Origin of the sequence: Rhodovibrio sodomensis (assembly GCF_016583645.1) — a bacterium.
In the GTDB taxonomy this organism is placed as follows: Bacteria; Pseudomonadota; Alphaproteobacteria; order Kiloniellales; family Rhodovibrionaceae; genus Rhodovibrio; species Rhodovibrio sodomensis.
The window spans coordinates 57672-115342 of record NZ_NRRL01000004.1; the positions used below are offsets into that span (position 1 = coordinate 57672).

Sequence of the window (57671 nt, forward strand, 5' to 3'; positions counted from 1 at the left end):
CCCGGGTCCGCCAGTTCCGGGGCAGAGCCCCGACCCGCCCCGACCGACCCGCTCCAACCGAGCGGCCCAAACCGAGCCGTGGCGGCGGGCTCGCAAAAACGAGGCGCCGCCGATTACTCCGCGGCTTCCGGCCGGGCCGCCTGCGTCAGCTGGGCCGGTCGCTCGGACGGCTCCTGGCGACCGTCCGGCATCAGGTAGCTGTAGACGACCGGGATCACGAACAGCGTGAAGAATGTGCCGACCAGCAGGCCGCCGACGATCACCAGGCCGATGTCCTGGCGGCTCTGCGCGCCGGCACCGCTCGCGATCGCGAGCGGAACCGCGCCCAGCACCATGGCCCCGGTGGTCATCAGGATCGGGCGCAGGCGCAGCACGGCGGCCTCGCTGACCGCCTCGCGCACCGGCCGGCCGTCCTCGCGCATCTGGTTGGCGAACTCGACGATCAGGATGCCGTGCTTGGTGATCAGGCCGATCAACGTGACCAGGCCGACCTGGCTGTAGATGTTCAGCGTCGACCCGTCGAGCCAGAGCGCCAGCAGGCCGCCGGTGATCGACAGCGGCACCGTCAGCATGATGATGAACGGCGTGCGGAAGCTCTCGAACTGCGCGGCCAGCACCAGATAGATGAACGCCAGCGCCAGCACGAAGGTCATGTAGATCGACGCGCTGGACTGCTTGTATTCCCGCGACGGCCCGGCGTAGTCGATCTGCGCGGTCGCCGGCAGGTTCGCCTGCGCCGCCGCCTCCAGGGACGCCAGCGCCTGTTCCAGCGTGTAGCCGTCGGCCAGGTTGGCGGTGATTTGGGCGGAGCGGAGCTGGTTGAAGTGGTCGAGCTGCTGCGGCGCGACCGTCTCGCTGATCGAGATGATGTTGGACAGCTGCACCATCTCGCCGCCGCCGCCGCGGACGTACACCCGCCGCAGGTCGTCCGGCGTGGCCCGGTCGACCTCGTCGAGTTGGACCACGACGTCGTACTGCTGACCCGCGCGCTCGAAGCGGGTGACCTGCCGTCCGCCCATCATCGATTCCAGGGTGCGTCCGAGCACGCCGACGGAGAGACCCAGGTCAGCGATCTTGTCGCGGTCGACGTCGACCCTGAGCTGCGGCGTGTTCAGCTTCAGGCTGGACTCCAGGTTGACCAGCCCCGGGTTCCGGCCCGCCTCGGCCATGATCCGGTCGGCCATGGCGTTCAATTCGGCATACGGCTGGGAGGTCATGATCACCAGCTGCACCGGCTTGTCGCGGGTGCTCTGGCCGAGCGGCGGCGGGCTGACCGGAAACGCCATGATGCCGGGCACGGCGGTCATTTCCGGCATCAGTTCGCCGGCGACCTGCTGCTGCGTCAGGTCGCGCTCCGACCAGTCGGGCAGCTTCACGAACGAGATGCCCTGCGACACGATCGGAAAGCCGGAGACGACGAAGTAGCGGTCGACGTTGGGGTTGTTGGCGTAGATCTCCTCCAGGGCATAGGCCCAGCTGTCGGTGTAGTCGATGGTCGCGCCCTGCGGGGCCTGGTAGACGCCCAGGATCGTGCCCTGGTCCTCGTAGGGGGCGAGTTCGGAGTTGATCTGGGTGAAGAAGAAATACGCGCTCGCGGCCACGCCCGCGCCCAGCAGCAGGACCAGCGGCCGGGCGCGCAGCGCGCCCCGCAGACTGCGGCGGTACAGGCCGGTCAGCGCGTTCAGGCCGCGCTCGATGATCCGGTAGAGCAGGCCGTGCTGCGCCTGCGGCTTCAGCATCAGGGCGCACATCATCGGCGTCGCGGTCAGGGCGACGAAGCCCGACACCAGCACCGCGCCGGCCAGCGCCCAGGCGAATTCGGTGAACAACTGGCCGGTTTTGCCGGTCATGAAGCCGATCGGCGCGTAGACGGCCGCCAGCGTCACCGTCATCGCGATCACCGCGAAGCCGATCTCGCGCGCGCCCGTGATCGCCGCTTCGCGCGGCGGCACGCCGTTTTCCACGTGGCGGTAGATGTTCTCCAGCATGACGATGGCGTCGTCGACGACCAGGCCGATCGCCAGCACCATCGCCAGCAGCGTCAGCGTGTTGATCGAGAAGCCGAACAGGTCCATCAGCGCGAACGCGCCGATCAGCGAAACCGGGATGGTGACGAGCGGGATCAGCGTCGCCCGCAGCGAGCGCAGGAACAGGAAGATGATCGCCACCACCAGCAACACGGCTTCGGCGATCGTGGTGTAGACGTTGTCGATCGATTCCTGGATGAACACCGAGCTGTCGTGCGCGACCTCGACCCGCATGCCCTCGGGCAGGCTCTCGCGGATCGCCGGCAGGCGCGCGCGCACCGCGTCGGACACGTCGAGCGGGTTGGCGGTGGCCTGCTTGACCACCCCCAGCGCGATCGCGGGCTCGCCGTTGAAGCGCACCACACGGTCCTCGTTGCGCGGGCCGAGTTCCGCGTAGCCGACGTCGGAGAGGCGGATGAGATAGCCGGCGTTGTCCCGCAGCACCATCGCGTCGAACTGCTCGGGCGTGCGCAGGTCGGTCTCCGACAGAATGGTGAACTGCCGGCCGCGGCTTTCGATCAGGCCCGCCGGGACCTCGACGTTCTGCTGGCGCAGCGCGGTTTCGACATCCTGCGGGGTCAGGTCGTAGGCCGCCAGGCGGTCGGGATCCAGCCAGATCCGCATGGAATACATCCGCTCGCCGAAGATCCGGACCTGCGCGACACCGGACAGGGTCTGCAGCTGGTCCTTCACGTAGCGGTCGGCGTAGTCGGTGATGTCCATCGGCGCGTGCCGCTCGCTGGAGAAGGCGAGGTAGATGATCGGCTGGGCGTCCGCCTCGACCTTCTGGATCACCGGCTCGTCGACCTCGTCGGGCAGGTTCTCGCGCGCCCGGGAAACGCGGTCGCGCACGTCCGCGGCGGCGTCGGCCGGATCGCGGGTCAGCTCGAAGGTCACGGTGATCTGGCTTTGTTCCTGGCGGCTGACCGAGGACATGAAATCCACGCCCTCGATGCCCGCGAGCTGCTCTTCCAGCACCTGGGTGACCTGGGTCTCGATGATTTCGGGACTGGCGCCGGGGTAGGCGGTTTCGACGTTGACCACCGGCGGGTCGATCTTGGGGTATTCGCGCACGCTCAGGCGGTCGTAGCTGACCAGACCGACCAGCACGACGACCAGGCTCAACACGGTGGCGAAGACCGGCCGGCGGACGCAGATCTCGGAGATTTTCACCGGTCTAGCTTCCCTGGCCCGCGTCGCCGGGGCGGTTGGCCGGCTGCACGGCGGCGCCGTCGCGGAGTTTCATCTGCCCGGCCGTGACAACGACGTCGCCGGCATCGAGGCCGGAGACGACCTGCACCGTGCCGAAGCGGCGCTGACCGACGATGACCTTTGTCTCGACCGCCTTGCCGTCGACCACCTTGAACAGGTAGCGGGCGTCGCCGCGCGGGACGATCGCCTCTTCCGGCACCATCAGCGCGTTCGCCTGGTTGCCGAACTCCAGTGTCACCCGTACGAACTGACCCGGGCGCAGGGCGCTGCGCTCGTTGGGCAGGCGGGCGCGGACGTGGATACTCCGCCCGTTGGGGTCGAGCTGCGGATTGATGGCGTAGACCTCGCCGACGAAAGTGCGCTCGGGGAACGCATCGGCCACGATGCGAACCGTCTGGCCGCTCGCCAGCGAGCCCAGAAAGCGCTCGGCCAGCTGGAAGTCGACCTTGATCGGGGCGATGTCCTCCAGGTTGACCATGTCCGCGCCCGCGGTGACGTAATCGCCGACGGACACTTGGCGCAGGCCGATCACGCCGGCGAACGGGGCCTGGATCGTCATCTTGGCCAAGCGGGCGCGGGCCAGTTCGACCGCGGCCACGGCGGTGTCGTACTCAGCCTGGGTCTGATCCAGGGCGCGTTCGGTGCCCACACCCTTGCGGGTCAGCTCCCGGGCCCGGGCGAGGTTGCGCTCAGCGAGGGCGAGGCGGGCGCGCGCGTCGGCCAGTTCCGCCTGGTAGACCGAGTCCTCAAGCCTGAACAGCATCTGGCCTTGCTCGACCCGCCCGCCTTCCTCGAACCCGATCTCGACCACCCGTCCGGCGATCTCCGGGCGGATCATCACCGACTCGTTGGACACCAGCGTGCCCACGGCCGTGGCCGCGCGGACCAGCGTGGTCGGCGCGACCGTGGCGACCTCGACCCGCGTGGGCCTGCTTTCCTGTGCATGCACGACCGGAACCGCGGCGGCGAGAGCAATCGTCAGCGCGCAGAACCGGAAAATCGTCGATAAACCCACTTGCAAGACCCTTGGCGTTCTGGGAAACGCTGTAGAAATATCGGAATCGCAAGCCGGGGTCTAGTTGGACGCGACCGGCTTTGCCGCACGCCCGACCTGCGCGGCGCGCACGCCTGGGCATGACATCTTGCACGCGCGCGCCGCGGCGGCTGCCCGAGGGCAATTGATCGGCCGGACTCAAGCCGGCGACGGACGCGTTTCGTGCGGGGTCCGTCATGCGTTCCCCGCATACGCAGGGTCGCGCAAAGGTCCGTATATTTATCGCCGGTGGCGTCGACCGGCATTGGGCCTGGGGCGCCTTTCCGGAAGAAACAAATGGATCTCTTGTTCGGTACCGGCCTGTTCTGCGCTGTCACCCTGGCGTTTACGGGCATCTTGTTGTGGGTGCGGCGCCCGGCCGCGCGCGGGCTCGCGGCCTCGAGCACCTTGCAGAGCGGCCTGGCGATCGCGGCCGTGGCTTTGTGGGTGCCCGCCCTCGGTCTGGTCGCACGGGGTCTGGTCGCACGGGGTCTGGCCGGACTGGGACTGGCCGCCGAAGGTGGCGTCCCCGGCGCCCACGGCCTGGGCGCGCTCGCGCTGGTGGTGCTGACGGTGGCGGCGCTTAAGGTCCTGCATCCGGTCAAGCGTCTGGCGGCCTACGCCGCCGCCGGGGCGGCTGCGCTCGCTCTGGTGCCGGACCCGGCCGGTCCCGCGGGCCCAGATGGCCGCACCGGGGGCGACACCGGGGGCGTCACCGGGGTCGCCACGACGTCCGCGCGCAAGGCCGCGTAGGCCACGAGACCGTCATGCACATCGACCCGAAGCTGCACGCGCAAGCGCGCCTCAACACCCTGGTGCTATCGCTCTCCTCGGCCGTCGTCATCGCGATCTGCGTCGGCCTGATGGTAGGCGCCCTGGTATACCCGGCCGGCTATATGGCCTTTGGGTTCAAGGGCCTGGGGTTCGCCTACATGGCACTTGGCATGAGTGTGCTGGCCGGCATCGCGGCCGGCGTCCAGATGGCCGTGGTTGGCTATCGCCACCAGTACCCGGTCGAGTTCGCCGACTTGACCAAGCCGCGTCCGGCGCGCAACCCGGGCCCGCCAGAGCAAGATGCTCCAAGGTGAAGCCACCTTTCAGCTGATTCTTGCTCTAGAACCGGGGCCATGCGGCCTGGCCGGCGATGTAGGCGCCGACCAGCAGCAGGGCGATCAGCAGCACCCGGCGGAAACGGGTTTCGGACAGCCGGTGGCGCAGCCGCTCGCCGATCCGCATGCCGGCGAACGCGGGCACGACCGCCAGGGCCGACAGGCCGGCCAGCTCCGGCGTCAGCAGCCGGTTGGCGCCGAGGGTCAGGCCGAGGATAACGGTGGCGGCCAGAAACAGCAGGCCCATCGCCTGGATCAACTGGTCACGCGGCAGGCGGATCGCCTGCAGGTAGATCACGCTCGGCACCAGAAACGCCCCGGTCATGCCGGTGAGCACGCCGTTGAGCGCGCCCACCAGCGGCGCGGACCAGCGTTCGTGCCCGCGCGCAACGTACGGTCGCCAGCCGGCGAGCGCGGTCCCGGCGTAGATCACCAGCAGCACGCCAAGCAGCCCCGACAACAGACCCAGGTCGACCCGGGTCAACGCGAGCGCGCCCACCGGGATCAGCGCGACGGCGGTCAGCAGGTAGGGCCACAACCGCGCCAGGATCGCCCGCGCGTGCCCGCCGCGCAGCGCCTGGCGCAGGTTGCTGGCGAGCGCGGGAAACAGCACCAGGGCCATCGCGGTGTGCAGGTCGCTTGCGAGGGTGAGCGGGCCCAGGCCGAGCGTGGGCATGCCGAGACCGACCAGCCCTTTCACGCTGCCGGCGCACAAGAAGACCACGGCGGCGATCAGCAGCAGGTCAAGATCGATCATACGGCGATCCTACGCCAAGACCGGAGGCGGATGCGCTATCTTTGGCGCGCCCCCGTCGGGTGGAGAGACCGGTGTACGGATTCTGCGCTTTGACCCGCTGGGTGCACGCCGGCGCGCTGGCGGATCCGACGGGCTCAGCGCGTGTGGCGACTCCGTCCGGGACGCGCGTCGCACGTGCGCCGCCAAGGCGCATCAGCTATGCGCCGCAAGCGACGCTGTTGCGCCGCTTTTAGGCGCTTCCTGGTCGCTTCCGGACGGAATTGCCGGCCCGTGCGACAATCGCGTTAATGCGCGTGAAACGGGTGGTGTGCGATACCTTTCCCATTCGCAACACGCAGCCCAGGACCCGCCGCCATGAACCTCCTCACCGCCCGCGCTGGCGCCGATCTGCGCCAGGTCCACAGCCGTTCCTTCCGCGCCACCGTCTCCGCGGCGGCCGCGCGTGCCGCCGCCGTCGGCCCGTTCGCTGGGCTGACCCGCCGGTTCGCCGAACTGCGGACCGCCGCCGCGCTGCGTCGCGAGCTGGAGAGCCTGGGCGACACCGCGCTCGCCGACCTCGGCCTCAGCCGGGCCGGCATCGGGGCGCACGTGCGTCGGGTCATGGCGAACCGCCGCCGCCCCGGCCGCGCGCAGTCGCCGGCCGCGCTCAGCGCGCATCTGCTGCGCGACGTCGCGGTGCAGTTGGAGCAGGGACGCGCGCGGGTCTACACCGACGTCCCGCTGGGCGTGATCACCCGCGCCCCGGCCGCCGGGCTGCCCGCGAACGGCGAGCGCTTCCGCCGCACCGCCTGAACCAGCGCCCGAGCCAACCCGCGCATCCCAACGGCCCCGCCTGGCGAACCCGGGTGGGGCCGTTTCGCGTTTTGCTGGCTGGGCGGCGCGCGCAGCCGGCTGGATGTCGGCAGGCCGCCGACGCGCGGGGCTACCGATTCGCCGCCAGCGCGCGCTCTTCGACGCGGATGCGCCAGGCCAGCATCGCCAGGTTGGCGAGTGCGAAGCCGATCGCCAGCGGCCACGCGCCGAACGCCAGCGGCAGCAGCGGGATCTCCAGGGCGACGATCAGGTAATTGGGGTGCCGGACGAACCGGTAGGGGCCGCGGCGCACCCGCGCGCGGCCCGGCACCACGATCACCCGGGTGGTCCAGAACCGGCCCAGGCTGGTCAGGGTCCAGACCCGGGCAAGTTGCAGCAGCACGAACGCGATCAGCGCCCCGGCGTGGATCGGCGCGTCCGCGGGAACGGTCGCGACCAGGGCGCCGAGCCAGGCCGTGTGCAGGCCGACCAGCAGCGGGTAATGCCGTTTGCCGTGTTCCACGCCGCCGGCCGCACGCAGCGCCCGGTCGTTCCGCCGGGCGTAGACGAGTTCGCCCAGGCGCTGCAGCGCGACCAGCAGGATCAGCAGGTGCGCCAGTCCGACGCTCATACCCGGGGGTCGGGCTCGAGCAGGGCGAACCCGGCGGTGAAGCCGGGCCCGAGCGCGCTCGCCACAACCGGGCCTTCGGGGCCGGCCCGCAGGACCTGCCGCAGCACGAACAGCACGGTCGGCGCGGACATATTGCCGTAGTCGCGCAGCACCTGCCGCTCGGCCGCCATCGCGCCGTCGCCGCGGCCGACCAGCCGTTCCAGCGCGGCGACCACCTTGGCGCCGCCCGGATGGCAGGCGGTCTGGGCCACGTCGCGCCGGGTCATGCCGTGGTCGGCCAGGAAGCCGTCCAGAACGGGGGCGAACTCCGTGGCGATCAGGTTGGGGATGTCGCGGGAGAACAGCACGCCCAGGCCGTCGTCCTCGACCCGCCAGCCCATCACGTCCTCGCTGTCGGGCCAGGTATGCTCGCCCCAGCCGGTCAGGCGCGGCCCCGGGTCGCCGGGCACGCCGCTCAGCACCGCGGCCGCCGCGCCGTCGCCGAACAGGGCGGTCGCGACCAGGTTGCTTTTCGACGGGTCGCCCGGCCGGAAGGTGAGCGCGCACAGCTCGACCGTCAGCAGCAGTACGCGTTTGCCCGCGGCGGCGAGCTCCGCCGCGCGCGCCAGGCCGAGCACGCCGCCGCAGCAGCCCAGGCCGAACAGCGGCAGCCGCACCGTGTCGCGCCGGAACGCCAGCCGGTTCATCAGCCGCGCGTCCAGGCTGGGCGTGGCGATGCCGGTGGTCGACACCGTGACGATCGCGTCGATCTGGGCGGCTTCCAGGCCGGCCTGCGCCAGCGCGTGCACGGCCGCGTCGGTTATCAGGTCGAGGGCGTGGCGCTCGTACAGCGCGTTGCGTTCCTTCCAGCCGACCTTCTGGCCGTACCAGTCGAGCGGGACACAGGAGTAGCGGCGCCGGATGCCCGCGTTGTCGTAGATCGGCATCAGCCGGTCGAGCTCGGCGGCCGGGCGGTCGAACAGCTGCCGGGCCCGGCTGCGCACGTCGTCCTGGTCGAGCGGGTAGGCGGGCACGGCCGTGCTCAGGGCCGTCAGACGCGGCGCGTTGGACATCCCGGTTTCCCTTGCGGATAGCGCGGCTCGGGCAGGATCGCCCGCGGGCGGACCCGACCGCCGGCGTCCCGCCCGCCCGGCCTTCTTGCAGCGCGGGCAAACCGGCGCGGTGGGGCGGCAACCTCCCACGATCCCGCCCCCAGGAAACTGGTGCGGCGCGCCCGCCCAGCAAGCGCGCCCGGCCGCTCAGGTGAACTTCTTGAACAGCCGGGCTTGGTCGAACAGGCCCTCCAGCTCGTTGAACCGGTCGCGCGTGGTGTCCCAGCGCCGGGTCTGCACCGCGGCGATCAGCGATTCCACGACGAACAGCATGACCATGGTGGAATCCCAGGCCGACGGCACCTCGATCCGGCACGGGAAAACGTAGTGGGCGTGCTTGGTCGCGGGCGAACCCCACTGGTCGGTGAACAGCACGATCGTCGCCTCGCGCGCCCGGGCCATCTCGACGAACCGGATCAGCTCGGTCTCGTAGCGGCGGATGTCGAACACCACCAGCACATCGCCCGCGCGCATGCCCAGCAGGTAGTGCGGCCAGGTGCTGCTGGTCGAGGGCACCAGTGACAGGCCGTCGCGGATCACCTGCATGTGGGTGAACAGGTAGTCGGCAAGCGCGCGGGTGATCCGCCCGCCGACGATCGAGACCTGCCGGTCGGTGTCGGCGAGCAGCCCGGCGACCGCGTCGAACGCCTCGGTGTCGAAGCGGCTGAGCGTGCGGTGCAGGTTGTCGATCGCCGCCTCGGCGAAGCGGTTCAGGATATGCGCCTCGGGCGCTCCCTCGGCCCAGCGTTCGTGCTTGGCGACCGGGTTCGAGATGGTCGCCGCCAGTTCGTCGCGCAGGCGCGCCTGGAACTGCGGGTAGCCGGCGAACCCGAGCTTCTTGACCAGCCGCACGACCGTCGGCGTGGAGACCTGCGCATTCTCCGCGAGCGCGGTGATCGACGACAGGCCGGCGACCGGATAGTTCGCCAGCAGGGTATCGGCGAGCTGCCGCTCGGCCCGGGTGAACTGGTCGAACTGGCCGCGCAGCGCCTCCGCGACCGTGGGCGTTGCCTCCGCGATGAACCTGTCCTCCCGAACGTGCGCGCGATTGCGGATGTCGCGCGCTTTTTGGTTTTGCAGGCGGTTTCTGCACGTCCGACTGATTCCCCGCCTCCCGTGGGAGGAGGGGTTAGGGGAGGAGGGTGCCGCGCTATTGGCGTCGCGGGAAACCTCCTCTCCCTAGCCCTCTCCTCCCACGGGAGGAGAGGGGACAACGGGGTGCCCGGACCACTTCTAAGGAGCCTCCAGGCGGAACAGTGTGACCCGCCCCGTTGAACGGTCAAGAAACTTTCTTGACAGCGTGTACGGGTCTGAAAAGATCGCTTCGGAACGTGACGAGTGGGAGGGCGGTGCGTGGCAGCAGGGGCGGCGATCCTATCGGGCGAGGACGGCTCGCCGGTGGAGACGGTGAACCCGGACGGGCGCGCCGACGTCGTGCTGATCTGCGAGCATGCCGCCAACCGGATCCCGGACGCCCTGGACGACCTGGGCCTCGATGCCGAGACGCGCGGCAGCCACGTCGCCTGGGACCCGGGTGCCGCCGAGGTGGCGCGGGCGATGGCCGACCGGCTGGACGCGCCGCTGTTCCTGCAGCGCTTTTCCCGCCTGGTGTACGACTGCAACCGGCCGGTTTTTGCCGCTAGCGCGGTCCCGGCGGTCAGCGAACGCTACGTCATTCCCGGCAACGACGGGCTGGACCGGGCGGCCCGCGCCGACCGGCAGGCGGCGGTCTACCTGCCGTTCCGGGATTGCGTGGCCGGCTTCGTGCGCCGGCGGATCGCCGCCGGCCGGCCGCCGGCGATCGTGACGGTGCATACCTTTACCCCGGTATTCGAGGGGCGCCGCCGGACCACCGAGTTGGGCGTGCTGCACGACGCCGACGCGCGCCTGGCCGACGCGGTGCTGGCGCTATTGTCCGCCGAGTCCGACCTCGAGGTCCGGCGCAACGACCCCTACGGCCCGGCCGATGGGGTGACCCACACGCTCAAGGTTCAGGCGCTCGGCCACGGCCTGCCCAACGTCATGTTCGAGATCCGCAGCGATTTGGTGGCCGACGCCGCCGGGCAGCGGGCGTTCGCCGAGCGGCTGAGCCGCACGGTGACGGCTGCCTGGGGCCTGCTGCACCAGTGGTTCGGGCCGGGCGCCGACCTGGCGCCCGAGGTCGGCCGACTGATCGGGCCGGTGCCGCGCGGGGCGGAGGCGGGGCCGGCATGATCGAAGCCATGCGCGTCTACGTCCGCTGGGTCGAGCGGGTGAACACGGTCGTCGGCACGGTCGTGATGTACGGCATCTTCGCGATGATCTTCGTGCTGGGCTGGTCGATCGCCTCCAAGCAGGTCGCGCTGCCCGCATTGTGGACGCTGGATATCTCGCAGTTCCTGATGGTCGCTTATTTCCTGCTGGGCGGCGGCTACTCGCTGCAGCAGGACGGCCACGTGCGGATGGACCTGCTCTGGGGCATGCTGCCGCAGCGCAAGCAGAGCTGGGTCGATACGCTGACCGTGTTCTGCATGATCTTCTACATCGGCGTGCTGCTCTACGGCGGGATCGGCAGCACGATCTATTCGATCGAGTACCAGGAGCGCGGTTTCTCCGCTTGGCGGCCGCTGATGTGGCCGATCAAGGTGACCATGTGCGTGGGCATCGTGCTGATGCTGCTGCAGGCGTTCGCGATGCTGTTCCGCGACATCCTGCGCATTTCCGGGCGGGGGATGAGCGGGTGAGCTACGAACTGATCGCGCTCACGATGTTTGCGTCGATGATGCTGATGCTGCTGACCGGTCAGCGGGTGTTCGGCGCGATCGGCTTCGTCGCGGTGGTCTCCGCGCTGGCGCTGTACGGCGTCGGCGGCTCCGACCTGGCGTTCTCGGCGGCGATGAAGGTGATGAAGTGGTACCCGCTGCTGACCCTGCCGCTGTTCGTCTACATGGGCTACATGCTGTCGGAGAGCGGCATCGCCGACGACCTGTACCGGATGTTCCACGTCTGGTTCGGCGGCATGCCGGGTGGGCTTGCGATCGGCACGATCATGCTGATGGTCGCGGTCTCGGCGATGAACGGCCTGTCGGTCGCCGGCATGGCGATCGGGGCGTCGATCGCGCTGCCCGAGCTGCTCCGCCGGGGCTACGACAAGATCATGGTGACCGGCGTGATCCAGGCGGGCAGCTCGCTCGGCATCCTGGTGCCGCCCAGCGTGGTGCTGGTGCTCTACGGCATGATCGCGCGCGCGCCGGTCGGCCAGTTGTGGATGGCGGGCGTGCTGCCGGGCCTGCTGATGGCGAGCCTGTTCGTCGCCTATATCTGGGTGCGCTGCCACCTGCAGGGCCACCTCGGCCCGCCGCTGTCGGCGGCGGAGCGCGCGGAGGTGGCCTGGGGCGAAAAGCTGCGCCTGCTGCAGGCGGGCATCTGGCCGCTCTTGATCTTCTTCTTCATGACCGTGCTTTTCCTGATGGGCGTGACCAGCCTGGTCGAGAGCTCGGCGGTGGGCGCGACCGCGGCGACGCTGGCGGCGATCTTCAATCGGCGCCTGACTTTCCAGGTCCTGCACGAGACGCTGCGCAAGACGCTCACCATCACCTGCATGTTCATGTGGATCATCATGGCCGCGCTGTGCTTCGGCGCGGTGTTCGACGGCCTGGGCGCGGGCCGCGCGCTGGAGGGGGTCTTCACCGGCGACCTCGGGCTGGGGCCGTGGGAGATCCTGATCCTGATGCAGCTGTCCTACCTGATCATGGGCACGTTCCTGGACGACACGGCGATGCTGGTGATCGTCGCCCCGCTCTACGTGCCGCTGGTGGGCGCGCTCGGCTTCGACCTGGTCTGGTACGGCGTGCTCTACACGATCACCTGCCAGATCGCGTATATGACGCCGCCGTTCGGCTACAACCTCTTCCTGATGCGCGCGATGGCGCCGCCGGAAGTCACGCTTACCGACATTTATCGCTCCATCATTCCGTTCGTCGCGGTCATGGTGTTCGGCCTGGCACTGGTCATGATCTTCCCGCAGATCGCGCTGTGGCTGCCGGAGACATTCTACAAGAACTGAATTTCAAAACGCTCGGGATTGATCCAACAACGGGCGCGGGCGGGATCTGGACCCATTCAAACCGCGGCCGACTTGGGAGAGACGCGATTAGGGCGTGCCGTCACGGGACGACAAACAAAACCGCGCCGGAGACCCGCCGGGCCGGAACCACGGCCAGGGTCCCGGCACAACAGGGAGATGCCCCAACAATGACCGATACCCCGACCACCCCCAAGGCCACAGGCCCGGCGAAATCCGCCACCCGCCGCCAGTTCATCAAGACCGCCGGCGCGACCGCCGCGGTCGCCGGTACGGGCGCCATCGCCGCCCCGTCGATCAAGGCGCAGGCGCCGATCCGCTGGCGCTTCCAGACCTACGCCGGGCCGGCGCTGGGCGCGGAGGTGACCAAGCCGATCATCGACCACTTCAACAAGGCGGCGAACGGCGAGATGGAGATCGAGCTGTACTACGCCGACCAGCTGGTGCCGACCAGCGAACTGTTCCGCGCCCTGCAGCGCGGCACGATCGACGGCGTCCACTCCGACGACGACAGCATGTCGGCGCCGACCGACGTGCGCGTGTTCGGCGGCTACTTCCCGCTGGCGACCAAGCACATCCTGGACGTCCCCGTGCTGTTCAAGCAGTACGGTCTGGCGGAGATCTGGAAGGCGGCCTACGACGAGGTCGAGGTCGAATGGCTGTCGGCGGCCGGCCAGGATCCCTGCCACTTCATCACCAGGGACCCGATCACCTCGCTCGCCGACATGGACGGGCTGCGGCTCTACACCTTCCCGACCGCCGGTCAGTTCCTGGCCAAGTTCGGCGTCGTCCCGGTCTCGATCCCCTACGAGGACGCCGAGGTCGCGGTGCAGACCGGCGAACTCGACGGCATGGCGTGGTGCGGCGCGACCGAGGCCTACGCCGTCGGCTGGGCGGACGTCACCGACCACTTCCTGACCAACAACATCTCGGGGGCCTGGATCGGCTCGTTCTACGCCAACAAGAAGGCGATGGCGGACCTGCCGGACCATCTGCGCGAGATGCTGCTGGCCTCGATCGAGGCGGGCCATCAATACCGCAACCAGTGGTACTGGGGCGGCGAGGCCCGTCTGCGCGCCAGCGGCGAAAAGCTCAAGCTGACCTCGATCCCGCAGTCGGAGTGGCGCGAGGTCGAGGCCGAGGCCGACAAGTTCTGGAACGAGATCGAGGAGCGCAGCGAACGCTCGGCGAAGCTGGTCCAGATCTTCCGCGACTACAACGCCACCCTGCAGAAGGCGGGCGCGCCCTACTACTTCGAGTAGGCTTTAGCCCCCTACGACGGGCCCGGGCCAGCCGGCCGGTCGTGCCATCGGGCACGGCCGCGCCGGACGGCCCGGCTGCCGCTCTTTTCTCCCCTGACTTACGGACGGTTCGGCCATGACCGGCAAGCTATCGCTCGACGACCTGCGCCAGGAGGTGCAGACGGGCGCCATCGATACCGTGATCGCCGCCCAGGTCGACATGCAGGGCCGGCTGGTGGGCAAGCGCTTCCATGCCCGGCATTTCGTCGATCATGCCTGGGAGGAGACGCACAGCTGCAACTACCTGCTCGCCACCGACATGGAGATGGAGACGGTCCCCGGCTACAAGGCGACCAGCTGGGAGGCCGGCTACGGCGACTACACGATGCGGCCCGATCTGGACACGCTGCGCCGGATCCCGTGGCTCGAAGGGACGGCGCTGGTGCTGTGCGACACGCTTGACCACGCCAGCCACAAGCCGGTGCCGCATGCCCCGCGCAGCATCCTGCAGGCGCAGGTCGCAAGGCTCGAGGGCATCGGCCTGAAGGCGATGATGGCCTCCGAGCTGGAGTTCTTCCTGTTCAAGGAATCGTTCGCGCAGGCGCACGCCCAGGGCTACCGCGGGCTGTCGCCGATCAGCCCGTACAACGAGGACTACCACATCTTCCAGACCACCAAGGAAGAGGCGGTGATGCGGGCGATCCGCAACGGTCTGCACGGCGCCGACATCCCGGTCGAGAACTCCAAGGGCGAGGCGTGGGCCGGGCAGGAGGAGATCAACGTCCGCTACGCCGACGCGCTGATCATGGCCGACCGGCATGCGCTGATCAAGAACGCGTGCAAGGAGATCGCCTGGCAGCAGGGCTACGCGATCTCGTTCATGGCGAAGTGGGATTACAGCGCCGCCGGCAGTTCCGCGCACGTCCACCAGTCGCTGGTCGGGCTCGACGGCACACCGGTGTTCCACGACCCCGAAGGTCCCTACGGCATGTCGGCGACGATGCGCCACTACCTGGCCGGGCTGCTGCACCACGCCGGCGCGATCACCTTCTTCCTGGCCCCGCACATCAACTCCTACAAGCGCTTCCAGGCCGGCACCTTCGCGCCGACCAAGGCGATCTGGAGCCTGGACAACCGCACCGCCGGCTACCGCGTCTGCGGGCCGGACACCAAGGCGGTCCGCGTGGAATGCCGCGTCGGCGGGGCCGACCTGAACGGCCATCTCGCCTTCGCCGCGCTCTTAGCCGCGGGCCTCGACGGGATCGAGCGCAAGCTGGAGCTGGAGCCCGAGTTCCAGGGCAACGCCTATGCGGGCGAGGCGGTGCGGGAGATCCCCAAGACGCTGCGCGCGGCGACCGAGCTGATGGACCGCTCCGAGATGCTGCGCCAGGCGTTCGGGTCGGACGTTATCGACCATTACGTCCACGCCGCCCGCTGGGAGCAGCTGGAATACGACCGTCGGGTGACCGACTGGGAAATCGCCAGAGGATTCGAACGCGCATGACCCCCAACGACGCGGCCGGGCAGCCGGCCGTCATTCGCTGCGTCTCGCCGATCGACGGATCGGTGGTCGCCGAACGCACCGCCTTCACCCGCCAGCAGGCGAACGACGCGATCGCCGCCGCCCGCGCCGCGCAGGCCGACTGGGCGGCCCGCCCGGTGGCCGAGCGGGTGCGTCTGGTCCAGGCGGGCGTTACGCGCCTGGGCGAGATGAACGATGAGGTGGTGCCCGAACTGGCCCGGATGATGGGCCGGCCGGTGCGCTACGGCGGCGAGTTCGGCGGCACCAAGGAGCGCGCCGACTACATGGCCGGGATCGCGGAGAGCGCGTTGGCCGCCCATGTGGTCGAGGACTCGGCCGCCTTCGAGCGGCGGATCGCGCGCGAGCCGCACGGCGTGGTGCTGATCGTCGCGCCCTGGAACTACCCCTACATGACCGCGATCAACGTGCTGGCGCCGGCGCTGATGGCGGGCAACGCGGTCGTGCTCAAGCACGCCGCGCAGACCCTGCTGGTCGGCGAGCGGATGGTCCGGGCGTTGGTCGAGGCGGGTGTGCCGGAAGCGGTCTGCCAGAACATCTTCCTGGACCACGGCACGACCGAATGGCTGCTGCAGGCGCGGGCGTTCGACTTCGTCAACTTCACCGGTTCGGTGAACGGCGGGCGCGCGATCGAGCGCGCGGCGGCCGGGACCTTCGTGCCGCTGGGCCTGGAGTTGGGCGGCAAGGATCCCGGCTACGTCATGGACGACGCCGACCTGGACGCCGCCGTCGACGGCCTGATGGACGGCGCGATGTTCAACAGCGGCCAGTGCTGCTGCGGGATCGAGCGGATCTATGTCCAAGAGCGCCTGTACGAACGCTTCGTCGACAAGGCGGTCGAGCTGATGTCCAACAGCGTCCTCGGCGATCCGCTGGACGAGCAGACGACCCTCGGCCCGATGGCCCACAAACGCTTCGCCGACGAGGTGCGCAGCCAGATCCGCGAGGCGATCGCCGACGGCGCCACCCCCAGGATCGACCCCAAGCATTTCCCGGCGGACGACGGCGCGGGGACCTACCTGGCCCCGCAGATCCTGACCGGGGTGACCCACGACATGCGGGTGATGCGCGACGAGAGCTTCGGCCCCGTCGTCGGCATCATGCCGGTCAAGGACGACGAGCAGGCGATCCAACTGATGAACGACAGCCCGTTCGGCCTGACCGCCTCGCTATGGACGCGCGATGCCAAGCGCGCCGCCGCCGTGGGCGCGCGGGTCCAGACCGGCACGGTGTTCATGAACCGCTGCGACTATCTCGACCCGGCGCTGTGCTGGACCGGCTGCAAGGACACCGGGCGCGGCGGCGCGCTCTCGGTGATCGGTTTCCACAATCTGACGCGCCCCAAATCCTACCACCTGAAAAAGGGCTGAACCCGCATGTCGTCACACGGGCCGCTGATCGGCAACTGGAGCTATCCCGCCAACATCCGCTTCGGCGCCGGGCGCATTCAGGAGCTGGCGGACGCCTGCCGGGCCGCCGGGATCGAGAAGCCGCTGCTGGTGACCGACGGCGGGCTTCGGGACAACCCGATCACCCAGCGTGCGCTCGACCTGCTGGAGGCGGGCGGTTTCGGCCGCGCGATCTTCGCCGACGTTCGGCCGAACCCGAACGAGCACGATCTCAAGGCCGGTATCGCCGCGTTCAAGGCCGGCGGGCACGATGGCGTGGTCGCGTTCGGCGGCGGATCCGGTCTGGATCTGGGCAAGCTGGTCGCCTTCATGGCCGACCAGACGCGCCCGGTCTGGGATTTCGAGGACATCGGCGATTGGTGGAAGCGCGCCGACTGGGACGCGATCCATCCCAACGTCGCCGTGCCGACCACCGCCGGTACGGGCTCGGAGGTCGGCCGGGCGGGCGTGCTGACCAACTCCGCAACCCACGTGAAGAAGATCATCTTCCACCCGAAGGTGCTGCCCAGCGTGGTGATCTGCGATCCGGAGCTGACCTGCGGCATGCCGCCCAAGATCACGGTCGGCACCGGCATGGACGCGTTCGCGCATTGCCTCGAGGCCTACTGCTCGCCGCACTATCACCCGATGAGCCAGGGCATCGCGCTGGAGGGTCTGCGGCTGGTCAAGGACAACCTGCCCAGGGTGGTCGCCGACCCGAACGATGTCGACGCCCGGGCGCACATGATGAGCGCCGCGGCGATGGGCGCGGTCGCCTTCCAGAAGGGACTGGGGGCGATCCATTCGATCAGCCACCCGGTGGGCGCGATCTACGACACCCACCATGGCACGACCAATGCCGTGGTGATGCCCGCGGTGCTGCAGTTCAACCGGGCCGAGATCGCGGACAAGCTGGCGCTGGCGGCGAACTACCTGGGGATCGATGGCGGCTTCGAGGGCTTTTACGAGTTCGTCGTGAGGTTCCGCCGCGAGCTCGGCGTGCCCGACAAGCTGGGCGCGCTCGGCGTCGGCCGCGACCGCTTCGACGAGATCGCCGCGATGGCGGTCGAGGACCCCAGCGCCGGCGGCAACCCGGTCAAGCTGACGGTCGGCAACGTCAAGCAGCTGCTCGACGCATGCGTCTGAAGGGTGCCCTTTAGGGATTTGACCTTACAGTAATTTTGCGCTTTTCCGACACGCTGATTGGCCAACGCTGAGATCATCGATTTTGCTCTAGTTGGCGACCGGCCAAGTCTCGATGTCGAGCTGTTGCGCGAGCCGCCGGGCGAACGTGCTGGCGGCTGGCCGGTCGGCGAACGCGCCGAGCCGGACCATGAACAGCCGGCTCTGCGTCGCCTGGGCGTGGACGATCCGCGCGGCGTAGCCCGCGTCCGACAGCCGCGCCGCCCGCTTCAGCGCGTTGGCCGGGTGGCGGAACGCCCCGACCTGGACGCTGTACCGACCGGCCGGCGGGGGTGCCGCGGCCGCGATCGCCGAGGTGACGGACGAGGCCGTGACCGGCGCGGCGGCCCTGTCGGTCGTCGCCTTGGCCTGCCAGTGGGCGGACGGTGCCAGTCCGGCCGCCGGCGTGTCCCATCCGCCAAGCGCGCCGGGCCCGTCGCTGGCTGCTGCGATCCGCCAGATCGGTGCGCGCCCCGGCGCGGAGTCGAGCTTCCGGGCCGCATCCCCGCCCGGCGTGTCGCGTCCGTCGGCGCCGGGCATCGGCGTCAAGCGCTGCGGCGCGCCGCCTTCCGGCTTGGGTGGGGGCGGCGGCGGGGCCAACGCGGCCCCCGCGCTCGCATTGGGCGACGAACGCGGCGGTTCGGGCGCCGGTCGCGCGGCCGTCTGCCAGCGGTTGCGTTGCGGCAGGCTGACCAGGGAAGACGCATCGGCCGACGCGGTTCCCGGCGGCGCCAGCGGCGACGGCTGGCCGGTTTGCCTGCCGGCCGAACGCGCCGCATCCGACGCGACGGCCGCCGGCGTCTGCACGATCGCGGCCACGCCGCGCGCGCTTAAAGCGGCGCGGCTCGCCCCGGCTTCGGTACGCTGGCCGGCGCGGTCGACCCCGGCTGGGCCGTCCGGCAACGCGCCGCGGTAGGCGACCGTGGTCATCTGGCTTCCGGTGATCAGGCCGGCGCCGAACGACAGCGCGCCGCCGGCGAGCAGGCCGGCGAATACCAACGCCCAGCTGACCGGCGGGACGCGGCGGCGACCCGGGCCGCGCGCCAGCGCCGTGCGCCCGCCGCCGGCCGCCGAGTTGGCCGCGGCTCGCCCGGTCGAACGCGGCAGCCGCTGAGCTGTCATCTGTCGTCCCCGTGCGCTGGCGGTTAAGCGCGTCCGCGCGGATTCGCGCTTGCGATGCGCGGCCGGTGGATGCATAGAAGAAGAACTATAATACGTCGTCCCGACCACATCGCAACGGTTGTCGGTGCCGGCCCACCTCGTGGGCGGGGGTCGATGCTTGGGGACGGCGCAGGGGGTCGGACAGGTGGCGAAACACGGCGCCGAGCACTGCCGTCGTAGCCGGTCCGCCGGGATCGCCGTGCTGTCGATCGGCTTCTTCCTGGCGGCCTGCAACCCGTTTTCCCTCGGGCGGCCGACGATCGATACCGAACGGGTGGAATTCGTCGTCCAGCCGGGCATCAACGACAACACCGCGCTCGCTGCGGAACTGGTGCTGGTGTATTCCTCGGCGCTGGAGAGCGAGCTGTCGGAGCTGACCGCCTCGGCGTACTTCGGCGCCCGCCGCGATCTCGCCAACACCTTCCCGAAACAGTTCGACACGGTGCGCTGGGAACTGGCGCCCGGCCAGCGGGCGCCGTCGAAGCCGCTGCCGGACGATGCCGGCGACGCGCGCGCGGCCTTCCTGTTCGTCAATTACCGCGCCGACGGCGTGCACCGCGCCCGCCTGGATGCCTACGACGAGGTGCTGGTGACGCTGGAAGCCGACGGCTTCCGGCTGGCGGACCTGGACGAATGATCCGCGCGCGCCGCCGTCCCCGCGGTCCCACCTTTTTCGTGAGCGTACAAGAGTGGCGCGGAGACTGAGTCACCCTTCCGCGATCTTGGCCTGAGACCCCTGCTGGAGCCCGAACCCGCCGATGGCCGACGATTCCAACCGCGACGTCCAAGCACCGCCCGAGCCGGTGCAGTGGTACGAGGGCATGCTGCTGTCGCCGCAGCATTTCCAGCAGCACGCCCGCCAGCAGGAAGCGCTGGTCGCCTACCGCCTGGACGCGGTGTCCCGCTACGCCTGGGGCATCCGAGAGGTCAGCGTGGACGGCGAGGCGCTGAAGAGTGGCCGGGTGATCGTCCGCCAGCTGGAGGCGGTGATGCCGGACGGCCTGACCGTCCAGCACCCGCTGCCGGAAACCCGCCACCATCCCCTGGAGATCACGGTCGCGCCGGGGCCCGACCGGCCGGTCACGGTCTATCTCTCGGTGCCGCGCTACCGCAGCGCCGACGCCGCCCCGGACAGCGTCGCCGGGCGCTACCGGTCGGTGATGGGCGCGGCCGAGCGCGACGACAACACCGGGGCCGACGAGGTGCCGATCCCGCGCCTGCGCCCCAACCTGCAGCTGACCCACGAGGACGCGCTGGAAGGGACGTTCGTCCACCTGCCGCTGATCCGCCTGAGCGCTGAGGCGAGCGAGGTCGCCGCCGATCCCAGCTTCGATCCGCCGCGCCTGTCGATCGCCCAGTCGGCCGCGCTGACCCGCCTGGTGCAGGAGCTGTGCGAGCAGATGCTGGGCAAGGCGAAGGCGCTGGCCGCGATGGGGCGCAGCGATCAGGCGCGCAACAACGCCGCCATCCAGCGCGACACGCGCGACCAAGTCCGGGCGATCTCGTCCTGTCTGCCGACCGTGCGCGCGTTGATCGACGCGGGCGCGCATCCCTTCGAGGTCTATCTGGAGCTGACCCGGGCGCAGGGCGCGATGACGGCGCTGACCGGTCAGCCGCCGGAAGAACTGCCGCTGGGCTACCGGCACACGGACCCGATGGCGAGCTTCCGGGCGCTGGCGGATGCGCTGCACCGGCAGCTGGCCGCCGTGTCGGCGCGCTACGTCGTGCGCCGGTTCCATGCCGACCCGGTGTCCGGCAGCTTCTACCTGCGGATCCCCGGCAGCTGGCTGCAGGCGGCCCGCGCGGGCACGGTTCCCAAGCTGCTGGTCGGCGCCCGACCGAATGCGACGGCGACGCCGGAGGCGGTGGTGACCTGGATGCGCAACACCCGGATCGCGACCTATGAGCGGCTGGACGACCTGAAGCGCCGGCGCGTGCTGGGCGCCCAGCGCCAGCTGGTGCAGCAGCCGGAGAGTTACGATTTGCTGCCGCTGGCGGGCACGCTGGTGTTCGAGGTCACCGCGGACCCGGCGCTGGTTCCGGCCGACAGCGTGCTGGTGATCGCCGGCGTGACGGCGGGCGAGCTGATCTCCGAGATCGAGCTCTATGTGCCCGCGCAGGTGGCGGACGACACTGCCGGCGTGCCGGCCGCCAACGGCGGCGGCGACGCGCAGCCGGCACCGGAGCCGTGAGGCGGGCGCTCGCGAATTCGCCTGTCGGACGTAATCCGAGACGACGGAAAGTAAAAAGGCCGTCCCAAAAGAACGAGTCCTGATTGTGGGGCGGTACCCGTCTGGGTCATAATCCAGGATAACTTTCCGGGGTGTCGGCGCATTCGCGTCGGACACGCGGTCGGACAGGCAGGGCGGATCAAGCATGCGCCGTTGGACTGGGGACGAGGGGGCGGGTAGCCGGGCCGGGGATGGCGGCGAGCTGCGCGCCTGTACCCGCGCGTTCGTCGGCGAGCTGATCCGCCTGGAAGACGAACTGACCCGCCGCGGCGAGCCGTTGACCGCGGCGGTCGCGGACGCCCTCGCAGCGCAGGCCGACAACCCGCGGGTCCAGGCCGACCGGGTGCAGCGGCGCTTGTCGGCGCTGCTCGACAGCTATGCCCATAGCCTGCGGGAAACCGGCAGCGGCCTCTATTTCGCCGAAGCCGACTACGCCCTCTGCGCACTCGCCGACGAACTGCTGCTGCATCGGGTGGCGTGGCGCGGCGCCGACCTGTGGCGCGAATATCTGCTGGAGCGCGCGCGGTTCGGGACGGAGGCCGCCGGCGATCGCGTGTTCGAGCGGATCGACGCCTTGCGCGCACAGCCGGATCCGGCGTCCAGCGAGCTGGCGGGCGTCTACCTGACCGTGCTCGCGCTGGGCTTCCAGGGCCGCTACCGCCACGGCGATCCGCCCGACACGTCCCGGCCCGACACGCCCCCGCCCGACACGTCCCCGGCCGACGCGTTCGTGTCCGACAGGTCCGGGATCGACACGGCGGGGCGCGGATCGGCGGAGGACGCCGTCCGGACGGATCCGATCGTCGAACGCCGCCGCCAGCTGTTCCAGATCGCCTGCCTGAACGATCCAGGCCTTGGCGAGGCCGACGCGCCGCTGGTGCGCCAGGCGCCGCCGCTGGAGGCCGGCGTGCCTGGCCGTCTGCCCGGTCTCCGCCGCTGGACGGCCGTGCTGGCGGCGGTGATCGTCGCCTATCTGCTGATCGGGCAAGGCATCTGGAGCGTCACCACCCAGCCGGTCGAGGCGGAACTGGCGGAGTGGTGGCGGTTCGTCGACGACGGCGCGCGCGCCGCCGGCGCGAACCGGTAGCCCGGCCGCGATGGACACCTTCCTGACCCTGTTCGGCGGCTGGCTTCCGTACCTCGCGGTCGGGTTGCTGCTGCTGGCGCTGCTGGTGTTCGTCATCGTGGTCCTGCTCGCCCGGCAAGCTGCCCCCAAGGCCGATGAGGAGCCGGCGCCGGAACCCGAACGGGAGGCCGAGCAGGAGCGTGCCGAGAGCGGCGGCCGGCGGCTCCAGCAGGTGTTCCGGCTTGCCATGCAGCTGATGGACCGCGGCACCCGCCGGTCGGAGTACCGCTACCGCACGCCCTGGGTGCTGCTGCTGGGCGCGCCCGGGTCGGGCAAGAGCGCGCTGTTGTCCGCCGCCCGCGCGCAGGGCTTGCCGGCCGATGTGATCCCGGAGACCGGCGACCTGGACGGCGAGGCGTGCGACGCCGCCTGGTGGCTGTTCGACACCGGGGCAGTCCTGGACGTGCGCGGCCGGCTGTTCGCCGCCGCCGACCGCGGCCGCGACGATCGGGCGCGCTGGCGCCGCCTGCTGCTGCTGTTGCAGGGCGCGCGCCCCGCGCGGCCCGCCGACGCCATCCTGCTGACCCTGCCGGCCGGCGATTTCGTCGGCCCGGACCGGCTGAGCGAGGGGGCGGTGGAGCGCAAGGCGGAGACGCTGTACCGCCAGCTGGCCGATCTGCAGCGCCAACTGGAGATCCGTCTGCCGATCTACCTGGCGATCACCCAAGCGGACGCGATCCCGGGCTTCGCCGGTTTCGCTGAGGCGGTGGGGCCGGAACGCCGCCGGCAGCTGCTCGGCTGGTCCAGCCCCTATGGCGGCGAACAGCCCTACGGCGCCGACTGGATCCGGCAAGCCTTCCAGCACGTCAACCAGGAGTTGGCCCGCGCCCGACTGCGCATCATGGCGGAAGCCGTCGACGACGACGCGATCGGCGATCTGTTCCGCTTCCCGCAAGCGCTGCAGACGCTCGAGGCGGGGGTGGCGCGGATGGTCGACGGCTTGCTGAAGCCGAGCGTCTACCACGAGGCGTTCGTGCTCCGCGGCCTCTACCTGACCGGCGCGCCGGCAAAAGCCGGCCCTGAAGCGCAAGCGGCGTCGGATGCGCCGACGGCCGTCCCGGCGTTCGTGCACGATCTGCTGGCGCATCGCCTGTTCGCGGAAACCGGGCTGGCGCAGCCGGCGCGGGTGTCGTTTCTGGCGCGCAACCGGGCGCAGCGCAGCTTGCAGGTCGCCAGTCTGGCGGCCGTCGCGCTCGCCGGTGTGGGCCTGCTCGCGTCGGCGCACGGGCTGCGGCAGGACGGCAATCGGCTGGGCGCGGCCCTGGACTCCGTCGTCGTGTCGATGAAGGACCAGGCGATCGCCGGCGGCGCGGAGCCGAGCCGCTTTCAGCGCGACGACGCGGAGGCGCTGCTGGACGCCTTCTCGATCGCCGACAGCGGGGCGCTGACCTCCTGGCTGCTGCCGGCTGCCTGGCTGTCCGACCTCGACGTGCGCACGACCGCGTTCCTGTCCACGGCGACGCAGACGATCGTGCTCGACGCGGCGCTGCTGGAGCTGCAGCGCGAGGCCGAGCGGCTTGCCGCCAGCCCGCCGACGCCGGACCCCGCCCCGGGCACCTTCTCCCGGATCGCCGCGCTGCCGGCGTTCAGGCAGTTCCAGCAAACGCTCGCACGGGTCGAGAACCTGAACGTGAACGCGCAGCGTTACGACCGTCTGCGCCAGCCGCGGCAAAGCAGCCTGCAGGACTTCCGGGCACTGGTCGGGGATCTCTTCGAGCGCGCCGATACGGTCGTGCACCTGGACCGCGGGCAGGTCCTGGCCGAGGCGCTGGCGGAGGCGGAGGGCTCACCGTTCGAGCTCGAGGCGCGTTACGGCGATGCGTTGCGCGCGCGCGTCCGCCAGGCCGCACGGACGGTCCACCGCCAGCTGTTCGCCGCCCAGCCGCTGGTGCCGCAGCTGGACGCGCTGGATGACGCGCTCGCCGACCTTTTGCAGGGCGAGCGCGACAGCGACGCCGCGATCGCCGCGCCGCGCCATTACCTGGACGCGTTGGGCGTCCTGCGCCGGGATCTGGGGGATCCGGCCTACGTCTGGCTGGCCGAGCAGGCGCCGGACTTCGGCGACGCCTACAACACCGCGATCGAGACGGTTGCCGCGACCGGCGTGCTGGGCGCCCGGCTGCGCGACACGATCCGGCAGGAGGGGCTGGCGGCGCTGGACGAGTACCGCCGCCAGCTGTTCCACCGCTACGCCCGCTCGCCGTTGGCGCCCTATCTGGTGCACGAGGACGAGACGTTCGAGATCGCGCCCCGCCTGACCGCCCTTGGCGGCATGTTGGAGGATCTCGTCCGTCGGGAACTGCCGGCCGGGCCGGACCGGCCCCGGCTGGTGACGCAGGTCGACGCGGGCCAGCGGGTGCTCTGGAATCCGGAACTGCTCGCCCGCGCGGCCGACCTGTTCCGGGGTTACGAAACCTTCGCCGCCAAGGCTTACCCGGACGTGCCGGTCTCGGTCGGCGCCCGGGTGCGCGAGATCGCCGCCGCGACCGCCGAGCGGTCGATGCTGAGCGCGGCCGCCCAGGCACAGACGGTGGAGGTGCGCGGTAGCGATCTGTTCGGGCCCGACGGCGCGAACGCGATCGAGCGGGAGGTGCGCAACTTCGCCCAGGCCTCGGAAGCGCTGCGCCGGCTGATGGCGCTGTTCGGCGAGCGCGGGTTCGAGGCGGCGCGGCCGGCCCTGCGCGGTGCCGTGGTGTCGCAGACCGAGCATCTGCTGAAGGCGGTGGATGCCCTGCTGGCGCGCGAAGGGCCGCTCTACGCGGTCGGCGGCGTGGGCGGCTGGGACGGGCGGACGCCGCTTGCCTACGCCCTGTTCGGCGTCGCGGGCGACAACGGCCTGGACATCTACCTCGCCCAGCAGCGCCGGCGGCTGCGCCTGCTGGCGAAAGGCTACGCCGAGCCGCTGGTCGACTTCCTGGAGGCACTGCCGCGCCCGGCACCGGGGCTGGGCGCGACGATCGCGCGCTGGCGGGAAGCGGTCGCGGCGATCGACCGGTACGACGGGCAGGTCCCGGATAACGCGATCCAGCAGATCGAGGCCTACGTCCGGACCACGATGACGGCGCTGACCGCCGACACCTGCGGCGAGGTGCTGACCGGCGGGCCGCCCAGCGGGTTCGACGACGGGCTGGTCACCAGCCGCCTGGACGCATTGCAGCGCGCCAGCTACAGCGCCTGCACCCAGCACATCGACGACCGCCTGTTCGACGTCTACGCCGAGGTCGCCTCCGCTTTCCGGCCGCTCGCCGGGCAGTATCCTTTCGCCGCGCCGCCGGTCGACGGCCGGCCGGCGAACGTCCTCGACCCGGCGGTGGTGCGCGGCTTCTTCCAGACCTTCGACCGGGCGGTCGGCACGATGGCCGGCGGGCTGGAGACGCTGCGCGCCGACCGGTCGACCCGCCGCGGCCGGGCGATCGGCTTCCTGCAGGACCTGGCCCGCATGCGCGCGGTCATCGACCCGCTGCTCGACATTACCGGTGCGGGAACGCCGCAGGCCGCGCAGGTACAGGTCGCCTTCCGGGTCAACACCGAGCGCGAGGCATTGGCCTACAATGTCCTGGAATGGCGCCTGCAGATCGGGCCGCAGGTGCTGTCCAGCCTGGGCGCGGAACGCAGCGCGACCTGGCGTGCCGGACAGGACGCCCGCCTGACGCTGCACTGGGCGGCAGACGCTCCGCGCCAGCCGATCGACGCGGCCGGCGGGCCGACCCTCGACCTGCCGGAGATCGGCTACGGCTACCCGGCGCCCTGGGGTTTGCTGGCCCTGATCCAGGCGCACCAGAGCGCGCCCGCCGACCTGCCGGGCAACGCCGATCTGGCGCCCTGCACGCTCAAGTTCGAAGTCCCGGTGGTGAGGCAGCCCCCGGAGAACCGCGACGGCGAGACACCGCGGCCGACCGCCGGGCTGGCGGCCGAGACCGCGCGCGCCTTTCTGCGCCTGCAGCTGTTCCCGGCGAACGCCGCACCGGGCGAGGCGGCGCCGATCCAGCTGCCCGCGCGCTTCCCGTCCGCGCTGCCGGACCTGAACCCACCGGAGCGCCGCTCGTGAGCGCGCCCGCCGATACGTCCGCGCCGGATGGCTCGCTTACCGCCCGGCCGGCCCCGGCGCTGCCCGAGCGCGCGCGCGGGCTGATCGACCTGGCAGCGCTGCTGGCGCCGGTGTCGCAGGCGCGGCCGGAAGGCGTCGCGCTGGACGACGACCCGGTGCTCCAGAAGCTGTCCGATCTGCGCCGCGAGGACGATCCCCGGCTGCCCCAGGGGGTCTGGGCACGCGAGCTTAAGGTTGCGGACTGGGCCGGCATCATCAAGCTCGCCGGCGACACGCTGGCCGGCCGGTCGAAGGATCTGCAGATCGCGGTCCGCCTGTGCGAGGCGCTGACCGTCCGGCACGGCTACGCCGGGCTGGCGGCCGGGCTGATCCTGCTGACCGGCCTGGTCGCGCGCTACTGGGACAGCGCGCACCCGAAGCCGTCGGGGCGCGACCTGTCGGACCGGCTGGCGCCGTTCGAATGGCTGGAGGCGAAGCTGCCGCGGCGGCTGAGCCTGCTGCCGGCCAGCGACCCGCCGGCCGAGCGCGGGCAGTGCTGCACGTTCGCCGACCTGCAGATGGCGGTGCATCTGGAACGCGTCGCGCAGCGCGACCCGAAGGCGTTCAAGCAGGCGGAATCCGCCGGCGCGGTTACCCGCGCGGTCGCCGACAAGTCGGTCGCGCTGACTCCCGGCGCGTTCTACCAGAGCTGCGAACAGACGTGCCGCGACGCGCTCGCCGCCCTCGACGCGCTGACCGATGCGCTCGACGGCGCCTGCGCCGACGATGGCCTGACCTTCGGCGCCCTGCGCGACGCGCTGAACGAGCAGCTGGGCATGCATCGGGCGTGCCTGCGCGACAAGGGGCTGGCACCGCTCGACGCCCCGGAGACGCCGGCGCCGCACGGCGACGGACCCGCCGGGGCGCCAGCCGGCACCCCGGGGCCGGAGCCGGCCGCCCAGCAGGGAAGGGAGACCGCGATGACAGACCGCGCCGAGGCCAGTGGCCAGGGGCATGCCCAGACCGGCGCAACCGGGGGCGACCCGGATGCGCCGGTGCCGGCGATCCGCTCGCGCGAGGACGCCTACGCCCGGATCGCGCAGGTCGCCGACTACCTGCAACGCACCGAACCGCACAGCCCAACGCCCTATCTGCTGCGCCGGGCGATCCACTGGGGGCGGCTGGATCTGAACCAGCTGCTTCTGGAGCTGACCGGCAATGGGATGGACTTCATGCAAGTGATGCGTCTGCTCGGCATTGGACAGGACGAGTCCGGCGTTGGCGGCGGCGGATCACCGGGACGTTGAGAAAAGTGCCGATAAGTGCAAAGCAGGGACGCATTTTCGCTTCCGATTGTGGGCGTTGTGCGTATACTTCGGCCTAAGCAATTCGGATCGGACGGCCATCGGCCGAACGCGATGGGATTAGCGTTGCGCGGCGCGATATAACGGGTGTTTGCCGCGCCACGCCGGACGGGACAGCAAGGCAACCGGAAAAGGGGTCTGGTCGATGTCGGAGAGCTTGCAGGAGAAGCTTGGCCGGGTTCGCAAGCCGCGCGTGCACATCACCTACGATGTGGAAACCGGCGGCGCGATCGAGATGAAGGAGCTGCCGTTCATCGTCGGCATCATGGCGAACCTGAGCGGCCAGCCGGAAGATCCGGACAGTGTACCGCCGCTCAAGGAGCGCAAGTTCACCGAGATCGACCGCGACAACTTCGGCGACATCATGCACAAGGCGCAGCCGCGCTGCGTGGTCAACGTGCCGAACCGGCTCGCCGGCGACGGCGAGACCACCTCGGTCGAGCTCACGTTCGAGTCGATCGACGACTTCCTGCCCAACCGGATCGTCGAGCAGGTGCCCGCGCTCAAGGAACTGCTGGAATCCCGCCAGCGTCTGTCGGACCTGAAGAGCAAGCTCGACGGCAACGATCCGCTTGCCAAGCTGCTGAACAGCGCGGTCGAGCAGACCGAGAGCCGCAAGAGCCTGAAGTCCGACGTGCAGAAGCAGGTCACCGCGGCTGGCGCCGGTGGCAAGTCCGGCGGCAAGTCAGGCGGCGCCAAGGGCGGCGGCAAGGCCGGCGGCGAGGGCGGCGACAGCTAGCCGCGCCGGGTATCGGAGGATCCAGACCGCGGCCGGTCCGGCCGGAACGGTCGAACGGGGAAGCAGTGCCGGCGCGCGAGACGCCGCCGACGCATAGGGGATAGCGATCATGGCCGACGAGAACACTTCCGGGCAGGCGTCCGGCGGCGCGGGCGCGCAGGCCGCCCTGCTGGACCAGATCCTCAGCAACCCGCGCATGCGCGTGCAGCCGGAGCCGGAGGCCGAAGGGCCGTCGTATCCGATCCAGCTGCTCGACGAGTTCGCCACCGAGGTGCTGACCGACGACGTCGCCGACGACCGCGACGTGGTCACGCTGATCGAGCAGCGGATTGCCGAGATCGACGAGAAGATCGGCCTGCAGATGGACGAGATCCTGCACGCGCCGGAGTTCCAGGAATTGGAGGCGACCTGGCGCGGGCTGCACTTCCTGGTGATGAACACCGAGACGGGCACGATGCTCAAGCTCCGGGTGCTCAACACCACCAAGAAGGACCTGGCCGACGATCTGGAAAAGGCGATCGAGTTCGACCAGTCCGGTCTGTTCAAGATGGTCTACGAGAGCGAGTACGGCACGTTCGGCGGTACGCCTTACGGCTGTCTCGTGGTGGACTACTACTTCGACAAGACGACCCCGGACATGAAGCTGCTGCAGGCGCTCTCCGGCGTCGCTGCGGCCGCGCACGCGCCGCTGCTGTCCGCCGCCGGCCCCGGGCTGTTCGACTTCGAGACCTGGCTGGAGCTGCCCAAGAAGCGCGATCTCGCCAAGATCTTCGAAAGCCTGCAGCACGTCGCCTGGCGTGCGTTCCGCGACAGCGAGGACTCGCGCTATGTCGTGCTCACCGCCCCGCGGTTCATGCTGCGCGCGCCCTACGACCCGATCGAGAACCCGGTCGAGGACATCGTCTATAAGGAGCAGGTGCACTTCAATCCGGTGCCGGAGACCAACGGCTCCGGCGAGCCGGTTGAGCCGCGCACCCCCGAAAAGCAGGCGCTGCTCGACCAGCGCGCGGCGCAGGCGGCGGCGATGTCGCGCGAGGAGATCGCGGTCGCCGAGCACAACAACTTCCTGTGGGGCAACAGCGCCTACGCGCTCGCACAGCGGATCACCAACGCGTTCGCGCTGCACAAGTGGATGGCGGCGATCCGCGGGGTCGAAGGCGGCGGCCTGGTCGAAGGGCTGCCGCTGTACTTCTGCACCACCGACGAGGGCGACGTCGCGATCAAGTGCCCGACCGAGGTCGGGATCACCGACCGGCGCGAGAAGGAGCTGAACGACCTCGGCTTCATCGCCCTGGTGCACCGCAAGAACGGCAACCAGGCGGCGTTCTTCGGCGGCCACTCGACGCAGAAGCCGAAGCTCTACGACACCGCGTTCGCCAACGCCAACGCGCGGCTGTCGGCGATGCTGCCTTACATGCTCTGCACCTCGCGGTTCGCGCACTATATCAAGTCGATCATGCGCGACAAGGTCGGCAGCTTCATGACCGCGCAGAACGTGGCCGAGTACCTGAACCGCTGGATCAGCAACTACGTGCTGCTGGATGACAGCGCCCCGCAGGCGATGAAGGCGAAGTACCCGCTGCGCGAGGCGCGGGTCGACGTGGTCGACGAGCCGGGCAAACCCGGCTGCTACAAGGCGACCGTGTTCCTGCGCCCGCACTTCCAGCTGGAGGAATTGACGGTGTCGATGCGTCTGGTTGCGGAACTGCCGCCGCCCGCCGCCTGATCCGCCGACCTGCGACCGGCCGCGGCGGGCTGCAGGGACCGCCGCCGCGGCCGGTCGGGCCGGACGACCTGCTGCCGACCGCCATTATCTGCGAACACGACCGCCGAGACCTGTCGCCGGCGTTTTAGGGGACGAGACGCATGGACGTCATCTTGATGAAGCCCAGCGAGGACATCAAAGGGGAATGCCTGCTCAAGGGGCATGAGCAGGAGCTCGAACTGCTGAGCTACAACCACGGCCTGATGATGCAGGTCACCAGCGACCAGTCGAACAGCGCACGCACGTCGGGCAAGCCGATGCTGCAGGAGTTCTCGGTCACCAAGTACATGGATGCCGCTTCGCCCAAGCTGTACGACTACCTGCTGCGCGGCGCCGACATCGGCACGGTCACGCTGACGATCGGCCGCAACGACAACGGCGAGGTGCTGCCGCTGATCGTCTATACGCTGGAGGAGACGCTGATCTCGAACATCTCCACCGGCGGCGGCGGCGGCGACAAGCCGGTGGAGACGCTGTCGATGAACTTCACCCGGATCCAGTGGGAGTACAAGCAGCAGGACCCGGGCTTGGAAGGTAAGGGTGCGGTCACGGCCGTCTGGAACATCAAGACCAACACCGCGGAGTGATCGCGTGCCCGTGCGGGCCACGGCACCGGTCGGCCGGCGGGCGCGTCGTGGGTAACGGGCGGGCCATCCGGCGATGACCAGGATCCGGCGCAGCGAGGCCGGCCGCGCGCTGTTGTTCGACCGTCTGTGCGACGACGCGCCGAAGACGCCGGACCGGCCGGAGGCCCGGCCTTACCGCACCTACGACAAGGCGCAGCTGAAGGCGTCCGTCCGGCGCGAGCTGCAGCGGCTGTTGGATACGCGGGCTCCGCGCTCGCTCGCGCAGATGGCCGGGCGGCCGCGCACGGTGATCGACTACGGCGTGCCCGAGGTGACGCCCTACATGATGAACAACGCGGGCGAGAGCGGCGCGCTCGCCAAGTTCCTGGTGGACTCGATTGCCGCGTTCGAGCGGCGGCTCGCCAACGTGCGCGTCGAGCTGGTGCGCGCGCAGCCGACCCTGCAGCGCCTGGAGGTTCGGGTCGACGCCGACCTGGTGGCCGGCCGGCTGTGGGAGCCGGTGAGTTTCGAGCTCGCCACCGGCGGCGGCGCGCAGGTGGCCGCGCGCGACCCCGATCCCGCACCCGGCTAAGGCATCCACCGCGCGACCCCTGTCCGACGAGGCTCACCGTACCGATGCGCGACGATCCCCAGGACCTGCTGCTCGAGTATTATCTGCGGGAACTGGACTACCTGCGCCAGTCCGGCGCGGAGTTCGCCCGGCGCCATCCGCGCCTGGCGGAACGGCTGGAAATCGGCGCGCTGGAGGAGAGCCCCGACCCGCACGTCGAGCGGCTGCTTGAGGGCGTGGCCTTTCTGACCGGCCGGATCCAGTACAACCTGGACCGCGAGTTCCCGCAGATCCCCTCCGCCCTATTGGAGATCCTGTACCCGCAGCTGGCCGCGCCGGTGCCCTCGGTCTCGACCGCCTGCTTCCCGGTCGACGGCAAGAAGGTCAAGCAGTCCACCGGCTTTACCGTGCCGCGGCACACCCAGCTGACCGCCCGCGGCCGGCAGGGCGAGGTGTGCTACCTGCGCACCGCCGCCGACCTGACGCTGTGGCCGATCGAGGTGGTCTGGGCCGGGTTCCGTCCGGCCAGCGACTTCCCGGCGATGGCGCGCGTCCCGCAGGTGGCGAGCGTGCTGCAGGTGCGCCTGCGCGCGCTGGCGAAGAACAGCTTCGACGCGCTGGAGGTCGACCGGCTGCGCCTCCACCTGAGCGGCGACGTCGCCAACGCCGCCCGCCTGCACGAGCTTTTGACCCTGGGCGACACCGCCGGCCTGGCGATGGCGGCGGAGGGCGATCTGCGCGCGCGCCGCGAGGTCGGCGTCGAGGCCGCCGGCTTCGCCGAGGCGGAGGCGCTGCTGCCCGGCCCGCGCCACGGGCATCCGGGCTATCGCCTGCTGCAGGAGTATTTCACCTTCCCGCAGAAGTTCCTGTACGTCGACGTCGTCGGGCTGTCGCGGGTCGACTGCGGGCAGACGCTCGACCTGCTGCTGCCGCTGGCCCGGCGGCCGGACGCGCGCACACGCGTCGACGCCGCCACCGTCAAGCTCGGCTGCGTGCCGGTGATCAACCTCTTTCCCAAGACCACCGACCCGATCCGGATCAGCCCGCAGCAGCTGGAATACCGCCTGTCGCCCGACAAGCGCTACGAACGCGTGACCGAGATCCACACGATCCAGAAAGTCTGTTCGGCGAGCGGCAAGGAAGCCGGGGTGCGCGAGCTGACTCCGTTCTTCTCGTTCGACCACGCGCGGGCGAGCAGCCAGCGGGCCTTCTGGTACGCCCGCCGCGCGCCGGCGACCCAGGCCGACCTGCCGGGCACGGAAATGCTGCTGTCGTTTCTCGACCTCGACTTCGATCCCGAGGATCCCACCGAGCCGTCGGCCTACGCCTATACCCTGTGCACCAACCGCGACCTGGCGGAGAAGTTGCCGGCGGGCACCCGTCTGTTCATCGAACAGGACATGCCGGTCGCCGACGGCGGCATCCACCTGCTGCAGCGGCCGACGTCGCAGGCGCCCGCCACGCTGGCCGGGCAGGCGCTGTGGCGGCTGGTGTCGCACCTGTCGCTGAACTACCTGTCGCTGGGCGGTCCCGAGGGGCTGACCGCGTTCAAGGAGGTGCTGCGGCTCTACGCCGGGCACCAGCACGCCGGCACGCAGGCCCAGATCGACGGCCTGACGGCGATGGCGACCGAGGACACGATGCGCCCGATCGGCTTCGACGCCTGGCGGGGCTTCGTCCGCGGCACGCGGATCACCCTGACGCTGGACGAGGCGGCGTTCCAGCGGGTCGGCGCCAGCGCCTATCTGTTCGCCAGCGTGCTGGAACGCTTCTTCGGCCTCTATGCCAGCGCGAACTCGTTCACCGAACTGGTGATCAAGCGCGCCGCGACCGACCGGGAATGGACCCGCTGGCCGCCGCGCGCCGGCGACCGGGCGCTGCTATGACCCGGATCGCGATCCGGATCGGGGGCGCGGGATGACCGACGCGTCCACTCCGGATTTCGGCCGCTACGAGTTCCGGCCGGCCGTGCGTCTTCTGGAACAGCTGGCCCGCCGGCGCGCCGATCCGAACGGCCCGCCGCCGGTCTCCCCCGGGGAGCCCGGCCCGCTCGACGCGCAGGCCGTGCGTTTCGCCGCCACCGTCGACCTCGCGTTCGCGCGCGGCTCGGTCGACTCGCTCGACCGCGGGGCCGCGACCGGCGGCGCCGACCGGCTGCGGGTCAACTTCCTGGGCCTGGCGGGTGAGCACGGCCCGCTGCCGCAGGTCGTGACCGAGCTGCTGATCGACCGCGCGGCGCGCGGCGACACCGGGCCCAGTGACTTCCTGGACATCCTGAACGACCGGCTGCTGGCGGTGTTCTATCGCGCCCGGCGCAAGCATCAGCCGGTGCTGAGCCCGGACCTGCCGGACCGCGGCCCCTGGGCGCTCTACCTGAACGCGCTGCTGGGGCTGGCGACCGGCGGCCTGGACCGGCGCCTGACCGACGGCCGGCACCGGGTGCCCGACCGGGCGCTGCTGAAATACGCCGGCCTGATCAACCGCCAGCCGCGCAGCCAGGCCGGGCTGGCTGCGCTGCTGTCGGACTACCTCGATGCGCCCGTACGCGTACGTCCCCTGATCGGCCGCTGGCAGCGCCTGCCGGCGGACGTACACACGCGCCTGGGCGCGCGCCTGGGCCAGAACGCGGTGCTCGGCCGGAGTGCCGTGCTGGGCCGCCGGACCTGGGAGCAGGACGGCAAGCTGGCGGTCGACCTGGGCCCGCTCCCGCCCGGCCGGCTGGCGCCCTTCCTGCCCGGTGGCGCCGGTTTCGGCGAGCTGCAGTTGCTGGCCGGCTTCTATCTCGACAGGCGGGCGCAGGTCGATGTGACGCTGGTACCCGGCGCGGACGCGGCGCTGCCGCGGGACCGGCAGGTCCGCCCGCGCGCGCAAGCCTTCCCGGCGCCCAACGTGCCGCCGCCTACGCTGCGCGCGCTGACCGACACGCACGTTTTGGCCGCCCCGCAGGCGCGGGTATCGCGGCGCGACGGGGCGCGTTTGGGCTGGACCAGCTATCTCAAGACGCGCCCGGTCGCCGGCCCGCAGGCGCCGGTGCGTCTCAGCGTGTACAGCGACGCTTGGCGCGCCCGGCTCGAAGGGACGCGATGACCATGGACCTGCGCCGCCTGGTCGACGCGCTCGACCCGGTCTGCCGCCGCGCCCTCGAAGGCGCGGTGCAGTTGTGCGTGCAGAACGCCAACTTCTCGGTCGAGGTCGAGCACCTGCTGGTCCGCCTGCTGGATCAGCCGCAGTCGGACGCGGTGCGTATCCTGGCCCGCTACGACATCGACGCCGGCCTCGTGCAGGACGATCTGCACCGTGCGATCGCGGGCTTCCGCAAGGGCGCGACCCGCGATCCGGTATTCTCCGGCCAGCTGTGCGAGCTGTTGCAGCAGGCCTGGCTGGTCGCCTCGCTCAGCTACCGGGCGGCGAGCATCCGCTCGGGCGCGCTGGTCCAGGCGCTGTTCGACAGCGACCGGCTGCGCCGCGACCTGGTGGCGGCGGTGCCGGCGCTGACGGACGTGCCGCGCGACCGGCTCGCCAGGGATCTCGCGGACGGCCTTGCCGACGGTTCCGAGACGCCGGCCGATCCGGCCGCCTCGGAGCGCGCCGAGACGCTGGCCCGGGACCACGGGATCGACCGCGCGGCCGAACGCAAGGCGGCCAAGTCGACCCGGCGGACCCGCCCGTCCGGCGACCACACCGACGCCGGCGCCGATGGGCGGGAGGCGCTCGCGGCCTACACCATCGATCTGACCGCCGCCGCCCGTGCCGGCCGGCTGGATCCCGTCGTCGGCCGGGATGCCGAGGTCCGGCAGGTGGTCGACATCCTGATGCGCCGGCGCCAGAACAACCCGATCCTGGTCGGCGATCCCGGCGTCGGCAAGACCGCGATCGTCGAGGGTTTCGCCGCGCTGGTCGTGCGCGCCGACGAGGTGCCGGAGGCGCTGCGCGAGGTCGAGGTTCGGGTGCTCGATTTGGGCCTGCTGCAGGCGGGCGCCAGCATGCGCGGCATGTTCGAAAGCCGCCTGAAGCAGGTGATCGAGGAGGTGCAGGGCTCGCCCCGGCCGGTGATCCTGTTCATCGACGAGGCGCACCAGCTGATCGGCGCGGGCGGGCAGGCCGGGCAGGGCGACGCCGCCAACCTGTTGAAACCCGCGCTTGCCCGCGGCGAGCTGCGCACGATCGCCGCCACCACCTGGGCCGAATACAAGAAATACTTCGAGCGCGACGCCGCGCTGGTCCGCCGCTTCCAGGTCGTCAAGGTCGGCGAACCGCCCGAGGCCAGCGCGATCGAGATGGTCCGCGGCCTGGTCGCCAAGATGGAAGCGCATCACGGCGTGCGCGTCCTGGACGAGGCGGTGAAGGATGCCGTGCGCCTGTCGCACCGCTACCTGTCGGGCCGGCAACTGCCGGACAAGGCGATTTCCGTGCTCGACACCGCCTGCGCGCGGGTGGCGATCGGCCAGGCCGCCCGCCCGGCGCGCCTGGAGGAGACCGAACGCCGGCTGGCCGCGCTTGGCGAGGAGGTCCGGCTGCTGGAGCGCGAGCAGCCAAGCGGGCGCGACCATCGCGAACGGCTGCAGGAGCTGACCGAGGCGCTCGAACATCTGGAGGAGGAGCGCATCCGGCTGAGCGCGCGCTGGCAGCAGGAAAGCGCGCTGGTCCACCGCATCCGCGATTTGGAGCAGCGGCTGGAGGACGGCGAGAGCCCGGCCGAGCCGCTGCTGGAGGATCTGGCGACCCAGCGCCTGTCGCTCGACACTCTGCGCGACGAGACCGTGATGGTCCCGGTGCACGTCGACAGCCAGGTGGTCGCCGAGGTGATCTCGGCCTGGACCGGCGTGCCGGTCGGCAAGATGGTGACCGACGAGATCCAGGCGGTGATCGCGCTCAAGGACCGTCTGACCGAGCGGATCGTCGGCCAGGACCCGGCGATGGATGCCATCGCCCGGCGCATCCGCACCTTCCGCGCCGGCCTGGACGAGCCGGGCAAGCCGACCGGCGTGTTCCTGCTGGTCGGCCCGTCCGGGGTCGGCAAGACGGAGACGGCCGTCTCGCTCGCCGAGCTGCTGTACGGCGGCGAGCGCAACATGGTCACCATCAACATGTCGGAATACCAGGAGCCGCACACCGTCTCCGGCCTGAAGGGCGCGCCGCCGGGCTACGTCGGCTACGGCCGCGGCGGCGTGCTGACCGAAGCGGTCCGCCGCAACCCGTACGCGGTCGTCCTGCTGGACGAGGTGGAGAAGGCGCACCCGGACGTGATGGAGCTGTTCTACCAGGTGTTCGACAAGGGCGTGCTGGAGGACAGCGACGGCGTCCCGGTCGACTTCCGCAACGTGGTCGTGCTGCTGACCAGCAACGTCGCCGCCGAGCTCATCGAGGCGCGCTGCCGCCAGGCCCGGCCGGACGCCGAGACGCTGGCGGAAGCGATCCGCCCGGACCTGACGCGCGTGTTCAAGCCGGCGCTGCTCGGCCGGATGGTGGTGGTGCCGTATTACCCGCTCGGCGACGACCAGCTGCGCCGGATCGTGCGCCTCAAGCTGGCGCGCATCCAGGAGCGCTTCTGGGACAACCACCGCAGCGAACTGTCGTACGACCAGGCGGTGCTGGAGGCGGTCCTGCGGCGCTGCCGGGAGAGCCAGTCGGGCGCCCGCGCGCTCGACCATATCCTGAGCCACACGCTGCTGCCCGATCTGTCCTCGGAGATCCTGGCGCGGCTGTCGGCGGGCGAGGGGGTGCCGCTGGTGCACGTCGGTCTGGATGCCGGCGGCAACTTCGCCTACGAGTTCCAGGCGCGCGGCGGCACCGGCCTGGACCGCGCCGCGGACGGACCGGCGGAGGGCTAGGCGGTGGCGGATTATACCCAGGATCGGCGTAACGTCTCGGTCACCACCCCGCTCGGCAAGGATGTCCTGTTGTTTCGCGCGCTCGCGGGGGAGGAGGCGCTGTCGGAGCCGTTCCGCTTCGAGCTCGACCTTGCCTCCGGCGACGCCGCGATCGCCTTCGATGACCTGGTCGGCAAGCCGGCGACGGTCGCGTTCGAGCTGTCGAGCGGCGGCAAGCGCTATCTGAACGGCGTGGTCGCGCGCTTCGCCCAGGTCGGCAGCGACGGGCGCTTCACCCATTACCGCGCGGTGCTGCGCCCGTGGCTGTGGCAGCTGAGCCAGCAGCGCGGCTGCAAGATCTTCCAGCAGCAGACGGTGGTCGAGATCGTCACCGCGGTGTTCGACGAGCTGGGCTTCCAGGACTACCGCAACGCCACCACGGCCGAGTACCAGCCGCGCACCTTCTGCGTGCAATACCGCGAGAGCGCCTTCGCCTTCGTCAGCCGGCTGATGCAGGAGGAGGGGATCTTCTACTTCCACGAACACGCCGACGGGCTGCACACCCTGGTGCTGGCCGACGACGCCGACGCGCACGCGGACACGCCGGAGATCGCGACCCTGACCTACCGGCCGGGCGCGCTGATGGACCGGGAGGTCGACGACCGGGTCAGCAGCCTGCGCCTGGAACAGCAGGTGGTGCCGGGCGCCTATGCGAGCGACGACTACAATTTCGAGACGCCGGCGACGGAACTCTACGTCACCGCCGAGGGCGCGGCCGACGGGCAGGCGGTCTACGAATACCCGGGCCTGTACGCCAAGACCGCGCGCGGCCAGTCGCTCGCCAAGCTGCGGATGGAAGCCCTGGAGGCGCCGGCGACCGTCCTGCACGCCGAAGGCAGCGCCCGTGCGCTGGTCAGCGGCTTCAAGGTCACGCTGCGGGACCATCCGCGCGACGACGTCAACCAGGCCTACGTCGTCACCCGGGTGCAGCACCGCGCGGACACCGAACGCTACCAGGCGGCGTTCGAGGCGATCCCGGCCAGCGTGCCGTTCCGCCCGCCGCTGATAACGCCCAAGCCGCGCATCCCCGGCAGCCAGACGGCCCGGGTGGTGGGCAAGAGCGGCGAGGAGATCTGGACCGACGAGTACGGCCGGATCAAGGTCCAGTTCCCGTGGGACCAGGACGGCGCGGGCGACGAGAACGCGTCCTGCTGGATCCGGGTCGCGCAGCTCTGGGCGGGCGCGTCCTGGGGCGCCTGGTGGCTGCCCCGGATCGGGCAGGAGGTGGTGGTCACCTTCCTGGAAGGCGATCCCGACCGGCCGCTGGTCACCGGCACGGTCTACAACGCCGACAATACGCTGCCCTACGACATGCCGGGCGAGCAGACCAAGAGCACGATCAAGTCGAACTCCTCCAAGGGCGGCGACGGCTTCAACGAACTGCGCTTCGAGGACGCGGCCGGGTCGGAGGAGATCTACGTCCACGCCCAGAAGGACCTGGTCACCGACGTCGAGAACGACCGCACCACGACGGTGATCGCCGGCAACGACACGCTGAGCGTCCAGCAGGGCGACCGCACGGTCGGCGTGGACAAGGGCGACGAAAGCCTGACGGTGGCTGAGGGCGACCGGACGGTCGACGTCACCGCCGGCAACGAGACGCACAGCGTCGGCGGCACCCGTGAGATCACCGTGACCGGCGACGAGACCCGGACCAACCAGGCCAACTTCACCCAGACGGTCGCCGGCGACTACAGCCTGAGCGTGAGCGGCAACCTGACCATCGAGGTCTCGGGCGACGTGACGATCACCGCCGGCGGCGCGATCAGCATCAGCGCGGGCGGCGACGTCACGATCGAGGCCGGCGGCGCCTGGTCCAGCGAGGCCGGCACCTCCTACTCGACCAAGTCGGGCACCGACATGACCAACGAGGCCGGGACCGCGCTGACCAACAAGGGCGGGGTCTCGCTCAGCGACGAGGCGCCCAACGTCACCGTCAAGGCGGACGCCAACACCACCGTCCAGGCCGGCGCGATCTGCGCGGTCAAGGGCAGCATGGTGCAGATCAATTGACCGCCGACGCCGGCAATTTGGTCGAGCGGGTGCCGCTGTTGGGCGGCGTGGCGGAAGGCGCGCGCGAGGTGTTCGCCGCGGACGGCCGGCTGCTGAGCCGCCAGCAGCTGTCCGCGGGCAAGCCGGACGGCGTCACCGAGCTGTTCGACGAGACCGGTGCGCGCACGGCGGAAATGACCTTCGTCGGCGGGCTGCTGCACGGCCACCTGCGGACCTACGCCGGCGGCGAAGTGCAGCGGGAGGCGCGCTACGCCATGGGCCAACTGCACGGGGTTACGCGGAGTTTCGGCCCCGGCGGCGTGGTGACGGCGGAGGAAAGCTATCTCGCCGGCCGGCGGCACGGCCCGGCCCGCCTGTTCGACGCGGCCGGGCGCAAGCTGCGGGAGGTCGATCACGAACACGGCCAGCCGGTCGGCACCGCGCGCACCTTCTACCCGCTGTCGGGCCGGCTGCAGGAGGCGACTCCGCTCGACGGCGGCAAGCCGCATGGCTGGCAGGTCGCCTACCATCCCGACGGCAGGACGGTGCAGCGCCGCCAGCACTTCCAGGCCGGCAAGGCGAACGGCCCGCCGCGGCTTTACGATGCCAAGGGCCGGCCGCTGGATCCCCGGACCGGCAAGGCGAAACGCAAACCTCTGTGGCGGCGCCTGCTGGGCGGCTGAGCGCCCGCGCCCGCCGGCACACCCGAAGGAGACGATGGATGGCGAACCAGGTGGTGATGGGGGCGATGATGAGCTGCTCGTTCGGCACCGCGCCGGGCAGCCTGTTGGTGACCTCCAACCAGACCGTGCTGTCGTCCGGCATGCCGGCGGCGACGATCATGGACTTCGCGCCGATCGCCAACATCCCGCCGTTCGCGATGTGCACCTCGATCGCCAACCCGCAGGTCGCCTCCGCGACCGCGGCGGCGTTCGGGGTGCTGACGCCGATGCCGTGCGTGCCGGTGACGACCGGACCGTGGGTTCCGGGCGCGCCGACCTGCCTGATCGCCAGCCAGCCCGCGCTGACCGACAGCTCGCAGTGTTTCTGCGCCTGGGGCGGGGTGATCCAGATTTCGTTCGCCGGTCAGGCGACCGAAACGGTGGCCTGACGCCGGCGGGGAGGAGGCGATGGCGCTGTCGCACGGCAAGATTGCGGGGCTGCTCGGCGCGGTCCTGCTGATCGCGCTGCTGGCGTTCGCCGCCGGCTTCTTGCTTGGGCTCAGCACCGCCGCCGATCTGGGGGACACCGCCCAGGACGCCGGGTCAGCGTCGTCGCCGGCCGTGGCAGCGGTGCCGGACGGCCGCGCCGACGGTGACGCCGGCGCGGCCGGCGCCGGCCCGAAGGCACCGGACGGCGCCGCCGCCAGCCATGACACCGCCGCCGGGAACGACGGCGCGTCCGCCTCGCCCAGTGCGCCAGCCGATGACACGGAACCCGACGGGCCGGGTGCACCGGAGCCGGGCGGCGGCGCGGCTGTCGACGCCGGCCCCACCGGCTACAGCGTGCAGGCGGGCGAGCATGCGGTCGCGGCGCGCGCGACGGCCGCGGCGAACCGCCTGATCGCGGCCGGCTTCGCGGCCCGGGTGGTCCAGCTTGGAAGCCCGGACGGTCCCTGGTTCCGGGTGGTCGTGGATGGCTTCGACAGCCGGGCGCGCGCGGCGGAGGCGGCGATGCAGATCCGCACCGAACTCGGGGTCGACGCCTTGATCGCCCCGCCGCCGGCACAAGCCGCTAACGCCGGCGCTGATCGGTAGGGTAGGGTTTGGGCATGAGCTCGCCCACCCGCCCGCGTCGTTCGGGGTCGCTGTCGCTTGGCTCCGGCTTCCGGGGCGACGTGGTGACGACGCTGCGGGGCCGGAACCAGGGCGCCGCGGTCGAGATCAACAGCCAGTTCCGGCGCGGCGAGAAGTACGAGCGCGACGTGCGCGTGGTCGACCTGTTCGACCGCCACCGCAGCGCGGCCGGCCGGCGCGCGGGATCGCGCATCCGGCCGTCGATCGACGTCAAGATCGAGTTCGATTAGGCCGGCTGTCCGCACCTCTCTCGGGCCGTTTCCGCCGGCTTGCGAGCCCACGGGGGCGGTGCTAGGTTCCGGCCGGTTTCGCGCCGCCGGCGGTCGCGGCCGTTCGCGGCCGGTCGCCGGTGTGCGGTTTTCACGCCAATCAGGCCGACCAAGACGCCGCCGGCGCGCCCTGGCGCCCGGCCGTCCGGCAGTCGCAAGGGAAGGTGGCATGGCGGTCGACAAGGACACCGTCGCCGGAATCGCGAAGCTGGCCCGCATCAAGGTCGACGACGCCGAGCAGGAAGCCCTGACCAAGGAGCTGTCCAACATCCTGGGCTGGATCGACGAATTGGGCGAGCTGGACACCGAGGGCGTGCAGCCGATGACCAGCGTGGTCGAGGTGCAGCACAGCCTGCGCAAGGACGTCATCAAGGACGGCGACCGGCAGGACGACATCCTGAAGAACGCGCCCGAGTCCAAGCAGGGCTACTTCGTCGTGCCCCGCGTCGTCGAATAACGCGAGTATCGATCTTTCATGGCCGACACCCCGAGCCGCCCGACCGAGATGACCCTCGCCCAGGCGCGCGACGCGCTGGCGAACGGCGAACTCTCGTCCAAGGAGCTGACCCAGGCGCACGTCCAGGCGGTGGAAAGCGCCCGCCAGCTCAAGGCCTACATCACCGAGACGCCGGAGCGCGCGTCGACCATGGCGGAGGCCGCCGACGCCCGTCGGCAGAAAGGCGAAAGCCGCGGCCCGCTCGACGGCGTGCCGATCGCGATCAAGGACCTGTTCTGCACCAAGGACGTGCTGACCACCGCCGGCAGCCACGTCCTGGACGGCTTCACCCCGCCCTACGAGTCGACCGTGACGTCCAAGCTCTGGGATGCCGGTGCCGTGATGCTGGGCAAGACCAACCTGGACGAGTTCGCCATGGGCTCGTCCAACGAGACCAGCTACTACGGCGCGGCCGAGAACCCCTGGCGGCGGCAGGGCGACAACCGCCCGCTGGTGCCGGGCGGCTCGTCCGGCGGCTCCGCCAGCGCGGTCGCCGCACGCGCGGCGCTGGGCGCCACCGGCACCGACACCGGCGGTTCGATCCGCCAACCGGCGGCGCTGACCGGCATCACCGGCCTGAAGCCGACCTACGGCCGCTGCTCGCGTTTCGGCATCGTGGCGTTCGCGAGCTCGCTCGACCAGGCCGGGCCGATGGCGCGCACGGTGCGCGACTGCGCGATCCTGCTGGGCGGCATGGCCGGTTTCGACGACAACGACGGCACCAGCGTCGACACGCCGGTACCGGATTACGAGGCGGCGCTGACCGGCGACATCCGCGGGCTCAAGGTCGGCATCCCCAAGGAGTACCGCGTCGACGGCATGCCCAGGGAGATCGAGGAGCTGTGGCAGCAGGGCCTCGACTGGCTGAAGGACGCGGGCGCCGAGCCGGTGGAGATCTCGCTGCCGCGCACGCATTACGCCCTGCCGGCCTACTACATCATCGCCCCTGCGGAGGCGTCGTCCAACTTGGCCCGCTACGACGGCGTGCGCTTCGGCCTGCGTGAGACCGCGGGCAGCTCGCTCGACGAGATGTACGAGGCGACCCGCGCGGCCGGCTTCGGCGACGAGGTCAAGCGCCGGGTGCTGATCGGCACCTACGTGCTCTCCGCCGGGTATTACGACGCCTACTACAACAAGGCGCGCAAGGTGCGCACCCTGATCGCCCAGGATTTCGCCGAAGCCTATAAGCAGTGCGACGTGATCCTGGCGCCGACCAGCCCGAACGCGGCCTTCGGCGTGGGCGAACTCGCCGACGATCCGATCGCGATGTACCTGAACGACGTCTTCACCGTGCCGGCCAGCCTGGCCGGGCTGCCCGCGCTGTCGGTCCCGGCCGGCCTGGACGCGAGCGGCCTGCCGCTCGGCCTGCAGCTGATCGGCCGCGCGTTCGACGAGGAAACCGTCCTGCGCGCCGGCGAGGTGATGGAAAAGGCGGCGAACTTCACGGCCGAACCGGCCTTCGTGGCGGGGAGATAAGCGAGCTATGGCGGACTACCGTCTCCAAGGCGACACCGGCGAGTGGGAGGTCGTCTGCGGCCTCGAGATCCACGCCCAGATCATCTCGGACTCCAAGCTGTTCTCCGCGGCCGCGACCGAGTTCGGGGCGGAGCCGAACAGCCAGGTCTCGCCGGTGGATGCCGGCATGCCCGGCATGCTGCCGCGGGTGAACCAGTTCTGCGTCGAGCAGGCGGTCAAGACGGGTCTCGGCCTGCGCGCGGAGATCAACCGCTGGTCCGCGTTCGAGCGCAAGAACTACTTCTACGCCGACCTGCCGCAGGGCTACCAGATCAGCCAGTACCTGCACCCGCTGGTGGGCGAGGGGACGGTCTACCTCGACATGCCCGACGGCTCGGTCGTGCCGGTCGGCATCGAGCGCCTGCACATGGAGCAGGACGCCGGCAAGTCGCTGCACGACCAGGAGCCGGGGAAGACCTACATCGACCTCAACCGCTCCGGCGTGGGGCTGATGGAGATCGTCTCCAAGCCCGACATCACCAGCCCCGAGCAGGCCGGCGCCTACGTCAACAAGCTGCGCTCGATCCTGCGCTATCTCGGCACCTGCGACGGCAACATGGCCGAGGGGTCGATGCGCTGCGACATCAACGTCTCGGTGCGCAAGCCGGGCGGCGATCTGGGGACGCGCTGCGAGCTCAAGAACGTCAACTCGGTGCGCTTCATCATGCAGGCGATCGAGGCGGAGGCGACTCGGCAGATCGAGATCCTGGAGGACGGCGGCGAGATCGAGCAGCAGACCCGCCTGTACGATCCCGACAAGCGTGAGACCCGGGCCCTGCGCGGCAAGGAGCACGCGCACGACTACCGCTACTTCCCCGATCCCGACATCCTGCCGCTGATCGTCGAGAACGACTGGGTCGAGCGGATCAAGGCGTCGATGCCGGAGCTGCCGGACGAGAAGAAGCAGCGGTTCATCGACGAGTACGGTCTGAGCGCCTACGACGCGGGCGTGCTGGTCGCCGAACAGGCCTACGCCGACTTCTTCGAGACGCTGGCCAAGGGCCGCGATCCCAAGCTGGCCGCCAACTGGTTCACCGGCGACTTCTTCGGCGCCCTCAACAAGGCCGGCGTGGAGCTCGACGCGGCCCCGGTCGACAGCGCCAAGCTGGGCGAACTGCTCGACCTGATCGCCGACGAGACGATCTCCGGACGGATCGCCAAGGACGTCTTCGAGGAGATGTGGGAGACCGGCAAGCCCGCCGGCCAGATCGTCGAGGACAAGGGCCTGAAGCAGATCACCGACACCAGCGAGCTGGAAGGCATCGTCGACAAGATCGTCGCCGACAACCCCGACCAGGTCGCCCAGGTCCAGGACGGCAACCAGAAGGTCAAGGGCTGGTTCGTCGGCCAGGTGATGAAGGCGACCGGCGGCAAGGCCAACCCGAAGCTGGTCAACGAGATCCTGGCGAAGAAGCTGGGGTAGGGAGGCGCGGGGCGTTGCCCGTTAGGCGGGGTGCGACACGGCGCTGTCGCGCCTGCTCACCATGACGTCGGCGATGGCGTTCGGTTCAGGGAACGCCCGTAGGGAGGAATCCGATGCGGGCGCATGATCCGAAACGCGCGCACCTTACCGCCGCCGCCGACCCCCGAGATCGCCCTGAGCAGGCCGCGCCAGCGGCCGTGTCGAAGGGCGCCCGACGGGGTGATCTGCCCATCGCCGGGATCATGCGGGCTGTTCGGCTGCACGGCGGCGGTCAGGACGGCGGCGGTCAGGTTTATCGGTCCCCGGGCCATTTCCGCCGGGCCGCGCGCGACGCCCCTTGCTTCCGGCGGCGGATCGCCGTAGATTCCAAACCTGACCGCCGTGGTCTGATTTGAAAACTCGGTGGTCGATCGCCGGGCGCGAGACGGTCGTCCGGTGCCGCAAGCCGCAGGAAAGAGACATGACCCGCGAGAACGACGGCACGACACAGGGTGAAGGGGGCAAGACCGCCCGCGACATCCAGTGCGAGAAGCTCGACCCGAACATGCCGTGCAACTGCCGCGAGGCGGTCTGCCGCGCGTATCGGGAGATGGTGGCGCGCGGGGCGAGCCACGTCGACGCGCACCAGGTGGCGTCCCGTGTCTACCGCCATCACCATCCCAACCAGCCGGTCGAGCAGGTGAACCGCCTGGTCACGCGCCTGGTCGAGCCCGCGCCGCTGCACTAGCGCGCGCGGTCGCGTGTCGGGCGCACGCTCGATCCAAGCGCCCGCGGCCGGACCCGGCGGCTTTTCAAGGCGCGCGGCCCGTCCGGACTAAACGCCTACCCAGACGACGACTTTAGAATTCCTCCAATTCAAAATACCATGGCACGCTAGGGCAAGATGCTGAGGTGGAATGACCTTTCAGCTGAATCTTGCTCCTCTTCAAGCCGTTAGAGCAAAATTCACGATAGAGGTCGACTCGACCTTCATCGAGTTTGCTCTAGGCACCGCGCCGCAGACTGCGGCGCCGCTGCCCAGGCCCTGTCGGCACTGCGGACCGGGTGTGCGTGGCGGTCAAAACAGCGTTCACCACCCGCCGCTATCTTCGCAGTTTTTTGATTTTCCGGGCGCCGGACCCCACGTGCTATTCAGCCGGCAACGCCGACTTCGTCGTCCCAACGCAACGTCGCGCGCCGCGCCGGCGACGGCCGTGCGGGAAGGCCCCCGCGTCATTCGGCGCGCGAAGATAGGGAGCACGCATACGCATGATCGAGCTCTACACCTGGCCGACGCCGAACGGCCATAAGGTCCACATCATGCTGGAGGAGACCGGCCTGGAGTACGAGGTCCATCCGGTCGACATTACCAACGGCGACCAGTTCGATCCCGCGTTCCTGAAAATCTCGCCGAACAACAAGATGCCGGCGATCGTCGATCGTAACGGCCCGGAGGGTCATCCCCTGCCGCTGTTCGAAAGCGGTGCGATCCTGCAGTACCTGGCGGAGAAGACCGGGTATTTCCTGCCCTCCGAGCCGACCAAGCGCTACCGCACCCTGCAGTGGCTGATGTGGCAGATGGGCGGTCTGGGTCCGATGGCGGGGCAGGCGCACCACTTCCGCCAGTACGCGCCCGAGCGCATCCAGTACGCTTACGACCGCTACACCAACGAGACCCAGCGGCTGTACGGCGTGATGGAGCGCCGGCTGGCCGAGACGCCCTATCTCGCGGGCGAGCACTACACCATCGCCGACATCGCCGCCTTCCCGTGGACCCGCTCGGCCGACAAGCAGGGCGTGGAGATCGAGGAGTTCCCGAACGTCCAGGCCTGGCGCGACAAGATCGCCGACCGGCCGGCGGTGCAGCGCGGGCTGGAGATCCTGGCCGACCGGCGCAAGGAAGGCTTCGACGAGAAGGCGCGCGAGCTGCTGTTCGGCGCCAGCCAGTACCAGCGCCACTAGAGCGGCTGGGTCGCGTGATGGCGAAGAAGGACAAGGCCGCCAAGAAGCGCGCCAAGATGGCGCCGCACCCGGCCACGCTGGCGGCGCAGACGCTGGAGGGCGTGGACCCGCAGGACGGCGCGATCGTCCCCGACGTCAAGCCGGCGACCACCTATGCCCGCGACAGCGACAACCAGCTGATCGGCGACGCCGTCTACGCCCGCGACCAGTCGCCCAGCGTGCGCCCGGCCGAGCGGCTGCTGGCGGAACTGGAGGGCGGCGAGGCGGCGCTGCTGTTCGCCTCCGGCATGGCGGGCGCGGCGGCGGTGTTCCAGGCGCTCCGGCCCGGCGACCACGTGATCGCGCCCAAGGTGATGTACTGGTCGCTGCGCAACTGGCTGGTCCGGTTCTGCGCCGACTGGGGGCTCGAGCTCGACCTCGTCGAGGCGAGCGATCCCGAGGCGATCGAGTCCGCGGTCCGGCCCGGCGAGACCGCGCTGATCTGGATCGAGACGCCCTGCAACCCGACCTGGGACGTGGTCGACATCGCCAGCACCGCGGCGATCGCGCACGACGCCGGCGCGCTGCTGGCGGTGGATTCAACCGTCGCCACGCCGGTGCACACCCGGCCGCTGGAGCTGGGGGCGGACCTGGTGTTCCACGCCGCGACCAAGTCGCTGAACGGCCACAGCGATGTCGTCGCCGGGGCGCTGGTGACCGACGACCCGGATGCGGAGATCTGGCAGCGCATCCGGGCCAACCGCGCCAACGTCGGCGCCATTCTGGGCCCGTTCGAGGCGTGGCTGCTGCTGCGCGGCATGCGCACGCTCTATCTGCGGGTGCCGCGGGCGAGCGGGAACGCCATGTCGATCGCCCGGCACTTCGACGGCCATCCCAAGGTCGCCGAGGTGCTCTATCCCGGCCTGGAAACGCACCCCGGCCACGGCATCGCGGCGATGCAGATGCAGGACGGCTTCGGCGCCATGCTGTCGCTGCGCGTCAACGGCGGGCGCAAGAGCGCGCTCAAGGTGCTGGGGGCCTGCAAGCGCTTCGTCCGCGCGACCTCGCTTGGCGGGGTCGAAAGCCTGATCGAACACCGCGCCACGATCGAGGGCCAGGACAGCCCCGTCCCCGACGACCTTTTGCGCCTGTCGGTCGGCATCGAGGACATCCAGGACCTGATCGCCGACCTGGAGCAGGCGCTGGAGCAGGCGTGAAGTGCTTCTGCTCGATCTAGCCTCACCCGCTCTCCTCCCAGTGGCGCAGAGGGGACCCGCCGATCCGGTCGCTTTCCCGGCGACCACCCAACACACACGCAATCTCTCGCAACAGAAAGCGCGCGATCTTGACCATCGATCTCTACACCTTCGGCACACCCAACGGGCACAAGGTCTCGATCATGCTGGAGGAACTCGGCCTGGACTACACCGTTCACAAGGTCGACATCTCCAAGGACCAGCAGTTCGATCCCGCGTTCCTGAAGATCAGCCCGAACAACAAGATCCCGGCGATCGTCGACCATCGCGGTCCGGAGGGGCATCCGCTGCCGCTGTTCGAGACCGGCGCGATCCTGATGTACCTCGCCGAGAAGACCGGCCAGTTCTGGCCCCGCGACCCGGAGCCCTATTGGCGCACGGTGGAATGGCTGATGTGGCAGATGGGCGGGTTCGGACCGATGCTGGGCCAGGCGAACCACTTCAACAAGCTGGCCAAGGAGACCGTGCCCTACGGCCAGCAGCGCTACACGGGCGAGGCCCGGCGGCTTTACGGCGTGCTCGACACCCGTCTCGCCAAGGTGCCCTACGTCGCCGGCGAGGCGTACACGATCGCCGACATCGCGACCTGGCCGTGGGCGCGCTTCCACCCGTGGCACGGCGTCGAGGACCTGGCCGAGTTTCCCAACCTCAAGCGCTGGTACGACGAGATCGCGGCGCGGCCCGCGGTCGCGCGCGGCCTGAACGTACCCAAGCAGGAAGAGTAGGCGTGTAGCGGTGGATTTGCCGAGTTCAGGCGGCAATCCACCATCCGCCGGGGCCCGCCGAGGCGCCAATCGGCAGGTTGCCGCGAGCGCCCGCCCCGCGCCGCGCATTACCTCTCCTCCCCTGGAGACTCTTGCACGATGCTGGCTATGCCCGTCAGGCGTCCTTCGACACGCCGACCTGCGGTCGGCTGCTCAAGATGACGTCGATATTTTTAAGCTGTTGATCTTGCTATCACTTTAAAGCCTTTGACGGCATCCTGAGCAGGCCGCGTAGCGGCCGTGTCGACGGACGCCTGACGGCGATCCAAAGCGGCCGTGCAAGAGTCTCTCCCCGTGGCGGAGAGGCAACCCGCCGAGGCGCCGCGCGAACCCGCCCAAGAACCCCGCATCCGTCCTGGAGCCCTGGCCATGACCATCGACCTCTACACCTGGACGACGCCCAACGGCCGCAAGGTCTCGATCATGCTGGAGGAGTGCGGCCTGGACTATACCGTGCACCCGGTGAACATCGGGGAGGGCGAGCAGTTCGAGCCCGGCTTCCTGAAGATCAGCCCGAACAACCGGATCCCGGCGATCGTCGATCCCGACGGGCCGGCGGGGGCGGACGGCGGCCCGTTCGCGCTGTTCGAAAGCGGGGCGATCCTGATCTATCTCGCGGAGAAGACCGGACTGTTCTGGCCGGGCGATCCGCTCGGGCGCTACCGCACGGTGGAATGGCTGATGTGGCAGATGGGCGGCTTCGGGCCGATGCTGGGGCAGGCCCACCATTTCCGCCGCTTCGCCAAGGAAAACGTGCCCTACGGGATCGAGCGCTACACGAACGAGACCCGCCGGCTCTACGGCGTGCTCGACAAGCGACTGGCCGAGGTGCCCTATCTCGCGGGCGCCAGCTACACGATCGCCGATATGGCGACCTTCCCCTGGGCGCAGCGGCACGAATGGCACGGCGTCGATCTGGCCGAGTTTCCCAACGTCGAACGTTGGTACGCCGAGCTCGCCGACCGCCCGGCCGTGCGGGCCGGCATGGACGTGCCCAAGCGGTAACCGGCTTCGCGGCCGGGCGGTTAGCCGACCGCCACGCGCCGTTCGGTTGGCGCCGGCACCGCCCGCGGCCGCCGGCGCGCCCGCTCGGCCGCCGCGCGGGCCGCGCTCAGCTCGTCGCGCGCGCTCTGCAGGGCCTTCAGCTCCCGCGTGTCCTCGCGGTCCCACACCTCGAAGCAGCTCAGCTTGATCTCCACGAGGTCGATCAGCGTCTCGATCGTCGGGGTCGATAGGGTCATCGCAGGCGCTCCCATTCGGTTTGCCGGGGGGCCCGTCCCGGGCTGCGAGGCCGGTATGAAAGCCCGGTAAAGGTTAACGCCGCGTTGCCGGCTTAACCTTTTTCCGACCGGCCGGAGGGGTCCGACCTGCCGCCAGTCGACCGCCATGCGCCGGCCGGGTGCACACGGCGCCTGCCGGAGGTTTCGGGCGCGTTGACAACCCCGCCGACCGGTCGCTAGAAGGCGGAAGCACGCTGCGTCCGGCCCTGTTCGGCCGGCCCCGGAACGCGCAGCGCTCGCGGAGAGGTGGCCGAGCGGTCGAAGGCGCCGCCCTGCTAAGGCGGTGTGCCCTGAATTGGGCACCGTGGGTTCGAATCCCACCCTCTCCGCCACGTGCCGGCCGCGCTGGCCCCGCCAGTCGTCCCCAAGTGTCCTGAAATCTCCGATCTTCCCGAGATGTGCAGCGTGTCATGCGCCGCGTGTGGCGCGGCATGCGTTTCTCGCATTGCCTGCGCAATTCCTAGGCATTTGTGCGATGCGGCACCAGCGGCTGCACAAATGGTGTGCGGTGCCGGGCGCGATCGGCGTTTCGGAAACGCTGGCGTTCCGCCCCGCACGGCATGGGTCCCGCGTTGGCACGGCTTTTGCGCAGTGCAGCACGCGTTCGCAGACGCTGCAAAGAAAGCCAACGAGGAGGGCCAGCCCGATGCGACTTCCCAAATGCCTGTTGGGCCTGACGGCCGGGGCGGCGTTCGCCCTGGCGGGGGGCCAGGCCGCAGCGCAGAGTGGCGAGCCGATCAAGGTCGGCGTGCTGCATTCCCTGTCCGGCACCATGGCGATCTCCGAGACCACGCTGAAGGACACGGTCGAGATGATGGTCTCCGGCCTGAACGACAGCGGCGGCCTGCTCGGCCGGCCGGTCGAGACGGTGGTCGTCGACCCGGCCTCCGACTGGGACCTGTTCGCCGAGAAGGCGCGGCAGCTGATCGAGGTCGAGGACGTCAACGTGGTGTTCGGCTGCTGGACGTCGGCCAGCCGCAAGGCGGTGCTGCCGGTGTTCGAAGAACTGAATGGCCTGCTGTTCTATCCCGTGCAGTACGAGGGGCAGGAGGCGTCCAAGAACATCTTCTATACCGGCGCCGCGCCGAACCAGCAGTCGATCCCGGCGACCAAGTACCTGCTCGACCAGGGCTTCGAGCGGTTCGCGCTGCTCGGGACCGACTACGTGTTCCCGCGCACCACGAACAAGATCCTGGATGCCTACCTGAACCAGAACGGCATCCCGGACGCGGACATCATGGTCAACTACACGCCGTTCGGGCACTCCGACTGGCAGTCGATCATCAGCCGGGTGAAATCGTTCGCCAACCAGGGCAAGCGCACGGCCGTGATCTCGACGATCAACGGCGACGCCAACGTGCCGTTCTATAAGGAGCTGGCGAACCAGGGCGTGGACGCCCTGGACATCCCGGTGGTCGCCTTCTCGGTCGGCGAGCAGGAGCTCTCCGGCATCGATACCGACCCGCTGATCGGGCACCTGGCGGCCTGGAACTACTTCATGTCCGTCGAGACGCCGCAGAACGACCAGTTCATCGAGAACTTCCGGGAGTTCACCGGCGACCAGGACCGGGTGGTCAACGATCCGATGGAGGCCCACTACATCGGCTTCAACATGTGGGTCCAGGCGGTTCGCCAGGCGCAGACCACCGACGTCGAGGCGGTGCGCAACGCGATGTACGGCCAGACGGTGCAGTCGCTGTCCGGTTACGAGGTGGAGATGAACGAGAACCACCACCTCTCCAAGCCGGTGATGATCGGCGAGATCGGCCCGGGCGGTCAGTTCAACATCGTGCAGAAGACCGACGAGGCCATCCCAGGCGATCCCTGGTCCGACTATCTGGCGGAGAGCGAGAACCTGACGGCCGATTGGACCTATCCCTGGGTCTGTGGCGGCTGTGAGGAGCCGACCTTCGCCGACGCCGGTCTGATCGGCGTCGACTGAGCCTGAGCGGCGCCGCGCCGGCACGCGGTCCTGCCCGCCCGTACCCGTCGACCTGCGGACGCCGGGTGCGGGCGGCCGGCCGGCCCGGTCGCGCGCGGCGCCGAGCTCGGCTCACGCTGTTGCCTTTTCCCGCACCGGGATCGATCACCCATGACCCGATTGCACCGCTGGCCGCGGCCGGGCCGCGCGGCCCGGGCCGCGCTCCTGCTGGCGCTGGGCCTGCTCGTGTCCGCGCTTCAAGCGCCGCCGGCCGCGGCCCAGCAAGCCGACGCCGCCGCCTTCGCCGAGGCGGTGCAGACGCTCGCCACCGGCGACCGGGAGGCCCGCGAGCGGGCGGTCGACCGGATCGTCGAGATTGGACACCCGCGCGCCGCCGCGGTGTTGTCGGCCCTGATGTACCGCCGGCTCGCCACCGTCGCGGGGTCCGACCGGGTGGTTCTGGAGCCCGAGGGCGGCGGCCCGCTGGAGGACGCGCTGACCGGGGAGCCGGTCGAGAATCCGGAGGCGCTGGAGACCGAGACGATTTACGCCAGCAACCAGGTCCGCCGGAAGCTGCGCACCGCGGTCAGCCAGGTCCAGATCTTCGCCGAGGACCCGCAAGCCAGGCTCGCGTCGACCCGGAACATCGTCCGCGCCCCCTCGGACGCGACCGCCGACCTGCTGCGGCGCGCGCTGGACCGCGAGGAGGTACCGCGGGTCGAACAGGCGATCCGCCTGGCGCTCGCCAAGGTCGAGCTGCTGGCGGGCGACGCCCAGACCAAGCTGGCCGCGATCGAGCGGCTGTCCGGCAGCACCTCGCCCGAAGTGCGCAGCCTGCTGCTGCGGCTGCTGGACCGCGACGACGTCCCAGCGGAGGTGCGCACGGCCGCCCGGGAGGCCGCGGCCTCGATCGAGACGCGTCTGACCCTGATCGACTGGGGCCAGCGGGTGTTCCAGGGCATCTCGCTCGGCTCGGTCCTGCTGCTGGCGGCGGTTGGGCTGGCGATCACCTTCGGCGTGATGGGGGTGATCAACCTCGCCCACGGCGAGATGCTGATGCTGGGCGCCTACACCACCTTCGTGGTGCAGCAGGTGGTCCTGGCGGTGGCGCCCGGATTGAGCGAGCTGTCGGTGCTGTTCGCGCTGCCGGCGGCGTTCCTGGTCGCGGGCGCGATGGGCGTGCTGCTGGAACAGACAGTGGTGCGCCATCTCTACGGCCGGCCGCTGGAGACGCTGCTGGCGACCTTCGGGATCAGCCTGTTGCTGCAGCAGGGCGTGCGCACGATCTTCGGCGCGCCCAACAAGGAGGTCTCGAACCCCTTCTGGATGTCCGGCAGCATCGAGCTGATCGGCGGTGCGGTCCTGACCTACAACCGGCTGTTCATCCTGGTCTTCGCGCTCGCGGTGCTGGCGGTGCTGGCGCTCGTGATCAAGCGCACGACGTTCGGCCTGCAGATGCGCGCGGTGACGCAGAACCGGGGCATGGCGCGCGCCATGGGCATCCCGAGCGGCCGGATCGACGCGCTGACCTTCGGGCTCGGCTCCGGGATCGCCGGGGTCGGCGGCGTGGCGCTGTCGCAGATCACCAACGTCAGCCCGAACCTGGGTCAGTCGTTCATCGTCGACAGCTTCATGGTCGTCGTCTTCGGCGGGGTGGGCAGCCTGTGGGGCGTGCTCGGCGGCTCGATGGTGCTGGGGATCCTGAACAAGTTCCTGGAGCCCTACGCCGGGGCGATGCTGGGCAAGGTGATCGTGCTGGTGCTGATCATCCTGTTCATCCAGTGGCGGCCCCGGGGGCTGTTCGCCCTCAAGGGCCGCGCGGGCGAGCAGTAGGGGGCGATTGATGGCAAGCCAACCCGCACCCGCACGCGCCGGGACCGGCGTGCTCGGCTGGCGCCCGGGCGCCGCCGACCTGGCGCTGATCGCGCTGTTGCTGATCGCGCTGGTCGGCATGCCGGTCCTGAACGCGCTGCCGCCGGACTCCGGCCTGAAACTGCCGGACTACATGATCGGCGTGCTCGGCAAGTTCTTCTGTTTCGCCATGCTGGCGCTCGCCCACGGGCTGGTCTGGGGCTATGCCGGGCCGCTCAGCCTGGGCCACGGCGCCTTCTTCGGCCTGGGCGGCTACTGCATGGGCATGTACCTCGCCCGGCAGAAGGCGATTTCGGCCGGCAACGAGCTGCCGGATTTCATGGTGTTCCTGAACTGGGAAAGCCTGCCCTGGTGGTGGACCGGCACGCATCTGGCCCCGGTTGCCCTGCTGCTGATCGTGGCGGTGCCGGGGGCGCTCGCCCTTTTGTTCGGCTACTTCACCTTCCGCAGCCGGATCTCCGGCGTCTACTTCTCGATCATCAGCCAGGCGATGGTGTTCGCGCTGATGCTCGCGTTCTCGCGCTCCGAACTCGGCTTCGGCGGCAAGACGGGGCTGACCAACTTCTCCACCATCCTGGGCTTCTCCGTCTCCGACCAGGGCACGCGGATCGGGGTCTACGTCGCCACCGTCCTGGCATTGGCCGGGAGCTACCTGCTGTGCCGCTGGATCGTGCGCTCCAAGCTGGGTCAGGTCCTGGTCGCGATCCGGGAGGCGGAGGATCGGGTGCGCTTCCTGGGCTACCCGGCCGACCGGGTGAAGCTGTTCGTGTTCGTCCTGTCCGCGATGATCGCGGGCCTGGGCGGCGCGCTCTACGTCCCGCAGGCCGGCATCATCAACCCGAGCGAGTTCGAGCCCGCGCAGTCGATCGAGGTCGCCGCCTGGGTCGCGGTCGGCGGCCGCGGCACGCTGTTCGGGCCGATCCTGGGCGCGCTCGGCGTCAACGCGGCGAAGAGCTGGCTGACCGGCTTCGCGCCCGAGCTGTGGCTGTTCGTGCTGGGTGGCCTGTTCATCGCGGTCACGCTGTTCCTGCCCAAGGGCCTGGCCGGGCTGTGGCCGCAGGTCCGCGCCGCGGTCGCCAAGCGCCGGGGAGGCACCGATGGCTGAAGCCGAGACGCCCACCGCACGCGCCGCCGACAAGCTGGGCGCGTTCGCCAAGGCGGCGAAGCCGGGCGCCGCCAAGGGCGAGCCCGTGAAGGCGGCCAAGGGCACGCTGCTTTACCTCGACGGGATCACGGTGTCGTTCGACGGCTTCAAGGCGCTCGACACCCTGTCGCTGGTGGTCGAGGAGGGCGATCTGCGCACCATCATTGGCCCGAACGGCGCGGGCAAGACCACGATGATGGACGTGATCACCGGCAAGACGCGCCCGGACGTCGGCACCGCCCTGTTCGACGGCCGCCACGACTTGACGCAATTGCGCGAGGAAGCGACGGCTAACCTCGGCGTCGGCCGCAAGTTCCAGAAGCCGACGGTGTTCGAGCCGCTGAGCGTGTTCCAGAACCTGGAACTCGCGCTCGCCAGCGAGCGCGGCCTCTTGGCGACCCTGCGGTTCAGGCTCGACCCCGGCCGGCGCGCCCGGATCGACGAGATCCTGGACGTCTGCGGGCTGGGCGACCTGCGCGCCACACCGGCGGGCCAGCTCAGCCACGGCCAGAAGCAGTGGCTGGAGATCGGCATGCTGCTGATCCAGGACGCCCGTCTGCTGCTGCTGGACGAGCCGGTCGCCGGCATGACGGATGAGGAAACCGCCAAGACCGCCCGGCTGATCCACGACATCAAGCGCCGCCACACCCTGATCGTGGTCGAGCACGACATGGCCTTCGTGCGCGAACTGGGCGCGCGCACCACCGTGCTGCACCAGGGCACCGTGCTGACCGAGGGCAGCGTGGACGCGGTGCAGAACGACCCCAAGGTGATCGAAGTGTACCTCGGAAGGTGAGCCGCATGCTGGAGACCCGGGCGCTCAACCTGCACTACGGCGCGAGCCACATCCTGCGCGACGTCGATCTGACGGCCGAGCGCGGCAAGGTGACCTGCGTGCTGGGGCGCAACGGCGTCGGCAAGACCTCGCTGTTGCGCGCGATTTCCGGCCTGCATCCCACCAGCGGCGGCTCCCTCTCCTGGGCCGGCAGCGACCTGACCCGCCTGCCGCCGCACCGGCGCGCGCAGGCCGGCATCGGCTACGTCCCGCAAGACCGGGAGATCTTCCCCAGGCTGACGGTGGAGGAGAACCTGCGCACCGGCCTCGCCGCCGCGAACGGGCAGCGCAGGGCCGGCCTGGACGAAAGCGTCTTCGAGCTGTTTCCCGTGCTCAAGGACATGCTGAAGCGCCGCGGCGGCGACCTTTCGGGCGGGCAGCAGCAGCAACTCGCGATCGCCCGTGCGCTCACCATGCGCCCCGGCTGCCTGCTGCTGGACGAGCCGACCGAGGGCATTCAGCCCTCGATCATCAAGGACATCGCGGGAGTGATCGCCAAGCTTGCCGAAAGCGGCGAGATGGCGATCGTGCTGGTCGAGCAGTATTTCGACTTCGCCCGCGAACTGGCCGACCAGTTCTACGTCATGGACCGCGGCCAGATCGTTCTGGCGGGCGCCAAGGACGCCCTCGACGAGGCCGATGTCCGCCGGCACCTGACGGTGTAGCCGTCCGATGGAACCGATATCGGCGCCGCCGACGAAAAGAGCGTGCGTGGACGGCGATTTGGCCCGATACTTATACCTGTAAGGCGTGACACACCGTGGGGTGGCCGAGATCTGCCGCCGGACGCATTCGACGGCCGGCCGGAACGCCATCGCTGGGATGAACCGATGGCTCGCGGGGCGGCAGTTCGCTCTCGGGGGCGGGCAGGGGCGTTGTCATGGGCATCAGCGGCGCGGCACCGGTGCGCGGTTTGAGGCGGCGGTTACGTGCGGCGGCCGTGGTCGTCCTGGTGCTGCTGGCGGCGCTGTTGCCCGGGCGCCCGGCGGAGGCGCGGACGGGCGGGCCGGCGATCCGGTGCCCGGACATGGCGGAACCGGCGGATGCGGCGCTCGCACGGCTGCGCGCCGCCGCCGCCGGGGCGTTGTCGGTGCTGCCGGTCGAAGGCTCCGGCGCGCCAACGCTGGGGCAGCTGAACATCTTGCCCGCGAACACGGATGTCCGCCTGGTCCTGCCGGCGGCGGACACCGGCTGGCAGACCGAAGATCCCGCGGTCGCGGTCGCGATCCCGAAGGACGCGGCCGGCGACAAGGCGCGCGGGCTCACGGTGGTGGCGGCCAGCCGGGCCCCCGACAATGCGCTGCATCTGCGGGTCCGATTGAGCGAGCCGCTGGGCGGCGGGTTTTGGACGCCCCACGATCTCCTGGTTTTCGGCTGCACCCCGGGCAGCCCTGAGATCGCTTTCCTCGCGCGCACGCGGATCGCGGTCAGCACCCTCTGGCCCGCCGCCGGGGCCGCCATCGGGGCGGTTCTGCTGCTCTATCTGGCCGCCGACGCGGCGGCGGCGCGTCGGCTCGGCAAGATCAGCCTGGACCCGGTGCAGATCACCGCGGGCGTCGATGGCCGGGGCAGCATCTCCAAGCTGCAGATCCTGTTCTTCACCCTGATCGTGGCCGGCATGCTGATCTACGTGCTGCTGCGTGTCGGGCGTCTGGGCGATCTGTCGGCGGACGTGCTGCTGCTGCTCGGCATCAGCGGGGTC

49 protein-coding genes and 1 tRNA gene (1 of these 50 only partly in view) are annotated in these 57671 nt (G+C 70.3%); 42 read left to right on the forward strand and 8 right to left on the reverse strand.

The annotated features are described in order from the left end of the window. Positions 1 to 113: 113 nt before the first annotated feature. Both CKO28_RS03675 and CKO28_RS03680 read right to left on the reverse strand, forming a co-directional pair. Positions 114 to 3200, reverse strand: a complete 3087-nt coding sequence (locus CKO28_RS03675) for an efflux RND transporter permease subunit (RefSeq protein ID WP_200339185.1) — start codon at positions 3198 to 3200, stop codon at positions 114 to 116. Between the two features lie 4 nt (positions 3201 to 3204). Continuing rightward, on the reverse strand, positions 3205 to 4254 hold the full coding sequence (locus CKO28_RS03680; protein WP_200339186.1) for an efflux RND transporter periplasmic adaptor subunit: 1050 nt from the start codon (positions 4252 to 4254) through the stop codon (positions 3205 to 3207). Positions 4255 to 4569: 315 nt separating this feature from the next. Between CKO28_RS03680 and CKO28_RS03685 the strand changes: the two genes are divergently transcribed. Together CKO28_RS03685 and CKO28_RS03690 are read left to right on the forward strand one after the other, a co-directional pair. Further along, positions 4570 to 5025, forward strand: coding sequence for a hypothetical protein (locus CKO28_RS03685; RefSeq protein WP_200339187.1), 456 nt, complete (start codon positions 4570 to 4572; stop codon positions 5023 to 5025). A 14-nt stretch (positions 5026 to 5039) separates the two neighbouring features. Further along, positions 5040 to 5360 (forward strand): hypothetical protein, encoded by a 321-nt coding sequence (locus CKO28_RS03690; RefSeq protein WP_200339188.1) that lies wholly within the window; start codon positions 5040 to 5042, stop codon positions 5358 to 5360. Positions 5361 to 5385: 25 nt separating this feature from the next. Here the strand turns inward: CKO28_RS03690 and CKO28_RS03695 are convergent, their stop codons facing one another. Then, positions 5386 to 6138, reverse strand: a complete 753-nt coding sequence (locus CKO28_RS03695; protein ID WP_200339189.1) for a sulfite exporter TauE/SafE family protein — start codon at positions 6136 to 6138, stop codon at positions 5386 to 5388. A gap of 354 nt (positions 6139 to 6492) precedes the next feature. Between CKO28_RS03695 and CKO28_RS03700 the strand changes: the two genes are divergently transcribed. Continuing rightward, positions 6493 to 6930, forward strand: coding sequence for a YjiS-like domain-containing protein (locus CKO28_RS03700; protein ID WP_200339190.1), 438 nt, complete (start codon positions 6493 to 6495; stop codon positions 6928 to 6930). 130 nt (positions 6931 to 7060) lie between these two features. On the opposite strand, the gene CKO28_RS03705 is transcribed toward CKO28_RS03700, so the two are convergent. The 3 genes from CKO28_RS03705 to CKO28_RS03715 form a co-directional block, all read right to left on the reverse strand. After that, complete coding sequence (locus CKO28_RS03705) at positions 7061 to 7561, reverse strand: isoprenylcysteine carboxyl methyltransferase family protein (protein WP_200339191.1); 501 nt, start codon at positions 7559 to 7561, stop codon at positions 7061 to 7063. Continuing rightward, on the reverse strand, positions 7558 to 8613 hold the full coding sequence (locus tag CKO28_RS03710; RefSeq protein WP_200339192.1) for a type III polyketide synthase: 1056 nt from the start codon (positions 8611 to 8613) through the stop codon (positions 7558 to 7560). Before CKO28_RS03710 ends, CKO28_RS03705 begins: the two co-directional genes overlap by 4 nt. A 186-nt stretch (positions 8614 to 8799) precedes the next feature. Next, complete coding sequence (locus tag CKO28_RS03715) at positions 8800 to 9708, reverse strand: MurR/RpiR family transcriptional regulator (protein WP_437127610.1); 909 nt, start codon at positions 9706 to 9708, stop codon at positions 8800 to 8802. Between the two features lie 297 nt (positions 9709 to 10005). Here CKO28_RS03715 and CKO28_RS03720 point away from each other — a divergent pair, with 297 nt between their 5' ends. The 7 genes from CKO28_RS03720 (at position 10006) to CKO28_RS03750 (ending at position 18030) form a co-directional block, all read left to right on the forward strand. Continuing rightward, positions 10006 to 10866 carry an N-formylglutamate amidohydrolase gene (locus tag CKO28_RS03720; protein WP_200339194.1) on the forward strand — a complete coding sequence of 287 codons (861 nt, stop codon included), beginning with the start codon at positions 10006 to 10008 and terminating at the stop codon, positions 10864 to 10866. Beyond that, the gene (locus CKO28_RS03725; RefSeq protein ID WP_200339195.1) at positions 10863 to 11375 is read left to right on the forward strand and encodes a TRAP transporter small permease subunit; all 513 of its coding nucleotides are present in this window, start codon (positions 10863 to 10865) and stop codon (positions 11373 to 11375) included. The genes CKO28_RS03720 and CKO28_RS03725 overlap by 4 nt, the downstream gene beginning before the upstream one ends. Further along, complete coding sequence (locus CKO28_RS03730; protein ID WP_200339196.1) at positions 11372 to 12697, forward strand: TRAP transporter large permease subunit; 1326 nt, start codon at positions 11372 to 11374, stop codon at positions 12695 to 12697. The genes CKO28_RS03725 and CKO28_RS03730 overlap by 4 nt, the downstream gene beginning before the upstream one ends. Positions 12698 to 12885: 188 nt before the next feature. Beyond that, positions 12886 to 13977 (forward strand): TRAP transporter substrate-binding protein, encoded by a 1092-nt coding sequence (locus CKO28_RS03735; protein ID WP_200339197.1) that lies wholly within the window; start codon positions 12886 to 12888, stop codon positions 13975 to 13977. 115 nt (positions 13978 to 14092) lie between these two features. Continuing rightward, entirely contained in the window at positions 14093 to 15460 is a 1368-nt protein-coding gene (locus tag CKO28_RS03740; protein WP_200339198.1) for a glutamine synthetase family protein, read from the forward strand. Beyond that, positions 15457 to 16866, forward strand: coding sequence for an aldehyde dehydrogenase family protein (locus CKO28_RS03745; protein WP_200339199.1), 1410 nt, complete (start codon positions 15457 to 15459; stop codon positions 16864 to 16866). The genes CKO28_RS03740 and CKO28_RS03745 overlap by 4 nt, the downstream gene beginning before the upstream one ends. A 6-nt stretch (positions 16867 to 16872) precedes the next feature. After that, entirely contained in the window at positions 16873 to 18030 is a 1158-nt protein-coding gene (locus CKO28_RS03750; protein WP_200339200.1) for an iron-containing alcohol dehydrogenase, read from the forward strand. Between the two features lie 87 nt (positions 18031 to 18117). Here CKO28_RS03750 and CKO28_RS03755 read toward each other — a convergent pair whose 3' ends face one another. Further along, positions 18118 to 19188 carry an SPOR domain-containing protein gene (locus CKO28_RS03755; protein ID WP_200339201.1) on the reverse strand — a complete coding sequence of 357 codons (1071 nt, stop codon included), beginning with the start codon at positions 19186 to 19188 and terminating at the stop codon, positions 18118 to 18120. Between the two features lie 184 nt (positions 19189 to 19372). Here CKO28_RS03755 and CKO28_RS03760 point away from each other — a divergent pair, with 184 nt between their 5' ends. The 25 genes from CKO28_RS03760 to CKO28_RS03880 all read left to right on the forward strand — a co-directional run bounded on the left by CKO28_RS03760 (position 19373) and on the right by CKO28_RS03880 (position 49922). Further along, positions 19373 to 19864 (forward strand): hypothetical protein, encoded by a 492-nt coding sequence (locus CKO28_RS03760; RefSeq protein ID WP_200339202.1) that lies wholly within the window; start codon positions 19373 to 19375, stop codon positions 19862 to 19864. 121 nt (positions 19865 to 19985) lie between these two features. Next, positions 19986 to 21419, forward strand: coding sequence for a type VI secretion system baseplate subunit TssK (gene tssK / locus CKO28_RS03765; RefSeq protein WP_200339203.1), 1434 nt, complete (start codon positions 19986 to 19988; stop codon positions 21417 to 21419). 184 nt (positions 21420 to 21603) lie between these two features. Further along, complete coding sequence (locus CKO28_RS03770; protein ID WP_200339204.1) at positions 21604 to 22545, forward strand: DotU family type IV/VI secretion system protein; 942 nt, start codon at positions 21604 to 21606, stop codon at positions 22543 to 22545. A gap of 10 nt (positions 22546 to 22555) precedes the next feature. Continuing rightward, positions 22556 to 26632, forward strand: a complete 4077-nt coding sequence (locus tag CKO28_RS03775; protein ID WP_200339205.1) for a type VI secretion system protein — start codon at positions 22556 to 22558, stop codon at positions 26630 to 26632. Beyond that, positions 26629 to 27918, forward strand: a complete 1290-nt coding sequence (gene tssA / locus CKO28_RS03780) for a type VI secretion system protein TssA (RefSeq protein WP_200339206.1) — start codon at positions 26629 to 26631, stop codon at positions 27916 to 27918. Before CKO28_RS03775 ends, tssA begins: the two co-directional genes overlap by 4 nt. 202 nt (positions 27919 to 28120) lie before the next feature. Continuing rightward, positions 28121 to 28714 carry a type VI secretion system contractile sheath small subunit gene (gene tssB, locus CKO28_RS03785; protein WP_200339207.1) on the forward strand — a complete coding sequence of 198 codons (594 nt, stop codon included), beginning with the start codon at positions 28121 to 28123 and terminating at the stop codon, positions 28712 to 28714. Positions 28715 to 28823: 109 nt separating this feature from the next. Next, positions 28824 to 30440, forward strand: coding sequence for a type VI secretion system contractile sheath large subunit (gene tssC / locus CKO28_RS28230; protein WP_274610903.1), 1617 nt, complete (start codon positions 28824 to 28826; stop codon positions 30438 to 30440). A 140-nt stretch (positions 30441 to 30580) separates the two neighbouring features. After that, a complete protein-coding gene (locus CKO28_RS03795; RefSeq protein ID WP_200339208.1) occupies positions 30581 to 31066 on the forward strand; it encodes an Hcp family type VI secretion system effector in 486 nt (161 codons plus the stop codon). Positions 31067 to 31139: 73 nt separating this feature from the next. After that, the gene (gene tssE, locus CKO28_RS03800) at positions 31140 to 31637 is read left to right on the forward strand and encodes a type VI secretion system baseplate subunit TssE (RefSeq protein WP_200339209.1); all 498 of its coding nucleotides are present in this window, start codon (positions 31140 to 31142) and stop codon (positions 31635 to 31637) included. Positions 31638 to 31681: 44 nt separating this feature from the next. Beyond that, entirely contained in the window at positions 31682 to 33502 is a 1821-nt protein-coding gene (gene tssF / locus CKO28_RS03805) for a type VI secretion system baseplate subunit TssF (RefSeq protein WP_200339210.1), read from the forward strand. A 31-nt stretch (positions 33503 to 33533) separates the two neighbouring features. After that, complete coding sequence (gene tssG, locus CKO28_RS03810) at positions 33534 to 34703, forward strand: type VI secretion system baseplate subunit TssG (RefSeq protein WP_200339211.1); 1170 nt, start codon at positions 33534 to 33536, stop codon at positions 34701 to 34703. Further along, the gene (gene tssH, locus CKO28_RS03815; RefSeq protein ID WP_200339212.1) at positions 34700 to 37447 is read left to right on the forward strand and encodes a type VI secretion system ATPase TssH; all 2748 of its coding nucleotides are present in this window, start codon (positions 34700 to 34702) and stop codon (positions 37445 to 37447) included. The genes tssG and tssH overlap by 4 nt, the downstream gene beginning before the upstream one ends. A 3-nt stretch (positions 37448 to 37450) precedes the next feature. Next, entirely contained in the window at positions 37451 to 39499 is a 2049-nt protein-coding gene (locus CKO28_RS03820) for a type VI secretion system tip protein TssI/VgrG (protein ID WP_200339213.1), read from the forward strand. Continuing rightward, the gene (locus CKO28_RS03825; protein ID WP_200339214.1) at positions 39496 to 40161 is read left to right on the forward strand and encodes a toxin-antitoxin system YwqK family antitoxin; all 666 of its coding nucleotides are present in this window, start codon (positions 39496 to 39498) and stop codon (positions 40159 to 40161) included. Before CKO28_RS03820 ends, CKO28_RS03825 begins: the two co-directional genes overlap by 4 nt. A gap of 38 nt (positions 40162 to 40199) precedes the next feature. Continuing rightward, complete coding sequence (locus CKO28_RS03830; protein ID WP_200339215.1) at positions 40200 to 40589, forward strand: DUF4280 domain-containing protein; 390 nt, start codon at positions 40200 to 40202, stop codon at positions 40587 to 40589. A 19-nt stretch (positions 40590 to 40608) separates the two neighbouring features. After that, positions 40609 to 41235, forward strand: a complete 627-nt coding sequence (locus CKO28_RS03835) for an SPOR domain-containing protein (RefSeq protein WP_200339216.1) — start codon at positions 40609 to 40611, stop codon at positions 41233 to 41235. Positions 41236 to 41249: 14 nt separating this feature from the next. Then, complete coding sequence (locus CKO28_RS03840) at positions 41250 to 41504, forward strand: hypothetical protein (RefSeq protein ID WP_200339217.1); 255 nt, start codon at positions 41250 to 41252, stop codon at positions 41502 to 41504. Between the two features lie 208 nt (positions 41505 to 41712). Next, positions 41713 to 42000, forward strand: coding sequence for an Asp-tRNA(Asn)/Glu-tRNA(Gln) amidotransferase subunit GatC (gene gatC / locus CKO28_RS03845; RefSeq protein WP_200339218.1), 288 nt, complete (start codon positions 41713 to 41715; stop codon positions 41998 to 42000). A gap of 18 nt (positions 42001 to 42018) precedes the next feature. Next, positions 42019 to 43515 carry an Asp-tRNA(Asn)/Glu-tRNA(Gln) amidotransferase subunit GatA gene (gatA, locus tag CKO28_RS03850; RefSeq protein ID WP_200339219.1) on the forward strand — a complete coding sequence of 499 codons (1497 nt, stop codon included), beginning with the start codon at positions 42019 to 42021 and terminating at the stop codon, positions 43513 to 43515. Between the two features lie 7 nt (positions 43516 to 43522). After that, the gene (gene gatB / locus CKO28_RS03855) at positions 43523 to 44977 is read left to right on the forward strand and encodes an Asp-tRNA(Asn)/Glu-tRNA(Gln) amidotransferase subunit GatB (RefSeq protein ID WP_200339220.1); all 1455 of its coding nucleotides are present in this window, start codon (positions 43523 to 43525) and stop codon (positions 44975 to 44977) included. 460 nt (positions 44978 to 45437) lie between these two features. After that, on the forward strand, positions 45438 to 45704 hold the full coding sequence (locus tag CKO28_RS03860) for a hypothetical protein (protein WP_200339221.1): 267 nt from the start codon (positions 45438 to 45440) through the stop codon (positions 45702 to 45704). Positions 45705 to 46225: 521 nt separating this feature from the next. After that, positions 46226 to 46918 carry a glutathione S-transferase N-terminal domain-containing protein gene (locus CKO28_RS03865; RefSeq protein WP_200339222.1) on the forward strand — a complete coding sequence of 231 codons (693 nt, stop codon included), beginning with the start codon at positions 46226 to 46228 and terminating at the stop codon, positions 46916 to 46918. A gap of 17 nt (positions 46919 to 46935) precedes the next feature. After that, positions 46936 to 48114, forward strand: a complete 1179-nt coding sequence (locus CKO28_RS03870) for a trans-sulfuration enzyme family protein (RefSeq protein WP_242480317.1) — start codon at positions 46936 to 46938, stop codon at positions 48112 to 48114. Between the two features lie 128 nt (positions 48115 to 48242). Continuing rightward, positions 48243 to 48878: a glutathione binding-like protein gene (locus tag CKO28_RS03875; RefSeq protein WP_242480318.1), complete on the forward strand. Its 636-nt coding sequence runs from the start codon at positions 48243 to 48245 to the stop codon at positions 48876 to 48878. 408 nt (positions 48879 to 49286) lie between these two features. Beyond that, positions 49287 to 49922 carry a glutathione S-transferase family protein gene (locus CKO28_RS03880; protein ID WP_200339223.1) on the forward strand — a complete coding sequence of 212 codons (636 nt, stop codon included), beginning with the start codon at positions 49287 to 49289 and terminating at the stop codon, positions 49920 to 49922. Positions 49923 to 49942: 20 nt separating this feature from the next. On the opposite strand, the gene CKO28_RS03885 is transcribed toward CKO28_RS03880, so the two are convergent. Continuing rightward, positions 49943 to 50158 carry a hypothetical protein gene (locus CKO28_RS03885; RefSeq protein WP_200339224.1) on the reverse strand — a complete coding sequence of 72 codons (216 nt, stop codon included), beginning with the start codon at positions 50156 to 50158 and terminating at the stop codon, positions 49943 to 49945. Positions 50159 to 50437: 279 nt separating this feature from the next. Here CKO28_RS03885 and CKO28_RS03890 point away from each other — a divergent pair. The 7 genes from CKO28_RS03890 to CKO28_RS03920 form a co-directional block, all read left to right on the forward strand. Then, positions 50438 to 50529 (forward strand) — tRNA-Ser (locus CKO28_RS03890). 314 nt (positions 50530 to 50843) lie between these two features. After that, positions 50844 to 52139, forward strand: a complete 1296-nt coding sequence (gene urtA / locus CKO28_RS03895) for an urea ABC transporter substrate-binding protein (protein WP_200339225.1) — start codon at positions 50844 to 50846, stop codon at positions 52137 to 52139. 150 nt (positions 52140 to 52289) lie between these two features. Then, positions 52290 to 53951 (forward strand): urea ABC transporter permease subunit UrtB, encoded by a 1662-nt coding sequence (urtB, locus tag CKO28_RS03900; protein WP_200339226.1) that lies wholly within the window; start codon positions 52290 to 52292, stop codon positions 53949 to 53951. Between the two features lie 10 nt (positions 53952 to 53961). After that, positions 53962 to 55095 carry an urea ABC transporter permease subunit UrtC gene (gene urtC, locus CKO28_RS03905; protein ID WP_200339227.1) on the forward strand — a complete coding sequence of 378 codons (1134 nt, stop codon included), beginning with the start codon at positions 53962 to 53964 and terminating at the stop codon, positions 55093 to 55095. Beyond that, positions 55088 to 55930: an urea ABC transporter ATP-binding protein UrtD gene (gene urtD / locus CKO28_RS03910; RefSeq protein WP_200339228.1), complete on the forward strand. Its 843-nt coding sequence runs from the start codon at positions 55088 to 55090 to the stop codon at positions 55928 to 55930. Before urtC ends, urtD begins: the two co-directional genes overlap by 8 nt. 5 nt (positions 55931 to 55935) lie before the next feature. Continuing rightward, positions 55936 to 56634, forward strand: coding sequence for an urea ABC transporter ATP-binding subunit UrtE (urtE, locus tag CKO28_RS03915; RefSeq protein WP_200339229.1), 699 nt, complete (start codon positions 55936 to 55938; stop codon positions 56632 to 56634). Positions 56635 to 56849: 215 nt separating this feature from the next. Next, a protein-coding gene (locus tag CKO28_RS03920; protein WP_200339230.1) for a hypothetical protein crosses the window boundary here: on the forward strand, positions 56850 to 57671 show its 5' portion. 525 nt of this gene lie beyond the right edge of the window; 822 of the gene's 1347 nt are visible here — the first part of the coding sequence; it begins with the start codon at positions 56850 to 56852; its stop codon lies off the right edge, out of view.

Excerpts from the sequence above, each read along its gene's own strand:
- CKO28_RS03685 (WP_200339187.1), top strand. The coding sequence starts at position 4,570 with ATGGATCTCTTGTTCGGTACCGGCCTGTTCTGCGCTGTCACCCTGGCG.
- CKO28_RS03690 (WP_200339188.1), top strand. The coding sequence starts at position 5,040 with ATGCACATCGACCCGAAGCTGCACGCGCAAGCGCGCCTCAACACCCTG.
- CKO28_RS03695 (WP_200339189.1), bottom strand. The coding sequence starts at position 6,138 with ATGATCGATCTTGACCTGCTGCTGATCGCCGCCGTGGTCTTCTTGTGC.
- CKO28_RS03700 (WP_200339190.1), top strand. The coding sequence starts at position 6,493 with ATGAACCTCCTCACCGCCCGCGCTGGCGCCGATCTGCGCCAGGTCCAC.
- CKO28_RS03705 (WP_200339191.1), bottom strand. The coding sequence starts at position 7,561 with ATGAGCGTCGGACTGGCGCACCTGCTGATCCTGCTGGTCGCGCTGCAG.
- CKO28_RS03710 (WP_200339192.1), bottom strand. The coding sequence starts at position 8,613 with ATGTCCAACGCGCCGCGTCTGACGGCCCTGAGCACGGCCGTGCCCGCC.
- CKO28_RS03725 (WP_200339195.1), top strand. The coding sequence starts at position 10,863 with ATGATCGAAGCCATGCGCGTCTACGTCCGCTGGGTCGAGCGGGTGAAC.
- CKO28_RS03735 (WP_200339197.1), top strand. The coding sequence starts at position 12,886 with ATGACCGATACCCCGACCACCCCCAAGGCCACAGGCCCGGCGAAATCC.
- CKO28_RS03740 (WP_200339198.1), top strand. The coding sequence starts at position 14,093 with ATGACCGGCAAGCTATCGCTCGACGACCTGCGCCAGGAGGTGCAGACG.
- CKO28_RS03745 (WP_200339199.1), top strand. The coding sequence starts at position 15,457 with ATGACCCCCAACGACGCGGCCGGGCAGCCGGCCGTCATTCGCTGCGTC.
- CKO28_RS03750 (WP_200339200.1), top strand. The coding sequence starts at position 16,873 with ATGTCGTCACACGGGCCGCTGATCGGCAACTGGAGCTATCCCGCCAAC.
- CKO28_RS03755 (WP_200339201.1), bottom strand. The coding sequence starts at position 19,188 with ATGACAGCTCAGCGGCTGCCGCGTTCGACCGGGCGAGCCGCGGCCAAC.
- tssK (WP_200339203.1), top strand. The coding sequence starts at position 19,986 with ATGGCCGACGATTCCAACCGCGACGTCCAAGCACCGCCCGAGCCGGTG.
- CKO28_RS03770 (WP_200339204.1), top strand. The coding sequence starts at position 21,604 with ATGCGCCGTTGGACTGGGGACGAGGGGGCGGGTAGCCGGGCCGGGGAT.
- CKO28_RS03775 (WP_200339205.1), top strand. The coding sequence starts at position 22,556 with ATGGACACCTTCCTGACCCTGTTCGGCGGCTGGCTTCCGTACCTCGCG.
- tssB (WP_200339207.1), top strand. The coding sequence starts at position 28,121 with ATGTCGGAGAGCTTGCAGGAGAAGCTTGGCCGGGTTCGCAAGCCGCGC.
- tssC (WP_274610903.1), top strand. The coding sequence starts at position 28,824 with ATGGCCGACGAGAACACTTCCGGGCAGGCGTCCGGCGGCGCGGGCGCG.
- CKO28_RS03795 (WP_200339208.1), top strand. The coding sequence starts at position 30,581 with ATGGACGTCATCTTGATGAAGCCCAGCGAGGACATCAAAGGGGAATGC.
- tssE (WP_200339209.1), top strand. The coding sequence starts at position 31,140 with ATGACCAGGATCCGGCGCAGCGAGGCCGGCCGCGCGCTGTTGTTCGAC.
- tssF (WP_200339210.1), top strand. The coding sequence starts at position 31,682 with ATGCGCGACGATCCCCAGGACCTGCTGCTCGAGTATTATCTGCGGGAA.
- tssG (WP_200339211.1), top strand. The coding sequence starts at position 33,534 with ATGACCGACGCGTCCACTCCGGATTTCGGCCGCTACGAGTTCCGGCCG.
- tssH (WP_200339212.1), top strand. The coding sequence starts at position 34,700 with ATGACCATGGACCTGCGCCGCCTGGTCGACGCGCTCGACCCGGTCTGC.
- CKO28_RS03830 (WP_200339215.1), top strand. The coding sequence starts at position 40,200 with ATGGCGAACCAGGTGGTGATGGGGGCGATGATGAGCTGCTCGTTCGGC.
- CKO28_RS03835 (WP_200339216.1), top strand. The coding sequence starts at position 40,609 with ATGGCGCTGTCGCACGGCAAGATTGCGGGGCTGCTCGGCGCGGTCCTG.
- CKO28_RS03840 (WP_200339217.1), top strand. The coding sequence starts at position 41,250 with ATGAGCTCGCCCACCCGCCCGCGTCGTTCGGGGTCGCTGTCGCTTGGC.
- gatC (WP_200339218.1), top strand. The coding sequence starts at position 41,713 with ATGGCGGTCGACAAGGACACCGTCGCCGGAATCGCGAAGCTGGCCCGC.
- gatA (WP_200339219.1), top strand. The coding sequence starts at position 42,019 with ATGGCCGACACCCCGAGCCGCCCGACCGAGATGACCCTCGCCCAGGCG.
- gatB (WP_200339220.1), top strand. The coding sequence starts at position 43,523 with ATGGCGGACTACCGTCTCCAAGGCGACACCGGCGAGTGGGAGGTCGTC.
- CKO28_RS03860 (WP_200339221.1), top strand. The coding sequence starts at position 45,438 with ATGACCCGCGAGAACGACGGCACGACACAGGGTGAAGGGGGCAAGACC.
- CKO28_RS03865 (WP_200339222.1), top strand. The coding sequence starts at position 46,226 with ATGATCGAGCTCTACACCTGGCCGACGCCGAACGGCCATAAGGTCCAC.
- CKO28_RS03870 (WP_242480317.1), top strand. The coding sequence starts at position 46,936 with ATGGCGAAGAAGGACAAGGCCGCCAAGAAGCGCGCCAAGATGGCGCCG.
- CKO28_RS03880 (WP_200339223.1), top strand. The coding sequence starts at position 49,287 with ATGACCATCGACCTCTACACCTGGACGACGCCCAACGGCCGCAAGGTC.
- CKO28_RS03885 (WP_200339224.1), bottom strand. The coding sequence starts at position 50,158 with ATGACCCTATCGACCCCGACGATCGAGACGCTGATCGACCTCGTGGAG.
- urtA (WP_200339225.1), top strand. The coding sequence starts at position 50,844 with ATGCGACTTCCCAAATGCCTGTTGGGCCTGACGGCCGGGGCGGCGTTC.
- urtB (WP_200339226.1), top strand. The coding sequence starts at position 52,290 with ATGACCCGATTGCACCGCTGGCCGCGGCCGGGCCGCGCGGCCCGGGCC.
- urtC (WP_200339227.1), top strand. The coding sequence starts at position 53,962 with ATGGCAAGCCAACCCGCACCCGCACGCGCCGGGACCGGCGTGCTCGGC.
- urtD (WP_200339228.1), top strand. The coding sequence starts at position 55,088 with ATGGCTGAAGCCGAGACGCCCACCGCACGCGCCGCCGACAAGCTGGGC.
- urtE (WP_200339229.1), top strand. The coding sequence starts at position 55,936 with ATGCTGGAGACCCGGGCGCTCAACCTGCACTACGGCGCGAGCCACATC.